This window comes from Alistipes onderdonkii (assembly GCF_025145285.1).
In the GTDB taxonomy this organism is placed as follows: Bacteria; Bacteroidota; Bacteroidia; order Bacteroidales; family Rikenellaceae; genus Alistipes; species Alistipes onderdonkii.
In genome coordinates this window covers 3226122-3280676 of record NZ_CP102251.1, presented here as the reverse complement: position 1 = coordinate 3280676, position 54555 = coordinate 3226122, and the positions used below count along the sequence as shown (strand labels likewise).

63 protein-coding genes, 1 tRNA gene and 4 pseudogenes (2 of these 68 running past the window's edge) are annotated in these 54555 nt (G+C 55.3%); 14 read left to right on the top strand and 54 right to left on the bottom strand.

The window, feature by feature from the left end; genetic code table 11:
- The 5 genes and pseudogenes from NQ559_RS13490 to NQ559_RS13465 all read right to left on the bottom strand — a co-directional run.
- Positions 1-754, bottom strand: the 5' portion of a protein-coding gene (locus NQ559_RS13490; protein WP_018697547.1) for a hypothetical protein. Its footprint begins 302 nt before the window's first position; 754 of the gene's 1056 nt are visible here — the first part of the coding sequence; the start codon lies at positions 752-754; its stop codon lies beyond the left edge, outside the window.
- A gap of 11 nt (positions 755-765) precedes the next feature.
- The gene (locus tag NQ559_RS13485; protein WP_018697548.1) at positions 766-1596 is read right to left on the bottom strand and encodes a DUF4121 family protein; all 831 of its coding nucleotides are present in this window, start codon (positions 1594-1596) and stop codon (positions 766-768) included.
- A 68-nt stretch (positions 1597-1664) separates the two neighbouring features.
- Positions 1665-2653 (bottom strand): annotated as a pseudogene (locus NQ559_RS13475) (ArdC family protein).
- Between the two features lie 70 nt (positions 2654-2723).
- Complete coding sequence (locus NQ559_RS13470) at positions 2724-4799, bottom strand: ParB/RepB/Spo0J family partition protein (RefSeq protein WP_018697550.1); 2076 nt, start codon at positions 4797-4799, stop codon at positions 2724-2726.
- 98 nt (positions 4800-4897) lie between these two features.
- Positions 4898-5242, bottom strand: a complete 345-nt coding sequence (locus NQ559_RS13465; protein ID WP_154654086.1) for a hypothetical protein — start codon at positions 5240-5242, stop codon at positions 4898-4900.
- A gap of 1070 nt (positions 5243-6312) precedes the next feature.
- On the opposite strand from NQ559_RS13465, the gene NQ559_RS13460 reads away from it, so the two are divergent.
- Both NQ559_RS13460 and NQ559_RS13455 read left to right on the top strand, forming a co-directional pair.
- Positions 6313-6654, top strand: a complete 342-nt coding sequence (locus tag NQ559_RS13460) for a hypothetical protein (RefSeq protein WP_015545962.1) — start codon at positions 6313-6315, stop codon at positions 6652-6654.
- Positions 6655-6845: 191 nt separating this feature from the next.
- Positions 6846-7021: pseudogene (locus NQ559_RS13455) on the top strand (BF3379 family histone-like protein).
- 106 nt (positions 7022-7127) lie between these two features.
- Here NQ559_RS13455 and NQ559_RS13450 read toward each other — a convergent pair.
- From NQ559_RS13450 to NQ559_RS13320, 27 genes and pseudogenes are all read right to left on the bottom strand, one after another.
- Positions 7128-7643 (bottom strand): annotated as a pseudogene (locus tag NQ559_RS13450) (ATP-binding domain-containing protein); the annotation flags it as partial.
- Between the two features lie 280 nt (positions 7644-7923).
- A complete protein-coding gene (locus NQ559_RS13445) occupies positions 7924-8259 on the bottom strand; it encodes a hypothetical protein (protein WP_229096103.1) in 336 nt (111 codons plus the stop codon).
- Between the two features lie 13 nt (positions 8260-8272).
- Positions 8273-8569: a hypothetical protein gene (locus tag NQ559_RS13440; protein ID WP_026318695.1), complete on the bottom strand. Its 297-nt coding sequence runs from the start codon at positions 8567-8569 to the stop codon at positions 8273-8275.
- A gap of 52 nt (positions 8570-8621) precedes the next feature.
- Positions 8622-9044 carry a hypothetical protein gene (locus tag NQ559_RS13435; protein WP_018697553.1) on the bottom strand — a complete coding sequence of 141 codons (423 nt, stop codon included), beginning with the start codon at positions 9042-9044 and terminating at the stop codon, positions 8622-8624.
- A 17-nt stretch (positions 9045-9061) separates the two neighbouring features.
- Complete coding sequence (locus tag NQ559_RS13430; protein WP_018697554.1) at positions 9062-9277, bottom strand: hypothetical protein; 216 nt, start codon at positions 9275-9277, stop codon at positions 9062-9064.
- 12 nt (positions 9278-9289) lie between these two features.
- Positions 9290-9727, bottom strand: coding sequence for a hypothetical protein (locus tag NQ559_RS13425; RefSeq protein ID WP_018697555.1), 438 nt, complete (start codon positions 9725-9727; stop codon positions 9290-9292).
- A 5-nt stretch (positions 9728-9732) separates the two neighbouring features.
- Positions 9733-10050 (bottom strand): LPD28 domain-containing protein, encoded by a 318-nt coding sequence (locus NQ559_RS13420; RefSeq protein ID WP_014775032.1) that lies wholly within the window; start codon positions 10048-10050, stop codon positions 9733-9735.
- A gap of 48 nt (positions 10051-10098) precedes the next feature.
- Complete coding sequence (locus tag NQ559_RS13415) at positions 10099-10398, bottom strand: hypothetical protein (RefSeq protein WP_244062002.1); 300 nt, start codon at positions 10396-10398, stop codon at positions 10099-10101.
- A gap of 12 nt (positions 10399-10410) precedes the next feature.
- Positions 10411-10623 (bottom strand): hypothetical protein, encoded by a 213-nt coding sequence (locus tag NQ559_RS13410; RefSeq protein ID WP_009596292.1) that lies wholly within the window; start codon positions 10621-10623, stop codon positions 10411-10413.
- Positions 10624-10629: 6 nt separating this feature from the next.
- Complete coding sequence (locus NQ559_RS13405; protein WP_018697200.1) at positions 10630-11283, bottom strand: hypothetical protein; 654 nt, start codon at positions 11281-11283, stop codon at positions 10630-10632.
- Positions 11280-11480, bottom strand: coding sequence for a hypothetical protein (locus NQ559_RS13400; RefSeq protein WP_018697201.1), 201 nt, complete (start codon positions 11478-11480; stop codon positions 11280-11282). Before NQ559_RS13400 ends, NQ559_RS13405 begins: the two co-directional genes overlap by 4 nt.
- Positions 11481-11771: 291 nt before the next feature.
- The gene (locus NQ559_RS13395) at positions 11772-12113 is read right to left on the bottom strand and encodes a hypothetical protein (protein ID WP_051087704.1); all 342 of its coding nucleotides are present in this window, start codon (positions 12111-12113) and stop codon (positions 11772-11774) included.
- 11 nt (positions 12114-12124) lie between these two features.
- Positions 12125-12424 carry a helix-turn-helix domain-containing protein gene (locus NQ559_RS13390; protein WP_082426838.1) on the bottom strand — a complete coding sequence of 100 codons (300 nt, stop codon included), beginning with the start codon at positions 12422-12424 and terminating at the stop codon, positions 12125-12127.
- Between the two features lie 105 nt (positions 12425-12529).
- Positions 12530-13747, bottom strand: coding sequence for a site-specific integrase (locus NQ559_RS13385; protein ID WP_018697204.1), 1218 nt, complete (start codon positions 13745-13747; stop codon positions 12530-12532).
- Between the two features lie 324 nt (positions 13748-14071).
- Positions 14072-14902 (bottom strand): translation elongation factor Ts, encoded by an 831-nt coding sequence (tsf, locus tag NQ559_RS13380; RefSeq protein WP_018697205.1) that lies wholly within the window; start codon positions 14900-14902, stop codon positions 14072-14074.
- A gap of 48 nt (positions 14903-14950) precedes the next feature.
- Positions 14951-15904: a 30S ribosomal protein S2 gene (gene rpsB, locus NQ559_RS13375; RefSeq protein ID WP_026318621.1), complete on the bottom strand. Its 954-nt coding sequence runs from the start codon at positions 15902-15904 to the stop codon at positions 14951-14953.
- Positions 15905-16084: 180 nt separating this feature from the next.
- On the bottom strand, positions 16085-16471 hold the full coding sequence (rpsI, locus tag NQ559_RS13370) for a 30S ribosomal protein S9 (RefSeq protein ID WP_018697207.1): 387 nt from the start codon (positions 16469-16471) through the stop codon (positions 16085-16087).
- A gap of 5 nt (positions 16472-16476) precedes the next feature.
- Complete coding sequence (gene rplM / locus NQ559_RS13365) at positions 16477-16932, bottom strand: 50S ribosomal protein L13 (protein WP_018697208.1); 456 nt, start codon at positions 16930-16932, stop codon at positions 16477-16479.
- 99 nt (positions 16933-17031) lie between these two features.
- Positions 17032-17934: an energy transducer TonB gene (locus tag NQ559_RS13360; protein WP_130065875.1), complete on the bottom strand. Its 903-nt coding sequence runs from the start codon at positions 17932-17934 to the stop codon at positions 17032-17034.
- 93 nt (positions 17935-18027) lie between these two features.
- Positions 18028-18441 carry a DUF3592 domain-containing protein gene (locus NQ559_RS13355; protein WP_051087705.1) on the bottom strand — a complete coding sequence of 138 codons (414 nt, stop codon included), beginning with the start codon at positions 18439-18441 and terminating at the stop codon, positions 18028-18030.
- An 88-nt stretch (positions 18442-18529) separates the two neighbouring features.
- On the bottom strand, positions 18530-19129 hold the full coding sequence (locus tag NQ559_RS13350; protein ID WP_018697211.1) for an energy transducer TonB: 600 nt from the start codon (positions 19127-19129) through the stop codon (positions 18530-18532).
- Positions 19130-19412: 283 nt separating this feature from the next.
- Positions 19413-20624 carry a sodium ion-translocating decarboxylase subunit beta gene (locus NQ559_RS13345; protein ID WP_087402969.1) on the bottom strand — a complete coding sequence of 404 codons (1212 nt, stop codon included), beginning with the start codon at positions 20622-20624 and terminating at the stop codon, positions 19413-19415.
- A 4-nt stretch (positions 20625-20628) separates the two neighbouring features.
- Positions 20629-21090 carry a biotin/lipoyl-containing protein gene (locus NQ559_RS13340; protein WP_018697213.1) on the bottom strand — a complete coding sequence of 154 codons (462 nt, stop codon included), beginning with the start codon at positions 21088-21090 and terminating at the stop codon, positions 20629-20631.
- A 13-nt stretch (positions 21091-21103) separates the two neighbouring features.
- On the bottom strand, positions 21104-21457 hold the full coding sequence (locus tag NQ559_RS13335; protein ID WP_229111585.1) for an OadG family transporter subunit: 354 nt from the start codon (positions 21455-21457) through the stop codon (positions 21104-21106).
- 15 nt (positions 21458-21472) lie between these two features.
- Positions 21473-23035 (bottom strand): acyl-CoA carboxylase subunit beta, encoded by a 1563-nt coding sequence (locus tag NQ559_RS13330; protein WP_018697215.1) that lies wholly within the window; start codon positions 23033-23035, stop codon positions 21473-21475.
- Positions 23036-23203: 168 nt separating this feature from the next.
- Complete coding sequence (gene mce / locus NQ559_RS13325; protein WP_022332204.1) at positions 23204-23614, bottom strand: methylmalonyl-CoA epimerase; 411 nt, start codon at positions 23612-23614, stop codon at positions 23204-23206.
- Positions 23615-23766: 152 nt separating this feature from the next.
- Positions 23767-24957 carry a glycosyltransferase gene (locus NQ559_RS13320; RefSeq protein ID WP_018697217.1) on the bottom strand — a complete coding sequence of 397 codons (1191 nt, stop codon included), beginning with the start codon at positions 24955-24957 and terminating at the stop codon, positions 23767-23769.
- Between the two features lie 71 nt (positions 24958-25028).
- Between NQ559_RS13320 and NQ559_RS13315 the strand changes: the two genes are divergently transcribed.
- Entirely contained in the window at positions 25029-25499 is a 471-nt protein-coding gene (locus tag NQ559_RS13315) for a TlpA family protein disulfide reductase (protein WP_018697218.1), read from the top strand.
- Positions 25500-25503: 4 nt separating this feature from the next.
- A complete protein-coding gene (gene meaB, locus NQ559_RS13310) occupies positions 25504-26619 on the top strand; it encodes a methylmalonyl Co-A mutase-associated GTPase MeaB (protein ID WP_018697219.1) in 1116 nt (371 codons plus the stop codon).
- Between the two features lie 410 nt (positions 26620-27029).
- On the opposite strand, the gene NQ559_RS13305 is transcribed toward meaB, so the two are convergent.
- The 6 genes and pseudogenes from NQ559_RS13305 to NQ559_RS13280 all read right to left on the bottom strand — a co-directional run bounded on the left by NQ559_RS13305 (position 27030) and on the right by NQ559_RS13280 (position 30686).
- On the bottom strand, positions 27030-27731 hold the full coding sequence (locus NQ559_RS13305) for an SIR2 family NAD-dependent protein deacylase (RefSeq protein ID WP_018697221.1): 702 nt from the start codon (positions 27729-27731) through the stop codon (positions 27030-27032).
- 3 nt (positions 27732-27734) lie between these two features.
- Entirely contained in the window at positions 27735-28259 is a 525-nt protein-coding gene (locus NQ559_RS13300; protein WP_018697222.1) for a hypothetical protein, read from the bottom strand.
- Between the two features lie 15 nt (positions 28260-28274).
- Positions 28275-28760: a hypothetical protein gene (locus NQ559_RS13295; RefSeq protein WP_018697223.1), complete on the bottom strand. Its 486-nt coding sequence runs from the start codon at positions 28758-28760 to the stop codon at positions 28275-28277.
- Between the two features lie 20 nt (positions 28761-28780).
- A complete protein-coding gene (locus NQ559_RS13290; protein WP_143257154.1) occupies positions 28781-29272 on the bottom strand; it encodes a hypothetical protein in 492 nt (163 codons plus the stop codon).
- Positions 29273-29550: 278 nt separating this feature from the next.
- Positions 29551-29715 (bottom strand): annotated as a pseudogene (locus NQ559_RS16115) (type II toxin-antitoxin system antitoxin); the annotation flags it as partial.
- An 11-nt stretch (positions 29716-29726) separates the two neighbouring features.
- Entirely contained in the window at positions 29727-30686 is a 960-nt protein-coding gene (locus NQ559_RS13280; protein ID WP_018697226.1) for an SPFH domain-containing protein, read from the bottom strand.
- Between the two features lie 205 nt (positions 30687-30891).
- On the opposite strand from NQ559_RS13280, the gene gad reads away from it, so the two are divergent.
- From gad to NQ559_RS13245, 7 genes are all read left to right on the top strand, one after another.
- Positions 30892-32307, top strand: a complete 1416-nt coding sequence (gene gad, locus NQ559_RS13275) for a glutamate decarboxylase (RefSeq protein WP_026318623.1) — start codon at positions 30892-30894, stop codon at positions 32305-32307.
- 852 nt (positions 32308-33159) lie between these two features.
- On the top strand, positions 33160-33921 hold the full coding sequence (locus NQ559_RS13270; protein ID WP_018697228.1) for a DUF1295 domain-containing protein: 762 nt from the start codon (positions 33160-33162) through the stop codon (positions 33919-33921).
- An 11-nt stretch (positions 33922-33932) separates the two neighbouring features.
- Entirely contained in the window at positions 33933-35144 is a 1212-nt protein-coding gene (locus NQ559_RS13265) for an NADH:flavin oxidoreductase (RefSeq protein WP_026318625.1), read from the top strand.
- A gap of 11 nt (positions 35145-35155) precedes the next feature.
- Entirely contained in the window at positions 35156-36511 is a 1356-nt protein-coding gene (locus tag NQ559_RS13260; protein ID WP_259802822.1) for an SDR family NAD(P)-dependent oxidoreductase, read from the top strand.
- 153 nt (positions 36512-36664) lie between these two features.
- Positions 36665-37297, top strand: coding sequence for an HAD family hydrolase (locus NQ559_RS13255; RefSeq protein ID WP_018697231.1), 633 nt, complete (start codon positions 36665-36667; stop codon positions 37295-37297).
- Between the two features lie 57 nt (positions 37298-37354).
- Entirely contained in the window at positions 37355-39877 is a 2523-nt protein-coding gene (locus tag NQ559_RS13250; RefSeq protein WP_018697232.1) for a DUF748 domain-containing protein, read from the top strand.
- Positions 39878-40440: 563 nt separating this feature from the next.
- Positions 40441-40515, top strand: a tRNA-Pro gene (locus NQ559_RS13245).
- An 895-nt stretch (positions 40516-41410) separates the two neighbouring features.
- Here the strand turns inward: NQ559_RS13245 and NQ559_RS13240 are convergent.
- The 6 genes from NQ559_RS13240 to NQ559_RS13215 are packed head-to-tail and all read right to left on the bottom strand — an operon-like array spanning position 41411 to position 42809.
- The gene (locus NQ559_RS13240) at positions 41411-41653 is read right to left on the bottom strand and encodes a hypothetical protein (RefSeq protein ID WP_018697233.1); all 243 of its coding nucleotides are present in this window, start codon (positions 41651-41653) and stop codon (positions 41411-41413) included.
- 14 nt (positions 41654-41667) lie between these two features.
- Positions 41668-41883 carry a hypothetical protein gene (locus NQ559_RS13235; RefSeq protein WP_033395403.1) on the bottom strand — a complete coding sequence of 72 codons (216 nt, stop codon included), beginning with the start codon at positions 41881-41883 and terminating at the stop codon, positions 41668-41670.
- Entirely contained in the window at positions 41864-42046 is a 183-nt protein-coding gene (locus NQ559_RS13230; RefSeq protein ID WP_018697235.1) for a hypothetical protein, read from the bottom strand. Before NQ559_RS13230 ends, NQ559_RS13235 begins: the two co-directional genes overlap by 20 nt.
- Positions 42047-42058: 12 nt before the next feature.
- Positions 42059-42310, bottom strand: coding sequence for a hypothetical protein (locus NQ559_RS13225; protein ID WP_018697236.1), 252 nt, complete (start codon positions 42308-42310; stop codon positions 42059-42061).
- Between the two features lie 4 nt (positions 42311-42314).
- Positions 42315-42530: a hypothetical protein gene (locus NQ559_RS13220; RefSeq protein WP_018697237.1), complete on the bottom strand. Its 216-nt coding sequence runs from the start codon at positions 42528-42530 to the stop codon at positions 42315-42317.
- Between the two features lie 36 nt (positions 42531-42566).
- On the bottom strand, positions 42567-42809 hold the full coding sequence (locus NQ559_RS13215) for a hypothetical protein (protein ID WP_018697238.1): 243 nt from the start codon (positions 42807-42809) through the stop codon (positions 42567-42569).
- A gap of 172 nt (positions 42810-42981) precedes the next feature.
- Between NQ559_RS13215 and NQ559_RS13210 the strand changes: the two genes are divergently transcribed.
- The 3 genes from NQ559_RS13210 to NQ559_RS13200 are packed head-to-tail and all read left to right on the top strand — an operon-like array spanning position 42982 to position 44581.
- Positions 42982-43224 (top strand): helix-turn-helix domain-containing protein, encoded by a 243-nt coding sequence (locus NQ559_RS13210; protein ID WP_018697239.1) that lies wholly within the window; start codon positions 42982-42984, stop codon positions 43222-43224.
- Positions 43225-43227: 3 nt separating this feature from the next.
- Positions 43228-43782 (top strand): protein adenylyltransferase Fic, encoded by a 555-nt coding sequence (fic, locus tag NQ559_RS13205; RefSeq protein ID WP_018697240.1) that lies wholly within the window; start codon positions 43228-43230, stop codon positions 43780-43782.
- The gene (locus NQ559_RS13200; RefSeq protein WP_082426833.1) at positions 43772-44581 is read left to right on the top strand and encodes a DUF4468 domain-containing protein; all 810 of its coding nucleotides are present in this window, start codon (positions 43772-43774) and stop codon (positions 44579-44581) included. Before fic ends, NQ559_RS13200 begins: the two co-directional genes overlap by 11 nt.
- Positions 44582-44639: 58 nt before the next feature.
- Here the strand turns inward: NQ559_RS13200 and NQ559_RS13195 are convergent, their stop codons facing one another.
- The 10 genes from NQ559_RS13195 to NQ559_RS13150 all read right to left on the bottom strand — a co-directional run.
- Positions 44640-45074 carry a hypothetical protein gene (locus tag NQ559_RS13195; RefSeq protein ID WP_018697242.1) on the bottom strand — a complete coding sequence of 145 codons (435 nt, stop codon included), beginning with the start codon at positions 45072-45074 and terminating at the stop codon, positions 44640-44642.
- Between the two features lie 43 nt (positions 45075-45117).
- On the bottom strand, positions 45118-49383 hold the full coding sequence (locus NQ559_RS13190) for a phage tail tape measure protein (RefSeq protein ID WP_018697243.1): 4266 nt from the start codon (positions 49381-49383) through the stop codon (positions 45118-45120).
- 106 nt (positions 49384-49489) lie between these two features.
- Positions 49490-49918, bottom strand: coding sequence for a hypothetical protein (locus NQ559_RS13185; protein WP_018697244.1), 429 nt, complete (start codon positions 49916-49918; stop codon positions 49490-49492).
- Between the two features lie 42 nt (positions 49919-49960).
- Complete coding sequence (locus NQ559_RS13180) at positions 49961-50596, bottom strand: hypothetical protein (RefSeq protein WP_018697245.1); 636 nt, start codon at positions 50594-50596, stop codon at positions 49961-49963.
- A gap of 13 nt (positions 50597-50609) precedes the next feature.
- Positions 50610-50786, bottom strand: coding sequence for a hypothetical protein (locus NQ559_RS13175; protein ID WP_154654076.1), 177 nt, complete (start codon positions 50784-50786; stop codon positions 50610-50612).
- A gap of 311 nt (positions 50787-51097) precedes the next feature.
- Complete coding sequence (locus NQ559_RS13170; protein WP_018697247.1) at positions 51098-51709, bottom strand: hypothetical protein; 612 nt, start codon at positions 51707-51709, stop codon at positions 51098-51100.
- A 28-nt stretch (positions 51710-51737) separates the two neighbouring features.
- Positions 51738-51893 (bottom strand): hypothetical protein, encoded by a 156-nt coding sequence (locus tag NQ559_RS13165; RefSeq protein WP_018697248.1) that lies wholly within the window; start codon positions 51891-51893, stop codon positions 51738-51740.
- A 59-nt stretch (positions 51894-51952) separates the two neighbouring features.
- A complete protein-coding gene (locus NQ559_RS13160; protein WP_018697249.1) occupies positions 51953-52240 on the bottom strand; it encodes a hypothetical protein in 288 nt (95 codons plus the stop codon).
- A 264-nt stretch (positions 52241-52504) separates the two neighbouring features.
- Positions 52505-53914 (bottom strand): replicative DNA helicase, encoded by a 1410-nt coding sequence (locus NQ559_RS13155; RefSeq protein ID WP_083923893.1) that lies wholly within the window; start codon positions 53912-53914, stop codon positions 52505-52507.
- Positions 53883-54555, bottom strand: the 3' portion of a protein-coding gene (locus NQ559_RS13150; RefSeq protein ID WP_018697252.1) for a DUF6291 domain-containing protein. It continues 62 nt past the right edge of the window; the window shows 673 of its 735 coding nt (coding positions 63-735); its start codon lies beyond the right edge, outside the window; its stop codon occupies positions 53883-53885. The genes NQ559_RS13155 and NQ559_RS13150 overlap by 32 nt, the downstream gene beginning before the upstream one ends.

Below are 54555 nucleotides of genomic sequence, written 5' to 3'. Positions count from 1 at the left end.
GCTGCCGGGAGAACTCGTCGCCCCAGGCAATGAGCGTCGCGGCCGTATCGCGGGAGTTGTCCGAGGGCCGGAATTTCCTGCGCCCAGCTTCATAGGCGATATCGACCAGCACCTCGGCATAGTCGCGCAGGGACACATTGCCCGGAAGCGCTGTGGACTGCCTTTTCATAAAGGCAGTAATGGCCTCGGCATAGATCCGAAGCTGCAAACGGTCGCGCTCCGCGGCGGCTTCGTCGCGGTTCAGCCCGAATTCCGGGGATTCATGGCCATCGAGGAAGTTCTGCAATTCACCCAGCCGGAAAACGTCGTAGCGCGTAGGATATTCCGGCAGGCAGCGTTCCACAAAATCTTCCGTAAGATCGCTTGTCGTCTGCGGCGCAGCTTCGGCGGACGGGATGAAATCGTATTCTTCCAGCCATTCGACGATGCCTTGCAGGGTATCGCAGGAGAGATTTTCAAGCGCAAGCGGGAAATCATCTCCATCCCCGCCGTCCATCAGGCAGACGGGCGTCAGCCCGTCCTCACAAAATTCGAGGGAGATTACATTGCGACAAAGGCCGTCGTGTTCGATTGTAAGAGGCGACTCATAATACTCCTCGTAGGCGAGGCCGTCCGTATCTGCCAGCCGCTCGCGGTCTATCGCATCGGCCTGATAGGTTCCCATGCGCCCTTGCCGGCTGGCGATGACCGAGCGGATCACACCGATCTGATAAGTGCGCAGTTTTTCGAGTGTTTCTTTGTTTTTAATAGTCATAGAGAATCAAGTTATTTATAAGAAAATTCCGGTCTGACGAAATAGCAGACCGTGGTGTGCCGCCCGTGATCCTTGACGAGTTTTACGGGTTGGGGCGCGTTGTAGATGCGCCGCTCTGTAACGGGAGCATCGAGCACATCCCACCCCTCTTGCGATACGGCGGTCTGCTCATCCCGATAGCACCAGACGATGACGGATTTCGGGCCGGGAGCCGCAAATACGGTTCCTTCGTAATCGGAGAGAAAACGTTGGAACTCCTCCTCTGTCCGGAACGAAATGCAATCGCCCCAGTAAAGATCGCTGCTTCGGCACTCCGTATCCTTGTAAAGGCTGATCTTGCGCCATTTCTCGGTCGAGAAATCGCCGTAAAGCGATTCCGGTTCCCGGTATTCCCACAACGGCACCTCGGCGCAGAACCGGACGACTCCGTTGCCGCAGGCGCCGCAATGTCCCCAAGCACAGAAATCCCCCGGCACAGCACCGGAAGGCTTCAGCTCTTGCGGCATCACGGCTGTAAAAGGCCCGCCGCTGACCGCGCAGCCGATGCCGCCGGCTGTCGCCCACACGAAAGGCACGTAAGGGCACAGGCAGATCGAGCGCGTTCCATCTTCACGGACAGCCTCGATCAGGGCATTGCCGTGGAAATCACCGTGGCGCGTGGTATAGCGCACCCGGTCGCCGACCTGCGGGACACGTGGGTTGCGGGTACGTTCGATATGACGCACCAAAGCATTGGCGGCATCTACATCCGCCTGCGTCAGGTGGTGTTCATGGTCGTAAAGCGTATTCATCGACAGCAGCGTTTCGCAGCTGTACCGATCTTCGGCTTTGGATTGTTGCATATTGCTGATAATGAAAGCGCCGCGGCCTTTCGGCCGCAGCGCAGGTTAAACGATCTGTTTTACGTGTTTTAGGCCGCTTCGGCCGGAATCGCTCCCGGGGTTTCCGGCTCCTGTTCGCAGGCCAGCCGTTCGGAGATCATCCGCGCGGCACGGTTCACGTCCGTGAGGATGTCGAACAGGTAGGTCGGCTCTTTATGGAACTCCGCCAGCCAGTCCTTGATATAGGCGGCGCTCTCCTCGCGGGGCGTCGTGGCAAAGCCCAGCATCGCACCGCACAAAGCCGCCGTAAGTTCGGCGACCAACTCTTCGCGGATGTAGTCGGCATCTCTGTAGCAAGCGCCAAAAGGACGGTTCAGACGCTCCGCATGCCCCGTACTGTGCGTGACCTCGTGAAGAAGCGTGGTCAAAAGGCCGCACTCTCCGGAAACTGCCGTTTTTCGGGGCAGACGATCCGGTCGAGCGTCGGCGAATAGGACGCCCTGTTGCCGGATCTGAGCAGGATGGGACAGAGCCACGACTGCTCCGCCAGCATCCGATCGAGCACCTCGCATGTCAGACCGTCCGAGTAGTCTTTCTGTTCGGTCGGTGTCGTAAGCGAGGAATATCGCTCCGGATGCCGCTCCTGCATATCCGTCTGGTCGATGTTGAAGACCGGGTAATAGCGCATCACGGGCAGCACGTCGTATTGCCGCCGCTGCTCCTGCGGCAGGCGGTAGTATTCCGCCAACTCAATCTTCTTACGGGTCTCTTTGTGGCGGATATAGAGTTTCCAGAAGAAGACCGGAAACGAACCGGAGCCTTTGAGGATATTCAACCCCTCTTCCTTGGCTTGTTTGAAGGTCATAAAGAGCGGCGTACGGTAGCCTGCGATCTCCGAGAGGAACAGCAGCATCAGGATATTCCCGCCCCGGTAGGGCGTGCCGCGCAGGTTGCGCGGGAGTCCGTGCGCAAGATCGGCGATCCACGGCTTGCGCCACGTTTCGGTAAGCGTTTCCATCTTCTTTATCATCAGCTCCGTCAACTGCGGAGCGATCTTTTCAATCAGATTCTTGTTCATTGTTATAGTAATATAAAGACGGAGCAGGCATGACCTGCTCCGTCGGTTGGACATTTCGTTCGCGCTACCGTTATGCCGCCGTTTTCATCTCCTCCGGCATCCGGGTATCGGGTTCGATATCCGGGTCCATCGGAATAATCAACGGCTCCGGCGACGGCTCTGCGTCGGGCATCTCGTCCGGCAGCAGATCCGGGAGTTCCTCGGGCTCGAAGTCCGGAGCCTCCCGCATCGAGACCGCCATCTCCTCGGCCTCGGCCTTCGCCTGCAAGGCGTCAATCTGCTCCTGAAGCCGGGCTTTGCGCTTTTCGTATGTTTCCAGATACTGTTGTTGAACGGCTTGGCTCTGTTCCGCAAAGTTCAGATCTGCAAAGCGGCACATCATTCCCGTCAGGAGCGTTTCGTCCGTACAGCGGTACTCCGGAGCCGCCGAACGGAAGTAGTCCACCAGAAACGCACGGATCAGCGCCGCCTGCTGCTTGGCCGTAATGCGTCCCGCAGCGGCGAACTGCTCCTCGTCGGTCAGGTAAGAGCCCTCCTTGGGCCGGAAACCGCACTGACGGAGTTTCGAATCGCTCATTACGCGCTGCATCACGGCGTAGTAGAACATCTGCTGCTCCTCTTTCTGCAAGGGCTTGTTAGCAACCTTCACATCGAGGAAGACACGCTTCATATCGGTCGTGATATGTTCGTAGCAGATTTCCCGGTAGCGACGCTCCTGTTGGAGCAGTCCCTCCAGCGGCGATGGCGGGACGACGGAGACAAAAACTTTGCGTTCATTGGACTGTCCCTCGTTTATTGTCACTTCCCGCTCTTCGTCCTCGATCTCTTCGTAGCGGAACTCGATATCGAGGTTGCCGATGATGGCGTATTTGCGCACCCGTCCTTCCGAGATGTCGAACTCCAACCGCTGAGTTTCTTCGGCAAACGCCGCCATTTCGGCTTCGTACTCTTCCTGAGCCTCGGAGAACTCCTCTTCCGATTCGAACTCTTCGGCCTGCGGAGCGTCGGGCATCTGAGGGCCTTTGTCGTAGTGATAAACGCTGTATTCCAGCTCTTCGACGTGATAGCCCTCCTGTTCGAGCGCTTCGAGCACCGCGACGGGCGTCGCGCCGTTCGTCGCCAGCGTCGTACGCGGATCGTCCTTGAGGAGTTTCACGGCCTTCAGTACGAGGTACTCGTCATTCTTGCGGAGCATGCACTCGCGGTTCTGGCAGCCTGCGCAGCCGTCTGCACATTCGTCCTTGAACAGCACCTGATTGGCCGTGTTGTGCTGGCAGGAAAGGCACTCCGTCTTATCGAAGTTATAGCTTTCCAGCTTGGTCATGTAACGCTCGTAGAGACGCCGGGCGATCTCCTTGATCCGCGCCGTCTTCCACGAGTTGTAGCACCCCTCGGCGAAATGATCGTCGTAGACCTCCTGCTGGATGTCGGCCGGATATTTGGCGATCTCCGTAGCGACGCCCACCGAAATCTCCTCCTTGTCGAGCATCCCGGCCAGGGCATCGATCAGCTCGCAGAGTTTCAGTCGCGAGCGGATGTAGGCTTCCGACTTGCCGAACTTGCCCACGAGGCTCTCGATCGTATGCCGTCCCGACTGCAGGGCCCGCTTGTAGGCGGCGGCCTCCTCGCGCGGCCGCACGTCCTCGCGCTGCAGGTTCTCCGTGATGGCGGCATCCTCGGCCTCGGCGTCCGACAAATCCCGTACCAAGGCCGGGATGAATTTCAGATTCGCCATGGCCGCGGCCCAGTAGCGGCGCTCGCCGTAGACGATCTCGAAGCCCTCGTCCTTCGGACGCACGCAGATAGGCTGCAGTACGCCCGACTGTTTGATGCTCTCGGCAAGTTCCAGCAGCGTATCCTCACGGAAGTTCTTGCGGGGATTGTAGGTCGAATTGACGATCTTGTTCAGATCCAGCAGCCGGACATCCGTCTCGGGATGGACTGCCGGTTGTTCGGCAGGACTGGTTTCTGCGACAGGATTCACAGCTCCGATATCCGTTGCCTGCGGTTCGGCGGGTTTCATGTCGGGACTCCCGGCTGCAACCGGGTCTTGCGCTTGCGCCGCAACGGCCTCGGAAACGGCCGGCGTCCGAACTGCGGTCTTACCGCTCTGCTTCGATTTCGAATTTGCTTTCGCAGTCTGCATAACATGTAACAGTTTTTACCGTGTGTCTCACGTGTTTTCTGCTCGCACGAATTTTATTGTTTTTATCGCGCAAGCAATGAATAATATGTTATGAGGCTTTATATCCCGAACGGATCGGTTGCCTCGGGAAGAGTCATAAGCCCGCGGCGCAGGCGCAGGGACGGAAAAATACCGCAGCCCCGGCGAGGATGATTTTTCCGCCCCGGAGCCGGAGAGGGAGGCCCGGCCGACCGGCCCGGGATTATCTTTCCCGGGGCAACCGGCAGGATAGGTAATTTCCATTTATCTTTGCCGTGACAAACATCGGAAGCAGCAGCTTCGATGTCATATTGAAACCCGTCATTTCTGGGTATAATCGGATCGAAGCATCCGGCAATATCCTGCATTCGGTCGGATTCATCTCCGTTTCCGGTATATATCTCCGGAAAATTTGCCGGTTCCATACGAACTGTTAATTTTGTAATAGATTCAGTTTATCGGAATGCGTAAATCGGTATTCATACTGCTAACGGTTTTCATGGCCTGCCTGCTCTGCAAGGAGTCGGAGAATATGCCGGGCACCTCTCGGAAATTCATGGATGAAACATTCCTAAACCGTGGGGAGGAGAATTTACTTGCCAGGCAATGGCAATGTGAATATATCTATTCCGATTTAAGTTTCACCAGTGTCTTGCCGGAGGCCAAAAAGACACGCTCGACCGTATCCATGTTCCGGCACGGAGCCCATGGGCGCTTGCGTGCCACGGTTTTATCAATGTGTTGCGTCACATACGGGATTTCGGGCGTCGCAGGACTCGCAGCAAGGGTACACGGAAAAGGTTTCGTGGCCGGCCTACATGCCGTAGACTATTACGTCTATCGCCTGCACCGGCTCATTATTTAGCCATATGGCAAGAAGACTCGCAAAGGCCGGGTAAAAACATGGAATGTCCGGAAAACGGGAAAGTTGTATGTCCTGTTTTCGGGGGAATAAAATGCCCGGCTGTCTCGCGCTCGAAATTCGTTTTTTATACGTGTCGCCCCGATGCATATACGATAAATATCGCTCCGGACGGCTCTGTTCTTTCGGAGAATCCTAAAGATGGAGATTTACGATGTACCGATATGCTGACGCGTTCCGTTGTTCACGACGGAATTTTTTATGTTTTGAAGAGAGCTGTCGTGATCTCACACAACGGCCTGTACGGGTAGATGAAAAGTGTCTTTGGAGGGAGTTTTCGGTATTCCCATATGACGGTATAAACACTCCGGACACCGTTTCCCAACAGTATCCGGAGCTGACAAAATTGTGCTTGCGGTATTTTGCACAGGATAAAAATACGGATTCTTTTCGAAAGCAGCAAGCCGTGCCCCGGTTTTTCAGCTTCCGGCGGTTCATCCTCGAGAATTTGCGTTTCTTATATCGCCGCCCGTTTTAGCAATTTTTCCCGCGGGCCGATATTCGGTTTGTATATTTTAATAGACCGAAAATAATTATTTTGGAGTCCTGAAAAACATAATCTCCGAAAGCTGTATGGTAGAATTGGATAAAAGCCAAAAGAAAATTGCCCGAACACTCATAAGCCGGGCCTTGGAGCGTGAATGCTGTACCTTTCTGGCGAAACTCAAACGACTCCTGCAGGATGAAAAAGCGCAGTCCTGCCATGAGAAATATTTGGAAATATATAAGAGCATACAGACATTCGACAAAGATATAAGTCGTCAGTATGACGGTCTGAACGGCTCCCGCTATGCTTTGACGGTATTCAGCCTTTTCTATAACGGAATCCTTACGGAGAAGGATCTCTCGGAATTCGACGACAGAACCCGGGAAGCGTTCTTGGAGCACAGACGGCAGTGGAATCTGGAGTTGTAAGCCGGCAGCACGGACATATACCGCATATGAACCCGGCATGCAGAACCCGAAGGAGCCTCGCAGAAAAATTCTTTCGGGAATGGAATGCCGTGCACCGAGGGAACCGGCCGAAAAAAATAGCATCACAAAGCTGTTTTTGTGAAAAAATATCTATTTTTGGATCGTGTTAAACTACTAAATTCCATACGACCATGAATGAACTGGTAAAGACTATCGACGAGCTGTATGCGGCATTCAAGACCGACGCAGAGCTTCAGGCGGGAAAAACAACAAAGCTGCGGGACTGCGCGCCCGTAAGGTGTCGCTGGAGCTTGAGAAGAAACTCAAGGAATTCCGGAAAACGTCGCTTGCGGCAGCTGCCAAATAGCTCGTTTTCATCGCATGACGCAGGGTGTTCTTTCGAAGGACACCCTTTTTGTCCCGGCGGTTTCGGCCTTACCGGCGGAGGAAATGACGGCAGCCCTGTCGAAGATTCAGCCCCGGAGTTTCCCGTCGGTCGTCAGGGAGGGATTCAACCGCTCCCGAAGGCTCGTATTGCGTTTCAGCACGGACACGTTGCGGACGGCATAAGCCAAGGCTTTCGCAGCACCGATCAGCACGCAGATCTTTTTGGTTCGGGTGATACCCGTATAGATCAGGTTGCGCTGGAGCATCACATAATGGGTCATCAGCACCGGCATGACCACGATCGGATATTCCGACCCTTGGGCCTTGTGGATCGTCGTGGCGTAGGCCAGCGTCAGTTCGTCGAGTTCCGTGACATCGTACTCGACCTTCTTGCCGTCGAAATCCACCGTCAGCATCCTGTCCTCCGTATCCACCTCACGGATATAACCCAGATCGCCGTTGAACACCTCCTTAGCATAGTTGTTGCGCAACTGCATCACGCGGTCGCCCTGTCGGTAGGTGTAGCCTCCGCGGCCGAGGCTCGGCCCCGAAGGATTCAATGCCTGCTGCAACAGCAGGTTCAGGTTCGCGGCGCCCACGACACGGCTGTCATTGTCGAAATATCGCACGGCCAGTGCCGCCATCTGGCGCGCCGTACGGTCGGGGATCAGGTATTGCGAAGCATAGACGCCCTTGCGGCGCTGCCTTTCGCACATTACGTCATAGGGCCAGTTATCGACGCCGTAGAGGAATGGCAGGTCATTGTGCTGCTGCCAATAATCGAGAATCTCCGGCAGCGTATCCGGCCAGTAGAAATTGCGCCGCAGATAGTAATTCTGAAGCGCATAGCGTTTTGTGATTCTTTCAAAGATTTTCATTGGATCAGGTTTTAGGGTTACTCTTCTGCCGCTGCGCCGCAATCCAGTCGGGATTCAGCGTCATACGCCAATCGGGATCGCCATTGCGGTAAGCGAGAAGTTGGGCTGCGTAATCGTGAGCCTCACGGGAATTTTGGGCCCGATAATGAAACATCCATTTCTGACCGCATCGGGGACATTCCCAGACGACCATCGTACCGGCAGAGGTCTCGGCAAGGCCCAGCATACAGGGCACTACGTTATAGTGCGGCGGTTCGAAACCACATTCATAACAGGTATAAATACCGCGGTTATAGCGTCCCTGCGGCGGAACGCGCAGGGACAAAGGAATATCGATCATATAAGTATATGGTTTAGGTGTTCGTATCTTCAGGCGAAGCCGCGACTCCGTCCTCTTGGCAATAGTCGAATTTCATCAGCTTTGCGACACGGGCGTACTCCTTATCGTAATACGTATCGTATTCCTTTTGATATTCCTCCTTGTAATGGGTTCCGCCGTCGGGATCGTCGGGGTCATCGGCTTCGACGAATGTTTCGAAAGGTGCACCGTGTGCGTTCAGCAGCCGTCCGACGGCCAGATCGCAGGCAATATCCATAATCGACGCGTTGATCGCGTCCTTATGGTTACGGTAATATTCGTGTAAATTCATGGTTTCGTTCATTAAAATGTTCTTGGTTTGAGTTATTGTATTTCTGCGGACATCAGGTCGGTGTCCGCAATGCAGATCGGGTTTGTTCCGGGTATTCATTGGGCAGACTCTTTCCGGATTCGGATTTGCTCCTCTGCGAATTGTCTGTTCCACCACGCCTCGCAGGCATCGACAAGCATTTGATACTTCTCTTCGGAAGGTTGTCCATGATGCAGTTTCCGTCTGCGGCCGAGTAAATCATAACCGTAGGATCTCCATTATTGTTTTCTATATCCAGTGGATATTCCGTTCCGGGAATTTGATAAGCAACATCTTCCTGATAGGTCGGATCGTTTGACAGTTCGTCGAGTTGACCGTCTGCACACAGCTCCTTGATCTTCTGGACTGCCGTTTCGAGATTCTCGGCTTCAAAACTGAAATACCGGCAATCTATGACAGTAATTTTTTGATTCCGATAAAATTCATAGCGTTTCATTGCGCGATTATTTGAGGTTAATACTTCGACACTTCCAGTCCTTTTTTCGTCATGCTCATCGAGAAGCCCGCCTCATGGAGCTGTTTCAGTACCGAAGCGTTGCTCTCATGGATAAGAAGCGGATAGACTTGGGAGTAGTTGTCGGCGATCGGTGTGTTGAACGACACCGTGATCCGGTTGTTCCGGGTGATGATTTCCAGCGCACGCCGGAAATCGGATTCCTGCATCTTCATTTGAATGTGTCTTTAACGTTTTTTGAATACGGGACGTAGTTCGCACGGAAAAACTTCGGCTTCCGAAGCCGAAGAACAAATCCGGATGATGTCATCGTCAGAGGGTTCCTCCACGTCGTCATTACCCGAACAGACGACACAACAACCGGACATTTCATAGTCGGGATCGCTCCGGAAGACACGCTGCCCGGGGTGAAAGACCTGCACGCGCGGCAGCTTCTCCCCGTCGAGGGTCTCCGGAAGAGCGATTACTTCCCGAACTGCAAGCCGGGGATGTTTGTCGAAATGCCAGTCTACCTCGGATTCTTCGCCGAGAGTCGTTTGAATCGCACTCAGAACCGTTCCGCATTGTTCGGAAACAAGACGTGCGGCTTCCTTGCCGGAAGCCGCACGCAGGGTAAAAGCCCCGTGGAAGGTATAACAGACCTTCAGTTTGAATTTTCGTCGCATAATGTTTAAGAGTTATTGTTTTCAGACCATTCGTCGACTGTCGTCGCGTCATAGATGCCGTACCGGCGTATTTCAGCGGACGCCTGTCCTTCCCGGAGCAGGGGCTGCCGGGAGACGAACGTTCCGGTGAAGTTTGCCAAAGCCAGCGGAACGAGCCACTGAAAATCGCTGCCACGGCCGCCCATAACCTCGCACGAGTGAAAATCGGCGGGAAGGGTTTCGGAATCGAGCCGAGATATGGTGAAAAGAGCCGGGATGCCGTTGATCTCAGCGTCGCGGAAATCCCTGATATCCGCGAAAGGAATGGATGATTCGTATGCCATGATATGGAAATGACGCCGCCCGCTCGTTGCGGAGCAGGCGGCAGGTTATTAAAGAAAGATTCGGTACCACGCTCCGAGCAGGTAGACGTTACCTTCCACATAGAGCGAGTATAAGTCCGTAGAGACAATCCGCAGGAACAGAGTCCTGTCGCCGTGCAGTTTCCCGATCTGACGCCGGAACGCCTCGGCGGGAAAGGGTTTGCGCGAGATGAACCGTCCGCGGATCTCTGCCTCCGAGGGGAGGTATTCGTACAAGCGGTAATTGAGCGCCAGCCAGCGAAGGATTTTGCGGCGGGTTTTCGCATCGTCCGTCCGCAGTGTGAAACGGTTGAAACAAAGATTGTTCATCGTAAATCGGAGTTAGTTCAGTGACAAGGCCTGACAGAAATAGTCCGTATAATCGAAGTCCAGTCCCAGCCCAGAACAGGCCGTTTCAAGATCGCCGTAGCACAGAGCCCCGGCATCCCGCAGTTCCCGCAGGTTGCGAAGTTCCGCGGTCAAATATTCCTCGGCGCGACGTTCGCCGCAGCGGCACGCAGTGCAGATATTTTCGATAATAATGTTTCGTTCCATAGTCGTTTAAGGTTTAGGTGTGAATTTATTGTCGGAGAGTGCAAGGAAATCGTCGAGCGTGCGGCACCGATAGTCCAAAGAGATCTTTTCGCTGTAATCCGTCTGCCGGATATCGAAAGTATAGGTCAGGCCGTTACGAATGATCTGGCCGTGACTTTTGTCATGAACCCAAACCACATCGGACAGAGCCTCCAACCGGTTGCGGTACCCGGTCATTTTGCGTTCGTTCTCCGCATCGATCCGTTCGAGATTCCGGAAACCCTGCGTGAGGTATTCCACCCAGTCGTCGATCTTCTTTTTGGTGAAGACCCCGATACGGTTCGGAGCGGTTTGTTTGTCGAAAGCCTTGCCGTAGGAGTAGTTGTCCGCATATCGGAAGAACGACCAATCGAATCGGAGGTCGTAATAGGGTTTTGGATAGAAATATTGGCGGACGAGAAACAGGATGCCGTTTCTTCGGAAACCGGTGCACGCCTCCTCGAAATAGTTTTTCAGGCTGTCCTCGGCATGTGTAACACGGTAGAACAAGGCTGCCTCCGGAACGAACTCCTGCACTGTTTCCAATACGGCCGATGCGCTTTGAATAGCCCGCTCTACGTTATCCTCGGCATTGGCGAGCAGCAGCTCGTCGAAGGTCGACTGATCGATCCACTTTCTCATCGCCGGGCCGCCTGCCTGCGGCAGGATTCAGTTTCCCGCAGGTCGTCGTTCAACGTCGGAATAAGGATCGTACACTCGGCATCGGGTCGTCCGAGGAAACATTTCACCTTTACCGATGCCTCCACGCCGTCCCGGGCGTAGGTCTTGAAACGGTAGTCGTAACCCGCCACCGCAATCTCGAATTTCTGATTCTTCATATTCGAAATGGATTTTAGTTTGACATAAGGCCGGCAGATACCCGTTATGAAAAGTGAGAAGCCGGCTTCGGGGCGGGATATTCAGCGACGGCACGGACAAGGCAAATTTTTGAGGGGCGATACGACCCGAAGGGTGGAGATCGTGCCGCAAAAATTTGACGCCGGAACGTGTCCGGCGCTATCTTGCCCCGAGGCCGGCGTTCACAAAGGGATTTTTAATTATTATTCGCGCTGTCTCAAAACAAAAAGAGACTGCTGCGGATGCAGTCAGTCCCTTTCAGCACGAACGGATCAGCGCACCTCGAACTGCGGTATCCGGGAGAGGGTCTTCCGCAACTTCCGGCGGTAGAAGTGTTCCGTAAGCGCGATCAGCTCGTAGGCATCGTAGAACATCTGTCCGTTGACGGCACGGGCGCGGATCATCCGCTTTTTACGGCATTGTTCGAGTTGGTGGCAATCCATACCCAGCACCTCGCAGACCTTGCGGGCCGAGAGGAACATCGGGCGGTCACTGTGGCTCAACAGGTGTTCGAAGAGCAGCGTGGATTGTGTCAGCATGAAATGCGTGCGGAGCAGTTTCTCGAAATACATGGACTCCACCAGATAATAAGATCTTTCTGTTGTTTCAGACATAGTATTATGTGTTAAAGATTATGGATAGCTTTTCTCAAAGACTTTTTCTGCTTATGTTCCATTTCAACACGCTCTATGAAGCGGTTGATTTCAGCCGTCGAAAACATTAGACGACGACCGAAATGGAAACCGACAAGCTGACCCGAAGTGCGATAACGGCGCAGTTGACGATCGCTCATCTTCAAAAGGTCGCATACTTCGTCGACTTCCAGAATAGGCATCCCGCAAAGCATATTACGGTGGCGTTTCATAAAGGAGACATCCTCGCGGATCTCTCGGACGATTTCCAAAATCTCATCGAGTCGTTCCATAATCGGGTTGCAGTAGGTTTTCGCCGCAAAGATGCAATGACCGAATGATGAGTTTATACAAGTATGTAAATACATAATATATTTATATACTTTATCGCAAAGTGTCTACACGGAGAATTTCGTTGCCAGTTTCTCCCGGAGCATGGTAACCTCACGGTCGATCATCGGCGGGGTGACTTTCGCATAGATTTGAGTGGTGGTGATATTTTTATGTCCCAGCATCTTCGAAAGCGTCTCCAGACTCACGCCGTTCGACAGGCAGATCGTCGTGGCGTACGTGTGCCTTGCCAGATGGAACGAGAGTTGTTTGTCGATGCCGCACTTCCGGGCGATGTTTTTCAGGCTGTCGTCGATCGAATCGAGTGTAGACATGGCAAAAACACGTCCGTCGCCGGTCAGGCCCCGGTACTTGTTCAGGATGAACAACGCATACGGCAGAAGTTTGACAACGTATCTGGTTTCGGTCTTCTGGCGGTTCCCGCTGATCCACCACTCGCCCTGCGCATCCTGCTCTATCCGGTCATAGGTCAGCGAGGCCATATCCGCATAGCAGATGCCCGTGAAGCAGGAGAACAGGAACATATCGCGGTTATAGTCCTGACGCTTATACCGCAGCTCGGTAGTCATCATACGCCGGAGTTCATCTTCCGTTAAAAAACTACGTTCCGGATTCGGAGCCGTATATTGATAGAGGGAAAAGGGGTTGCGAGGCATCCAGCCGTTGTTGAACGCGATTTTGACAACGTATTTCAGGCATTTGAGATAACCGCTGACGGTCGTAGGCTTGAGCCCCAGATCGGATTTAAGGTAGACGTGGTATTGCTCGATGAACGACTGTTCCAATTCTGCCAAGGGCATATCGCTCACGTTATACTCCTTACGCATGAAAGTCCGCAGATGGTCGATGGATTTATAGTAGCGGTTCCATGTACCGTGGCAGCGGTCGATGCCGACACGTTTCTTGAGGTCGCCGGTGAATTTCTCGAACGCTTCGAGAAGCAGCCGGTATTTCTCGCCGAAGCCGAGATAGGCATTCTTGACCTTTTCGGCCGTAACGTATGACTCCCGGTCACAAATTGCTTGATAGTGTTTGCCGATCTGGGTGCGGATGTTGTCCAGATGACGGTTGATGCGATCCGCTTCGAGACTACGGCCTTTGGCGCGGCCACCGCTGACCTCCCAAAGCGTTTCCGGGACGGAGAGCTTCGCGCTGAACTGCGCGATGCTGCCGTTGACCGTGATGCGACCCATGACAGGGACGACTTTCTGATCTTTGTCTTTGTTCCTTTTAAGGTAGAACAGAACCTTGAACGTGCTACGCATAAACTCTGCTTTTTAGGGTTGCAAAAATAATTTCAGCAGAGTCGTATGTCAAGATGAATAGAGATGCAAGAAACTGAAAATCACGTTTCTATGAATAATAGAGCAAAAGAAACGAGGTAACGATTTGGAAACCGAAACCTCGTTTAACATTACCTTATTCTACTTTTTTTCTAAAACAAAGGTACTGAAGAAAAGTGTATAATTATTTGATTATCTTTTGCTTTACACTTTTTTATACCTCTGTTTTTTATCCCCGGAAATTCGACAAGGTTTCGGCCTTTTCGAACATATAGCGGGGCACATCGCACCCCTCCTGGTGATAGATTACTCGCCCAGCGCGAAACGCTTGTAAGCGACAACCGTAGCCTCCTTGTCAGCCTTGTGGATGAACTCGGCGATCGTCTCCTTCTCGCCTACCACCGGCTGGTTCAGCAGCGTGTTCTCCTCGAAGAACTTGCGCATCTTACCCTCGGCGATCTTCTCGAGGATAGCCTCGGGCTTGTTGGCGTTCTTGGGATCCTGCTTCATGGCCTCGACGGCGATCTTACGCTCGTGCTCCACGATCTCCGCGGGGCAGTCGGCCTCCGAAATCGAAACCGGAGCCATCGCCGTAGCCTGCATGGCAACGGTGTGGGCGACCTCGGCGGGAACCTCCTTGTTGAAACCGAGGATCGTGCCGAGCTTCTTGTTGAAGTGCACGTAAGCGGCGCAATAGGGAGCCTCGATGCGGGCATAGTATGCCAGTTCGATCTTCTCGCCCGTCTGTCCCGATTTCTCGGTCACCATCTCCTCGACGGTGTGGCCTTCGTCATTCTTCGAGGCCATCAGGGCGTCGCGGTCTGCGGCGTCGTTCTTTACGGCAACCTCCAGCATCGCGTTGGCCGATGCGGTATATTCTGCATTCTGAGCCACGAAATCGGTCTCGCAGGCCAGGCAGAGAAGGTAAGCCTTCTGGCCTACGATCTTCGTAACGACGACACCCTCGGTAGCGGTGCGGTCGGCGCGCTTGGCAACGACGAGCTTGCCTTTCTCGCGGATAATGTCCTGAGCACGTGCAAAGTCACCTTCGGCCTCGATCAGGGCATTCTTGCAGTCCATCATACCGGCACCGGTCATCTTGCGGAGCTTCATTACATCAGCAGCTTTGATTTCCATAATAATTTTCCTTTCTTTTTATTGTTAATTGATTTCCCCAAAAGGCGATTACTCGGCCTTGGCCTCGGCTACCGCTTCCGCAGCTGCCTCTTCGGCTACTGCTTCAACGGCTGCTGCTTCGGCTACAGCTTCAACTGCTGCTTCGGCTGCGGGCTCCTCGAACGGAGTCTCCACAGCTGCGACAACCTCGGCTACGGCGGCCTGCTCGGCATCGATGGCCGCCTTCACGGCCTTCTTGATGCGGGGCTTGCCCTCCTTCTTCACGGGAGCGTCGGCACCTGCCTCGGCCTCCTGGGCTTCCTTCTCCTTTTCGAGCTTACGCTCCTCGGTACCCTCGGCGATTGCGGCGCACATGGCTTCGAGCACCACGGCAATCGACTTGGTAGCATCGTCATTTGCAGGTATAACGTAATCAATGTCGGTCGGATCACAACAAGTATCTACCATTGCAAATACGGGGATGCTCAGGCGTTTTGCCTCCCTTACGGCGTTGGCCTCCTTCTGCACGTCGACGACGAACAGGGCGGCCGGCAGGCGCGTCAGGTCGGCGATCGAGCCGAGGTTCTTCTCGAGCTTCGCGCGCTGGCGGGAAATCTGGAGCTTCTCACGCTTGGAGAAGTTATCGAACGTGCCGTCGCTATTCATCTTGTCGATGGTAGCCATTTTCTTGACGGCTTTACGTATGGTGGGGAAGTTTGTCAGCATACCGCCTGCCCAACGCTCTGTGACGTAAGGCATACCGACGGCTGCCACCTTTTCGGCAACAATATCCTTGGCTTGTTTCTTCGTGGCTACGAACAGCACGCGGCGGCCGCTCTTGGCGATCTGCTTGATGGCTGCGGCAGCCTCATCGATCTTGAGCACGGTCTTGTGCAGGTCGATGATGTGGATGCCGTTCTTCTCCATGAAGATGTAAGGAGCCATTTTGGGATTCCATTTGCGCTTCAGGTGACCGAAGTGCACACCGGCTTCCAATAATGTATTAAAATCTGTACGTGACATTTTAATTCAATCGTGTTTGTTAATTTTAATTCTCTTTTCTTCAACCCGACGGGTAGCGGCCTGGCCGATCCCACGGGTTTTCCGCGGCGGGGCAACCTGAAAGTAATACGCGTATAGATAATATAGGTAGTCTTTCCGGTTTGTGACCCGCACCGTGCTTGCCGAAATTCGGTCGTACGATTAACGCTTGCTGAACTGGAACTTGCGGCGTGCTCCGGGCTGACCGGGCTTCTTACGCTCAACCTCGCGGGGATCGCGCGTGAGGAACCCGGCTTTTTTGAGTGCCGGACGCATCTCAGCGTCGATTTCGCACAATGCGCGTGCGATGCCCAAGCGAGCGGCCGAAGCCTGTCCCGTAACACCACCGCCATCGAGGTTGATGACGATGTCGTAATTCTCCACCGTGTTGGTAGCCAGCAGCGGCTGCTTCACCTGGTACTGGAGAATTTCGAGCGGGAAGTAAACTTCAAGCGCCTTGCGGTTGATTGTAATCTGACCCTTACCCGGCTTCACGTATACGCGAGCCACAGCGGCCTTACGACGACCTACGGTGTTTACAACTTCCATAACTCTTACTTAATCTCGTTTAACTTAATGGTCTTCGGGTTCTGCGCTGCGTGCGGATGCTCCGTACCGGCATATACCTTCAGGTTTCTGAGCAGCGCGGCGCCCAGACGGGTGCGGGGCAGCATGCCCTTGACTGCTTTTTCGACGATGAACGTCGGTTTCTTGGCCAGATAGTCGGCAGGCGTAGCGAAACGCTGGCCGCCGGGGTATCCGGTGTGACGCGTGTAGACCTTGTCGGTCATTTTTTTGCCCGTGAGCTTCACCTTGTCCGCATTGATGACGATGACGTAGTCACCGCAATCCACGTGGGGCGTGTAGCTGGGCTTGTTCTTGCCTCGGAGGATCTTCGCGATCTGCGATGCAAGACGTCCCAATACCTCATCCGCAGCGTCGATGACGACCCATTCCTTGGTCACCGTCGAAGCATTGGCCGAGATAGTCTTGTAGCTTAATGAATCCACTGTGTTTTACGTTTAATTTAACTTGTTTGTAATCCGTTCCCCGCACTTTACGGGTGCGCAAAGGTACTAAAAAGTTTTCGTTCTGCAAAATAATACGGATTAAAAACGAGAATAGTCGTCAACGCCGACCCGGACTTCCCGTCCCGGGACGGACGGACGCACCGGCTGCCCGGCAGGCCGGGTTCTGTCCAGCCGGAAAATCAACGGAAGCGTGTACCTCACCCGCACCGGTTCGCCGTTCCCGAGCCGTCCGGGTTCCCAGTTGGGCGACAGGGTGAGCACCCGCCCCACTTCCCGGATCAGGGCCAGATTCTTCCCCTGCTCCACGACGATGTCGGACAGCGTCCCGTCCTTTTCGACAATGAATGTCACCACGATGTCGTCTTCGACTTCATCCTCGAGCGCCTCCCGGGGATATTTCAGGTTCGCCATCACCCATTTGCGGAAACTTTGCAGATCCCCGCCCTGAAATAGCGGCATCTGTTCCAGTTCCCCGGCTACATCCTCCTCCAACGGAATTCCATCCGACAGCCCCGCCGCGAGCGAATCCGCGGCCGTAGGCACCGCCAACTGGATATTGACGGGCAGTACCAGTTTAGTGCGCACCGCAACGTCCCCCAGGCGTCCGGGAGTCCACCGCGGTGCGGAGGCGAGCACACGCAGGACTTCGGCCGAGCAGCGTTCGTCCGTCGAACTGACCACTTCCGGCTCCTCGACCGCCCCTTGCCTGCCAACGACGAACGACACGACCAGGCGCGCCTCGACCCCCTCGCGGAACATCTCCCCGCCGAAACAAAGATGCCGGAACACCCAGTCCCGGAAAGCGAGCACGTCGCCCCCCTGGAACCGGGGAGGCTCGTCCACGCGCAGGTAAACAGTCCGGTCGGAAGCGGCGGTATCCGGCCTTACCACGACGGAAGAATCCGGCAGGATGGCCGGATGTGCCGCAGCGCTGCCCGCAAAGTACGGGAGCGCAGCAAGGAGAAAAAAGAATCGGGTCATTTTCAAATGGATTCGGGTAGACGATCCCTGCAAACATACGATTTTATATCCGGAATTACAAATCGAACGGGCAGGCGGGAAACAGGCCGCAGGTCAGCGACCGCTACGGGAACGTCCGCGGGCATGGCGGCCGACCTCGTAGCGTCCCGCCGAATCCGTCACGAGCCGGTGCACGCCGGGGTTGTCGGGCAGGTAGCGCACCACGACCGAATCGCCGATGCGGGCCGTATGGAGGTTCTCTTTCTTGCGCACCTTGCCGGTGTACGCCTGTCCGCCGACCTCATAGCGGTAATCGAAACAGCAGACCGCATGTTTCTCACGGTAACGGCGACCGTGCGGCCTGTACCCGACGAATCCGACCCGCGATGAGCAGCCTGTCAGCACGGCCTTCGTCTCGGCGCCTTCCGCCTGCAACCTTCCGCAGATATGCCCCGACCGGAGGATGGCCGCCCCGAGCAGGGCAGCCGGCACGCAGAGAAACGCAACGATCCATTTACCACGGCTCATAATTCAGGAATCAGTCCGGACGAAAATACGAAAAACGCGGAACGGATGCCGTACGACGACGGCAGAGCCGGATTATGGCGGTTCGGGGTCATCGTTGCGGTTCGGGGCAGAAGATATATTCCGGGCTCCACTCCGCCGGAGGCACGACGGCAGGCCAGCGGTGCGAAGTGTCGGGCTTCAGCAGGAAGTCGATCGGAAGGAGATATTTCACGGGCACTTTCGCGCTGTTCGCAATGCCGCCTCCCATCCGGGCAGGCGCCCAGCGGGGCGAACTGCGCACGACGCGCACGGCCTCGCGAACCAGCGCCGGCGATTCCGAAATACCTATCGGCCCCGCCTTCCGCTCCGGCAGCAGCTCCTTGTACCGTTCATCCGTCCCCGGGGACTCCTTGCCGCACTCCTCATCACCACGGGCTGCCGCACTCAACGGCCCCACCTGCGTAACGTTCCCGAGCGTGTCGATGACGAAGCTAACGAGGATACGCCCCTGCTCGCCCCGGTCGAATGCCTCGCGGGGATAGCGGACATTCCGGTACACCCAGGCACGGAACTCCGTGAGGTCTCCGCCCATAAAGGTCGGATATTGTTCTAAGCCCGTGTGAAAGACGCACTCCCCGGCTTCGGGATCCTGCGCCGCAACCCCCTGCGACACACACAGGGCAAGCAACCATACACAGCATTTTTTCATAGTCAACGTTTTTTCACCGGATACAAGCGGATCGGAGTTTTCATAAAGGTACAAAAAAAAATCGCACTGTTGTCCAATAAAACGCATCCGGCAACAAAAAAAACGGCATGAAGAGGGAGAGCGTGACGGAAGCCGGAGACCCCGGCGAGGGAGTCCCTACGGGGGCGGAAGAGCGGCGCCGAGTGCCTGCAAAAACCCGGCACGACCACTCACAAAAAAGGCGGGCTCCGGTTTTCGGAGCCCGCCCCTATCGCGGACGACACTTCTGCCGCCCGGCGTAGTATTATCCGAGGAACGACAGCAGGATACCCGCAGCGACGGCCGAACCGACCACGCCGGCCACGTTGGGCCCCATGGCGTGCATCAGCAGGTAGTTCGAAGGATTCTCCTTCTGGCCTTCGGTCTGCGATACGCGGGCAGCCATCGGGACTGCCGAAACGCCTGCCGAACCGATCAGCGGGTTGATCTTGTTCCCGTCCTTGCTGAAGACGTTCATCAGTTTGGCCAGCAGCACGCCTCCGGCGGTTCCCATGGCAAACGCGATGACACCCAGCACGAGGATCCCCAGCGTACGGAAGTTCAGGAACGCCTCGGCCGTAGCCGTAGCGCCGACCGTGAGGCCGAGGAAGATCACCACGATGTTCATCAGTTCGTTCTGCACCGTCTTGCTCAGGCGATCCACCACGCCGCACTCCTTCATCAGGTTACCCAGCATGAGGCACCCGACCAACGGGGCCGCACTGGGCAGCAGCAGCGAGATGATCACGGCGATGATCAGCGGGAAGAGGATACGCTCCAGCTTCGAAACCGGGCGCAGCGTACGCATCTTGATGCCACGCTCCTTCTTGCTGGTCAGCGCGCGCATGATAGGCGGCTGGATCACCGGCACGAGCGCCATGTAGGAGTAGGCCGCCACAGCGATCGGGCCCAGCAGTTCGGGGGCCAGCATCGAGGTGAGGTAGATGGCCGTCGGGCCGTCCGCACCGCCGATGATACCGATGGAACCGGCCTGCGCGGGCGTGAAGCCCAGGGCGTAGGCGCCGAGGAACGTCACGAAGATACCGATCTGCGCGGCGGCGCCGAGCAGGAAGCTCTTCGGGTTGGCGATCAGCGGGCCGAAATCGGTCATCGCCCCCACGCCGACGAAGATCAGGCAGGGATAGATACCCAGTTTCACACCCAGGTAGAGGTAGTCGAGCAGTCCGGCATTCGCCACGAAAATATCCCAGTGGACATGTCCGTCGGCGAAAAGCTCGGTATGGTAGAGGTTCGCACCGGGCAGGTTGGTGAGCAGCATGCCGAAGGCGATGGTGAACAGCAACAGCGGTTCGAACTTGTGCCTGATAGCCAGGTAGAGCAGGAAGAATGCCACGCAGATCATGGCGACGCTCCCCCATCCCATCTCGGTGAAGAAACCCGCGATGCCCGTCGAACCGGCGAAATTACGCAGGCTGTCCCATACGAAGTCAGCGTTCGAGGTTAGCATTGTCAGCATAGGGCTATTCGATAACGATCAGGTTATCGCCTTCCATAACCGTAGCGCCCTGCTGGATGCAGACCTCCTTGACTACACCGGCACGGTCGGCGTCGATATTGTTCTCCATCTTCATGGCTTCGAGCACGACGAGCGTCTGGCCCGAGGCCACCTTGTCGCCGACCTGCACCTTGACCGAGAGCACGGTGCCGGGCAGCGGGCATTTCACGGCGTAACCCGACGAGGGTGCCGAAGGGGCGATGCGGGGCGAAGGCGAGGCCGTCGCGGGGGTAATCATCGCACTGTTGGCGTTCTTGGGAGCGGGCATCACCTGGGGCCGCGATGCGGCAGAGGTCTTGGCGCCTTCGATCTCGACTTCGTAGGCCGTACCGTTGACGACGACGTGCGCCACCGTCGAGGCGTCGTTCACCTCGTCGATCTGCACGGTATAATTCTGTCCGTTGATTTTCAGTGAGTAATCTTTCATTGTTATTTAAGTTCTATTTCCTTTCGGGAAGCGGGGTTAAACCGTGAATTTTCGAATTCCAGGGCGAATAGGCACGCTTGATGCTCAGGATGGTCAGCACTTCGGACTCCCTGTCGTGCAGGGCGCTCCGGTAGAGCTTCAGGGCCGTGGCGATGGCCGCGATCTCCTCGTCGTGGATCTGCCCCGGAACTACCGCGGACTTATTGGCAGCGGCAGTCGCAGCGGCCTGGCGGCGCGTGAAGACATAGCCGAAGAGCTTCATCACCCACACCAGCAGAACCAGCACGAGGAACACGAGGCAGATACTGATGAGTGCCACCCACAGCATCTCCGACCAGCTCCAGTCTATTACCGATAATATTCTCATACTCATGCGATTCTATTACAACGGAATATTCGAATGCTTCTTCGCGGGGTTCTGCAGGCGCTTGGTTGCCAGCGACTGCAGCGCACGGATAATGCGGAAGCGCGTGTTGCGCGGTTCGATCACGTCGTCGATATAGCCGTAGCGGGCGGCGTTGTAGGGGTTCGAGAACTTGTCGTTGTACTCCTTCTCCTTCTCGGCCACGAACTTGGCTTTCTCTTCGGGCGACTCGATCGCTGCGACCTCCTTGCCGTAGAGCACCTCGACGGCACCGCTGGCGCCCATCACGGCGATCTCGGCCGTCGGCCATGCGTAGTTGATGTCACCGCGGATGTGCTTCGACGACATCACGATATAGGCGCCGCCGTACGCCTTGCGCAGCGTGACGGTGACCTTGGGAACCGTAGCCTCGCAGTATGCGAAGAGCAGTTTCGCGCCATGAGTGATGACGCCGCCGTACTCCTGGGTCGTACCCGGCAGGAAGCCCGGAACGTCCACCAGGGTCACGATCGGAATGTTGAACGCATCGCAGAAGCGGATGAAACGCGCGGCCTTGCGGCTGGCGTTGATGTCGAGCACGCCGGCCATGAACTTGGGCTGGTTGGCGACGATGCCGACCGACTGGCCGTTGAAACGCGCGAAGCAGGTGATGATGTTCTTGGCGTATCCGGGAGCCGACTCCAGGTACTCGCCGTTGTCCACGATCGCGCGGATGACCTCGGCCATGTCGTAGGGTTTGTTGGCGTTGTCGGGGATGATGTCGTTGAGCGAATCCTCCAGGCGCGTGATCGAGTCGTTGCAGACGGCCAGCGGGGCATCCTCCATGTTGTTCTGCGGCATGTAGGAGATGAGCTTGCGGATCAGCTCGATGCCCTCCTCCTCGGTATCGACGGCGAACTGCGCCACGCCCGACTTGGTGGTGTGCATCGTGGCACCGCCCAGCTGCTCCTGCGTCACGTCCTCGCCCGTCACGGTCTTTACGACCTTCGGGCCGGTGAGGAACATGTTCGAGGTCTCCTTCTTCATGATGATGAAGTCGGTCAGGGCGGGCGAATAAACGGCACCGCCGGCGCAGGGGCCGAAGATGGCCGAAATCTGCGGGATGACGCCCGACGACATCACGTTGCGCTGGAAGATGTTGGCATAGCCGGCCAGCGCGTTCACGCCTTCCTGGATACGCGCACCGCCCGAGTCGTTCATGCCGATGCAGGGGGCGCCGTTGCGCAGGGCCATGTCCATGACCTTGCAGATCTTGTCGGACATCGACAGCGACAGCGAACCCGCCGTCACGGTGAAGTCCTGTGCGAAAACATAGACCAGGCGTCCGTTGATCGTACCGTAACCGGTCACTACGCCGTCGCCGAAGGCATGGCTCTTGTCCATCCCGAAGTCATAGCAGCGGTGCGTCACGAACATGTCGAACTCCTCGAAGGAGCCTTCGTCGAGCAGCATCTGGATGCGCTCGCGGGCCGTGTACTTACCCTTGGCATGCTGGGCGTCGATACGCTTCTGACCGCCTCCGAGACGCGCGGTTTCGCGGTTCTCGATCAGCTGGTTGATCTTGTTCTGAATTTCACTCATAAGTATGTAGGTTTGTAATTTTTCCGAACCCCGGAATTTCCCGGCAGGTATCGCCCGCGGCCTACGGCCGCGTTTACAGGTCTGACCCCACCCTAAGTCACTCCCTCGGGAGGGACTTCTGTTCCGCCTTTGGCGGAATTCGGAGATTCCGCAATATTCCTTGTTACACTATTTGTTCTTATTCTCGCAAAGCTCGGTCAGGATGCCTTGGGTCGATTTGGGGTGCAGGAAGGCGATGGTCATTCCCTCGGCGCCCTTGCGCGGGGTCTTGTCGATCAGGCGGATGCCCTTGGCTTCGGCATCGGCGAGCTGCTCCTCGATATTCTCGCAGGCAAGCGCCATGTGATGGATACCGACGCCACGGTTTTCGATGTATTTGGCGATGGTCGACTCCTCCGAAGTGGGTTCCAGCAGTTCGATCTTGGTCTGCCCCAACATGAAAAACGCCGTGCGCACCTTCTGGTCGGCGACCTCTTCGATGGCATAGCATTTCAGGCCCAATACGTTTTCCCAGTAGGGAATTGCTTCATCGAGGCTCTTCACTGCGACGCCAAGATGCTCGATATGAGAAACTTTCATAGCAAATATAAAATTTAAGTTAGTGAATATTTCGCGTCAAATACCAGCTTGTTATTTTGCGAACACAAAGATAGGGTATTAAATTGGAAATACCCAAGAGATTTCTGGTATTTTTTTCCGGATTTATGCTCCTTTCGGGAAGGCCAAGCGCTTCACAGCGAACTGTAAATGTCGATCAGCCGGCGGGCGACGGCGTATTCCGAGAAAAGTTCGGCGCGGCGGCGTTCGCGGGCTTTCATCTCGCGGCGGAAATTCGCGTCCGACAGCACGTTTTCCAGCGCAGCGGCCACCTCCCCCGCCGCCCCAGGGCGGACATAGGCCGCGGCGTCGCCGGCAGCCTCGCGGTTGAGCTGCGTGTCGCTCAGCACCATGGGCACCCCGGCACGCATCGCCTCCACCACGGGCACGATCGACGCCTCGATCCCGGCATCGGGCAGGTAGACGAAGGCATGGGCGAGGCGGAACAGCGCCGGCAGGTCGTCGGGGCTGAGTTCGTAGATGAAATCGACGCGCGAGGCCATATGCCGCCCGCGGGCAAATTCCAGCAGGGAATCCGAATAGGCCGTGCGCCGGCCGCAGACCACGATCCCGACCCGCTCGGCGGAAGATGCGGCAGGACGCACGGCGGTGTCCGCCGGGGCCTCACCGCGCATGCCCGTGGCGATGCCGCCCCGCCCTGCCGCTGCGGCGGCACCCCGCCCCGGATCCCGATCGGCCGCCAGCCCGGGCAGCTCCGGGCCAGCGGCCGCGGCGGCGCGCTGCGCTGCGCGGAGCCCCTCCGCACGGATCGCACGTTCGCGTTCGCCGAGCGAGCCGACCGCCTCGAAGAGCACCTCGTGGTTATGGCGCGGTTCGACAGTGCCGAGCATGAGGATGAACCTGCCGGGCAGCATGTATTTGCGCCGCACCGCCTCGAGCTGCGCACCGCCCGGCGTTTCATGCGGGACGCGCGCGGCGAGGGGCATCACGACCTCGATGCGCCCGGGGTCGATCCGCAACCGCTCCGACAGCTCGGCGCGGGCATCGCGGTTGACCGTAATGAGCAGGCTGGCGGAGCGCAGCGCACGGCGGTAGAGCCGCAGCAGCACCAGCCGCTCGGACAGCGAATAGAGGTGCGGGTAGCGCAGAAAATTGAGGTTATGGACGGTCATCACGCTGGGGATCTTCCGCAGCAGCGGCAGGGGCAGTCCGGGGCGGAAGCCGTGGTAGAGGTCGAACTCCTTATAACGCGCCCCGTCAACGATATACTCGTGCTCGGGGGCATATTCGGCCAAAAGTTCGGCAAGGTGCCGGGAGTAAGTCCCGGCAGGTGCAGCCGGGGTGTCTTCGAATCCGATTTTCATAACTCTGCGTAAAATTTTTCGTCTATATGGCAAATAATTGTTATCTTCGCTGAAAATAAGGCTGCCTTTTTATGAAGAAAGTTTTGCTCACTTTACTCCTGGCCCTGGCACTCCCCGTTGCGGCGGCCGAGGCGCAAAACATCGCCCTCGGCGAACGCGTACCCGAGGTGAAGGTTCCGGCATGGCTCCGGGGCGGGAAACCCGCCGCCACCCCCGGCCTGACGTACGTCGAGTTTTTCCACTCGTCGAACCCGGCCTGCACCGCGTCGCTCGAACAGCTCCGGGCGATAACCGACAAATTAGGCGCCAAACTCCACGTCGTGGTCGTCACGCGGGAAAACGAGGAGAAAATCGCCCCCCTGCTTTCGCCGTTCCTCTCGCGGCACATCTCCGTCGCGCTGGACACCGGGGGCAGGATATTCTCGGCGTTCAACGTGCAGTACGTCCCGTTCGGGGTGCTGGTCGACAGCCGGAACCGGGCGCTGTGGATGGGCAACTCACTGCAGCTGACACCCGAAATCATCGAAAAATCAAGTAAATAGCACCATGTCCTTCACGAAGATAAACCATTACGAAAAAGAGTACGCAGATACCCATCACGACACGGCGCTCAACGTCACGGAAGGCGTTGAAGACCAACCTATCGTAAGCCCTTACTTCACGCGCCGCAAGAAACGGCGGCTTTCGACCGACGAATACGTCGAAGGCATCCTCGCGGGCAACATCACCACCCTGTCGCAGGCCATCACGCTCGTCGAAAGCAACAACCCCGCCCATTACGCGCAGGCGCAGCAGATCATCGAACGCTGCCTGCCGCACGCCGGGAAATCGGTGCGCATTGGCATCACGGGCGTTCCCGGGGCGGGTAAGTCGACCTTCATCGAGGCCATCGGCAACATGGTCACCTCGCTGCGGCACAAACTGGCGGTGCTGGCCATCGACCCCTCGTCGGAACGCAGCGGGGGTTCGATCCTCGGCGACAAAACCCGCATGGAGAGCATTTCGGGCAACCCCGACGTCTTCATCCGCCCCTCCCCTTCGGCCGGATCGCTGGGCGGCGTGGCTCGCAAGACGCGCGAGACGATCATCCTGTGCGAAGCCGCGGGCTTCGACGTGGTATTCATCGAGACGGTGGGCGTCGGGCAGTCCGAGACGGCCGTGCACTCGATGGTCGACATGTTCATGCTGTTGCAGATTTCGGGTGCCGGCGACGAGTTGCAGGGCATCAAGCGCGGCATCATGGAAATGGCCGACATCATGGTCATCACCAAGGCCGACGGCGAGAACATCCACAAGGCCGAACTGGCCAAGACCCAGTTCCAGGGGGCATTAAGGCTGTTCCCCGTCCCGGAATCGGGCTGGCGGCCCAATGTATACACCTGCTCGGCCGTGGCCGCGACGGGGCTCGAAGAGGTCTGGAAAGGCGTCGAGGAGTTCCTCGACCACATCCAGGCCAACGGCTATTTCCGCCACAACCGCAACCGCCAGAACAAATACTGGATGTACGAGTCGATCAACGAAGTGCTGCGCAACTCGTTCTACCACGACCCGGCGGTCGAAGCGCGCATCGCGGAGTACGAAAAGCGCGTGCTGGAGGACAAAATATCGTCGTTCATCGCCGCCAAGGAGCTGCTGGACATCTATTTCAAGGATTTGAAATAAACGGCGTCCCATCTCATACGCCCCCGTTTCAGCACTTTTCGGCCGGCTGCCCTTCCCCAAAACGAAAACCGCCTTCGGGAGAGATCCGAAGGCGGTTTTCTTTCACTGCGCCAATCCTGCAATCCTCGGGCCGCGAATCGCCGAAGCGGAACCCGCCGGCAGAAACTACCGGGGCGAAATCCGGGAGCAAAATACCGGCACGAAAAGCAGGGACAAAAACCGGGAGCAAAACGCCGGAGCGAAATGCAGGGACAAAATCCGGGAGCAAAATACCGGCACGAAAAGCAGGGACAAAAACCGGGAGCAAAACGCCGGAGCGAAATGCAGGGACAAAATCCGGGAGCAAAACGCCGAAGCAATAAGCGGGCGGGAAATGCGGGCGAATAAGCCGACGCGAAATGCAGGCGTCCCTACCCCGCCGCATACTTTTCCCGCAACAGCTCCGCCAGGCCGGGCATGCCTTCGGCGGCACGTTTGCGGATCAGGGTCAGCGGATTGCGGATGCCCGCCGTATCGGGATTACCGGGATCGACGACATAAATCGGGATTTCGGGGCGCACGCAGCGCACCAGTGACGCGGCGGGATAGACCGCCAGCGAAGTCCCCACGACCACCATGATATCCGCCGTCTGCGCAATCTGCGCGGCACGTTCGAACATCGGCACCGCCTCGCCGAAAAAGACGATGTGCGGACGCAGCAGCGCCCCGTCGGGCGCCGTGGCGTCGAGCTTCTGCTCCCAGCCCTCGATCGGGACGACCAGATCGGGATTGCGCGACGAGCGCAGGCAGGTCAGTTCGCCGTGCAGGTGGGTCACTTTCGACGAGCCGGCACGCTCGTGCAGGTCGTCTACGTTCTGCGTCAAGACCTCGACCTCGAAATCCCGTTCCAGCCCCGCGATGGCCTCGTGCCCGGCATTGGGCTGCGCGGCGAGCATCTCGCGGCGGCGCGTGTTGTAAAACCCGATGACCGTGGCACGGTTATGCGCCAACGCCTCGGGCGTGCAGACATCCTCGATCCGGTAGGAAGCCCATAACCCGTCGGAATCGCGGAAGGTCGCCAGACCGCTGTCGGCGCTTACCCCCGCACCCGTAAAAACGACGATTTTTTTCATAAACTATAACTTTAGATAACCTAATCTATGCCCAACGGCAGCAAGCAGTATCAACAGACTGAATCCGACTGCCTTCGTAACTCCGACGGCGACGCCTTCGGTCGAAATATCGTATGCCAGCATCGCCGCCAGCACGAAAAAAGCGATCCCCAGCGCAACTTTCGCCAGCAGGGACTTTCGCCCGGCGGGTTCGGTGCGATCCACGGGTTCGGTGCGATCCGCAGGTACAGTATGATCCGCAGGTACAGTATGATCCGGGAGCACCGCGCGATCCTCAGGCACAATGCGATCCGGGCGCCCGTTGCGGGTACGGAATCCCGTATTCCCGGCAGCCCTGCGGGATTCGGCCCGGCCGCCGGCACACCGCCCTTTGGGCGTCCATGCCGTGAGCAGTGCGGGCAGGCCGAACAGCAGGGAACTCACTGCCGCATGCAACGGCGACTGCCCGACCCACAGCAGGTTGAGCGGGAACATCACCAGCGCAACCGCAAGCACCGAAACAACCGCAAAAATCCATTTCCGATTCATAGCAACCTCCTTTTATTACATATTCGCCTGCATCCGGCGGGATGCCGTGAGTTTGCGGCGCTTCATGCGCAATTGCCAAAGCCGCAGTCCGGCATCGGAGCGCAGGCGCCGCCAGCGCCACAGGCTGTAAAGGCAAGCGGCAAACGACACGGCACCAAGCCCGAGCAACATGCAGGCCGTCGTCCGGTCGTCCGGAGCCTCCGCAAAGACGACCGACGGCATAATGACGCCCATGACAAGCGACAGGCACAACAGCATCAGCCACGCATCGCGCCACCGCTGCCGGGGACGCTTGCGCCGGTAATCCGCATATACATCGCAGATTCCCAACAATATACTCGCCGCCAGCAGCACCCCGCAAACCCACAGGGGCAGCACGTCGGAGCGCAGCAGCAGAAAAAAGAGCAGCAACCCGGCTGCCGCCCGCAAAGCGGCCCGGATCCGCACCCCCTTCGGGTTGCGGACGTTGCGGGGCCTTTTTATAAACATCGGATTCGACATAACACCGGCTTTTATTGATCCTACCATTTACTGCGTCTCGAATCAAGCCATACGGGAACAACGACGGCCGCAACCGCCATCGCCTTGAGCAGCATCCCCCCGAACCCGCGGGCCAGCGAACATTCGCCGCCCAGCATATCCGAAATCTGGGACGAGCAAACCAGGGCGAACGCCCCCAGCAGCAATACGAAACAGAGAACCCTGCCCCGCCACGCCGCACAGGATCCCACGTTACCGACGGCCTCCCCGTCCTGCCCGCCGTCGTCATCGGACGGTTCGGGCCCGACGGCGGCCCATACGCCCAAAGCCCAGCAAAAAGCAATCACCAGTGCACAGACAGCCCCCTTCCAAAGCGCCTCGGCAGTCGGGAGACCTTCACCGAAACGGCGCAGCAGGAAAATTACGACGAAGGCGACAACGGCTGCCACGGGCAGGCCGAGCCACATGCGGCTGTGCAGAAACATCCGCCAGCGTCCGGCATCGAGCAGGCCGGAAAAATAGCATCTCCACATCCTGAACATCGGATTTATTTTTTTATATCGGCTTTATTTTTTTGCGGGTCGTCGGACTGCATACGGGCGTGCGGAGGCAGCGGGCCGGCCTCCCCGGCTGCCGCTGCGGCAACGGGAGGGACGGCATCCTGCAGCGGCGGCGTGCCTTCACCGGACGCAACGTCAGCAGGAGGAGCGGCGGCAGCCGCGGGAGAAACGGCCGCCGGAGCCGGCGGGAAGTCCCTGCCCGACGAAGCAACGCCCGTATCCGCGGCCGGCAGGGTCGCCCCGGCGGCCGCACGCGGCTTCTTCAGGCGGCCGCTGCGGCGCAGGGCATCGGCGATGATCCACTGGAGCTGGCCGTTGATCGAGCGGAACTCGTCGGCAGCCCATAGCTCCAGTGCGTCCATCGTCGCGGCGTCGATACGCAGTACGAAACTCTTGTTATTATTCTCTTTAGCCATCCCCAGTTAAATCAATGGTGCAGGGTTCCGGCATTCACCACGGGCTGCGCGGCTTCGTCGGCACAGAGCACTACGAGCAAATTCGACACCATGGCCGCCTTGCGCTCTTCGTCCAGTTCGACGATATGCTCGTTGCCGAGGCGGTCGAGCGCCATGTGAACCATCGATACAGCGCCCTCGACGATCTTCTCGCGGGCGGAGATGATGGCATCGGCCTGCTGGCGGCGCAGCATCACGGCGGCGATTTCGGGCGCATAGGCCAGGTAGTTGATGCGGGCCTCGACCACCTCGATGCCGGCCATCGCCAGACGTTCGTTGAGCGTGTGTTCGAGCTGGTCGTTGATCTGCTCGCTGTTCGAGCGGAGCGTCAGCTCATCGTCCGCAACACCATTGTTATCATAGGAATAGCAACCGGCCACCTGGCGCAATGCGGCGTCGCTCTGCACGCCCACGAAGTTCTCGAGGATGTTCATGCGCGCCGTGGCCGAAACGCCGGTCTGCCCGGCCGTAGTCGGGGCGTCGATCTCGAAAACGGCCTTATAAATATCGTCGCGCTTGATCTTCCAGACCAGTACCAGCCCGATAAGGATCGGGTTGCCCGTCTTGTCGTTGACCTTGATCGGATCGACGTTAAGGTTGCGGGCGCGGATCGAGATCTGCTTGGCCGACATGAAGGGGTTGACCCACCAGTAACCCGTTTCGTAGAAGGTACCTTTGTATTTACCGAAAAAGACCATCACGCGCGCCTCGTTGGGTTCGAGCAGCATGAATCCCGCCATGCAGATCAGCATGCAAAGGCTCCAGACGACGCCCGCCGCCACCAGTCCGCCGCCGAGCGCCAGCCCGGCGTCGATGCGCTGCGCGCCTGCGACGATCGCGTAAACCCCCAGGGCCAACCCGCCGAGGATCAGCACCAATGCCAGGAAACCATTGCATTTCCAGCCTTTGTAAACGAAATTTCCATTTTCCATACCCGTGTAGTTTTTGAATGATATTATTTTGATATCACAAATATATCGAACATTTTTGGATTTGCAAATTTTCCGGGCATTTTTTTCATAACGGACTGCGACCGAAGCAGAAGAGGCCCCGCAGCCCGGTTTAGGCCGAAAAAAACCGCTCCGTGGCACAGTTCATGCAAGGTTGGAGGGCGTAAACCAAAACAAAATTTACATCATGAATCAGCAAAGACACACCAACGAAGACACGCTGACCGACATTTTCGGTTCGGAGGAAATGCGCAGTCCGGCACCCACGGAATTCATCCCCAAGGGCAAGACGGCTCCCGAGATCGCTTACCAGTTAGTCAAGGACGAGACCTATCCGCAGACACAACCGCGGCTGAACCTCGCCACGTTCGTAACGACCTACATGGACGATTACGCCACGCGGCTGATGAACGAGGCCATCAACATCAACTACATCGACGAAACGGAGTACCCGCGTGTCGCGGTGATGTGCGGCCGCTGCCTGAACATCGTCGCCAACATGTGGAACACCCCCGAGAAGGCCGAATGGAAGACCGGTGCGCTGGGCATCGGTTCGTCGGAGGCATGTATGCTGGGCGGCGTGGCCGCATGGCTCCGCTGGCGCCAGCGCCGCAAGGCCGCAGGCAAGCCCTTCGACAAACCGAACCTGGTGATGAGCGCCGGGTTCCAGGTCGTATGGGAGAAGTTCTGCCAGCTGTGGCAGATCGAAATGCGCACCGTGCCCCTGACGCTCGACCACATCACGCTCGACCCCAAGCAGGCGTTGGAGATGTGCGACGAAAACACGATCTGCATCGTGCCGATCGCAGGCGTCACGTGGACGGGCCTGGACGACGACATCGAGGGGCTGGACAAGGCGCTCGACGAGTACAACGCCAAGACCGGCTATGAAATCCCGATCCACGTCGACGCAGCGTCGGGCGGTTTCATCCTGCCGTTCCTCAAACCCGAGAAGAAGTGGGACTTCCGCCTCAAGTGGGTATTGTCGATCTCCACGTCGGGCCACAAGTACGGCCTGGTATATCCCGGCCTGGGATGGGTGGTATGGAAGGACAAGAAATACCTGCCCGACGAAATGTCGTTCTCGGTCAACTACCTGGGCGCCAACATCACGCAGGTCGGCCTCAACTTCTCGCGCCCCGCAGCGCAGATACTCGGCCAGTACTACAACTTCATCCGCCTGGGATTCGAGGGATACAAGGAGATCCAGCAGAACTCGATGGACATCGCCAAGTACTGCCACCAGCAGATCGGCACGATGAAATGTTTCAAGAACTATTCGGAGGAGGTCGTCAACCCGCTGTTCATCTGGATGATGGATCCCGTGTACGACAAGAAGGCCAAGTGGACGCTGTTCGACCTGCAGGCCAAACTGCAGCAAAGCGGCTGGATGGTTCCCGCCTATACGATGCCCAAGAACATCGAGGACGTGGTCGTAATGCGCATCGTGGTGCGCCAGGGCATGTCGCGCGACATGGCCGACATGCTGATGGGCGACATCCGCAATGCCATCGCCGAGTTCGAGCAGCTGGAGTACCCCACTACCTCGCGCATCAAGTACGAGAACAAGGAACACCAGAAAGGAAAAGTCTTTACGCACTAATATGCCCCGTCCGGCGGCAGGCGTACCCGGAAAGGGCATGTCGCGCCGCCGGCACCGGACGGCAGAGCGACAGCCGGGAGCGGGCAACTCCCATATCGGACCGTACGTACGGCGTGACGCCGAAGCGTCACAGGTCACCGTCCCGGCGCCCCTGCTTCGGCAGGGGTTTTTACGAGAGGGCTCCGGCCCCCTGGAACGAATGCCGGAAAGCGGGCGCCCTGGCGCCCGCAGCCAAAGCATTTCGCGCCCTGCGGGGCTGCGAAGGGTCGGACAGACGGCTTCCACAATCGTGGGGGCCGTCGTTTTTTTATCGGGATGCGGGCTTTCATGCAGGCCGGGGCGCAGGCCGGGCGGGGAAAACAGAGGGAGAAAGCGGAAGACACAAGGCGGGCGGAGGGACGGGAAAGCGGATGCGGGATTTCACACAGGCCGGGACATAGGCCGGGCGGGGAAAACAGAGAGAGAAAGCGGAAGACACAAGGCGGGTAGGCGGAGGGACGGGAAGGCGGATGCGGGATTTCACACAGGCCGGAACATAGGCCGGGCGGAGGCAGAGGGAGAAAGCGGAAGACACAAGGCGGGCGGAGGGACGGGAAAGCGGATGCGGGTTTTCACGCAGGCCGGAAAGCGGCAGGCTGAGCGGGCGGCAAGCCGGGGAGACAGGTAAGGGCCCAAAGCGGGGATGGGAACCCGGCCGCATCGGGAAAATCCGACCGGCAGGACAGATGCTGCGACCAATAAGACAACCGTGTGCCCGGAAAGGAGAAAAACAACCGGCGGGGAGGCGGATGCGATTTTCATTATACCGATTTGTTTTGTAACTTTACGACGTTTTTATCCAACCGCAGACAAATGGCAGAAACATTCAATATCTTCCTGATCGTCATGGCCGTGCTGGCCGCCGGGGTTTACGTCGCCCTGCACTTTTTCGAAGCCGGGTACGGCTATCTGTTCAACCCGAAATACGGCCCCCCGGTACCCAACAAGGTGGGCTGGGTCATGATGGAGTCGCCCGTGTTCATCGCAATGTGCGTGCTCTGGCTCATGTCCGGGCGGACATGGGAGGCCGGGCCGCTGGCGCTCTTCGTGCTGTTCCAGGCACACTACCTGCAGCGCGCCTTCATCTTCCCGCTGCTGCTGCGCGGAGAGTCGAAGATGCCGCTGGGGATCGTCGTGATGGGCATGACGTTCAACACGCTCAACGCGCTAATGCAGGGCGGGTGGATCTTCTACGTCTCGCCCGAAGGCTATTACGCCGACTGGTTCGCAAAGCCCTACATTTACGTCGGGGGAGCCCTGTTCATGGCGGGGATGGCCGTAAACCTCCATTCCGACCATATCATCCGCAACCTGCGCAAGCCGGGCGACACGCGCCACTACATTCCCCGCGGGGGGATGTTCCGATATGTCTCGTCGGCCAACTATTTCGGCGAACTGCTCGAATGGACGGGCTTCGCCGTGGCTTCGTGGTCGTGGGCCGGAGCGGTATTCGCCTGGTGGACGTTCGCCAACCTCGCACCCCGTGCGGCATCGCTCTACAAGCGTTACGCACAGGAGTTCGGGGAGGAATTCACGGCGCTGAAACGAAAAAAGATCATACCTTTCATCTATTAACCTACCGGAAAATGTCATCACTGTTCACCCCTTATAAATTAGGCCCCGTGACACTGCGCAACCGCACGGTACGTTCGGCGGCGTTCGAGTCGATGGGGCGCCATTTCGGCCCCACGGAGCAGCTCAAGGAGTACCACGTTTCGGTGGCACGCGGCGGCGTGGGCATGACCACGCTGGCCTATGCCGCGGTATGCCGCAGCGGACTGTCGTTCGACAAGCAGTTGTGGCTGCGCCCAGAGATCGTGCCCGGGCTGCGCGGGATAACCGACGCCGTACACCGCGAAGGCGCGGCGGCCGGCATCCAGATCGGGCATTGCGGCAACATGACCCATTTGACGACCGCCGGGCAGATCCCGATCGGCGCGTCGACGGGGTTCAACCTCTATGCCTACACCCCCGTGCGGGGTATGCGCAAGGACGAGATCGCGCAGGTGGCACGGGATTTCGGGAAGGCCGTCCACACCGCGCACGACGCGGGGTTCGACTCGGTGGAGGTACATGCCGGGCACGGCTACCTGATCTCGCAGTTCCTCTCGCCCTACACCAACCACCGGAAAGACGAGTACGGCGGGACGTTGGAAAACAGAATGCGTTTCATGCGGATGTGCCTCACAGAAGTGATGGAGGCCGCGGCGAAAACGGGGACGGCCGTATTGGTGAAACACAACATGTACGACGGGTTCAGGGGCGGCATCGAGATTCCCGAAAGCATCGCCATAGCCCGCGAGATCGAACGCTTCGGCGTGGACGGCATCGTGCTTTCGGGCGGGTTCGTCTCCAAGGCCCCGATGGCCGTGATGCGGGGGCTGATCCCGATCTACACGATGAGCTACTACTCGCCCCTGTGGCTGCGCTATTTCATCCGCTGGTGCGGGCCCTTCATGATCCGGCAGTTCCCCTTCGAGGAGTGCTATTTCCTGGAAGACGCCAAGAAATTCCGCGCCGAGCTGAAATGCCCGCTGGTATATGTCGGCGGGCTGGTGAGCCGCGAAGGGATCGACAAGGCGCTGGACGCGGGGTTCGAACTGGTGCAGATGGCCCGGGCGCTGGTCAACGACCCGGCGTTCGTCAACAAGCTCCGCGAGGGCGACGCCTCGACCCGCAGCGGCTGCGACCACCGCAACTACTGCATCGCGCGGATGTACTCGGTGGACATGAAATGCTGCAAGCATTGCGACGGGCTGCCGCGCAGGATACAGGAAGAACTGGCCAAGCTGCCGTAAGCATGGAACACATGGAGAAGCGTAAACGGAACAGCGAAACGGCCGGGGCCGCGGCACAAGGCGGGACGCCGGCCGGATACCGGAACCTCGGAGACAAGGCCGGGTACAGGGAACACGCGGCCGAGACCCGGGACAAGGTTCGCACGGATGAGGCCGGATGCAGGGAGCACGCGGCCGAGACCGGGCACAGGGAACGCGGGGATAAGGCCGTGACAGCCCCCTGCGAGCCCGCAGAGGTACAGGGCGGCACGGGCGGGCAGCACGGACGCCGCCTGGAACGCGGCGTAGTGGCGCCGGGCAGCGCATGGGCGCTGGTGACGGGCGCCGGGTCGGGCATCGGACGCTGCTACGCCCTGCGGCTGGCAGCGCTGGGCTACCGGCTGGTGATCGCGGGCGACAACCGCGCACCGCTCGAAGCCGTGGCGGAAGAGATACGGAATGCCCGGCCGGCCGGGCGAAAAGCAGCCGAGGAAAGACCGGAGGCCGTGGAAGGGCCGGAAGCCGCGAAAGGACTGGAAATTACGGAAGGACTGGAAGTTACGGCATCCGCAAACGGAAGCGGGGCGGCGGGGCGCGAACCGGCGGCGGGAATTGCCCAGGCTACGGGGGAACCCGGGGCCGGGACGGACGGGAACGGGGCGTGCGCAGCCGGCAGTACGGAACAAAGCGTCGGCAGCGGAAAGGAACTCGACAGCGCAGAGGGACGCGGCAGCAGGGCAACGGAGGCCGTGACGCCCGACGTGCGGGTGATTGCGATAGATCTGGCGCGGGTCGGGGCGGCACAGGAGCTGTACGACCGCATGGCAGCCGAGGGGATCGGGGTCGACGTGGTGATCAACAACGCCGGGATATTCTCGTTCTGCGACATCCTCGCCACGCCGGCGGAGCGCATCGAGCGCATCATCCTGCTGCACGACCTGACCGTCACGCAGCTATGCCGCCTCTTCGCCGCGGACATGGTACGCCGCGGCGTACGGGGGCACATCCTCAACATGTCGTCCTACTCGCTATGGATGCCGTTTCCGGGGCTGGCGCTATACAGCGCCTCGAAAGCCTACATGCGTTCGTTTTCTGTGGCATTCGCCAAAGAGGTGCGAGAACGGGGCATCCGCGTCACGGCGGTATGCCCGGCAGGCGTGGCGACAGACCTCTACGGGCTGACACCCTACTGGCAGCGCATCGGCTGCAAACTGGGCGTGCTCATCACCCCCGACAGTTGTGCGCGCAGGGGGCTGAAGGCGTTGTGGAGGGGCAGGCGGTGCATCGTACCCGACTGGTGGAACCGCGCCTGGATCCCCTTTTGCAAGGTATTGCCGATGTGGGTGCTGCGTCCGGTACGGTGTTTCACGATGAAGTTCCAGAAATAAGGCGGGACGGCGCAGCCGGCCACCGCAGGACGGATCCTGTCCTGCCGGGTAAAACACGCACGGTGCCGGGCTGTGCCGCCGGGGAGAGGCAGGAAGCAGTACGGCGGAGCCACACTCCGGGGACGCGGCGCACGGACAAGACATTAGATGACTATGAAAAATATTAAAAATGTAATTTTCGACCTCGGGGGCGTCCTCGTAGACCTCGACATAGACCGCTGCACAGCGGCATTCAGGCAGCTCGGCATGAACCGGGTCGCCGACCTGATAAACCCCTGCTATCCCGCCGAGATGATCGGACGGCTGGAACGGGGCGACCTGTCGTTCCACGAAGCATGCGACGCGATGCGGAAGCTCGACGGGCGGTACGACGTCACCGACGCCCAGATCGCAGGGGCATACGGCGCGTTCCTGGCGGGGGTTCCGGTCTGGAAACTGCGCCAGGTGGAACGGCTGCGCGGGGCAGGGATCCGCACCTACGTGTTGTCGAACAACAACCCGGCGTCGATGGAGGTCATCCGCGGCGAATTCACGGCCGACGGGCACACGATGGACGACTATTTCGACAAGGTATACCTCTCCTACGAACTGCGCGAGCTGAAACCCTCGGAGGCGATCTTCCGCAAGGTGATCGCCGACAGCGGCATCATCCCCGCACAAACGCTCTTCATCGACGACGGGCAGAAGAACGTCGAAGCGGCGCAGGCACTGGGATTCGCAGTATACATGCCCGCGCCGGGAGAGGATTTCGGACACCTGTTCGAAGAGATAACCGCAACGAAATAGCAACGCCGCACGGAATGCCCGGCGGCAGGGCTGCGACCCGGCATAAATAAACGCCTCATGAAAAAGTGGATTAAAATCACATCGATCGTCACGGCCGTGATCGCCGTGATTGTGCTTGCCGTGGCGGTATCCATAGCGCCGTTGGCTAAAAATTACATCGAGAAACACGACCGCGAACTTTTAGGCCGCTCGATCCGCATGGAACGGCTGAAGTTCAACATATTCACGGGGCGCCTGCGCATCGGCGACCTGCGCATCGGCGGGGCGGACGACTCGACGACCTTCTTCCGGCTCGACAGTTTCGAGATGCGCATGCGGCTGTGGCCCCTGCTGTCCAACCGCGTGGTCGTCAAGAAGCTCTCGTTCGCGGCGCCCGGCATAAAGGTCTACCAGCGGGGCAACTCGTTCAGTTTCGACGACATCCTGGCACATTTCGCGGGCGACACAATCCCGGCGGCCGCAACGCCCGAAAAGCCGTCGAAGCCGTGGGAAATAGGCATCTACGACATCTCGATCCGCAACGGGCAGGTGTTTTACAAAGACCTGCTGCTCGATGCCACGTGGGGCATGAAGGACATCAACCTGCACATCCCGGGCGTCTATTTCTCGGGCGAGAAGACCGACGTGGGCGCCGTCCTGAACTTCGCAGAGGGAGGTTCGCTCTCGACCGACGTGGGGTACAACATCGCGACGTCGGAATTCGACATCGGCATCCGCCTGCAGGACTTCGCACTGGCCGGGACGCTGCCCTACTTCCGGCAGGCGCTCGACGTCGCGGCGGTGGACGGACGGCTTTCGGCCGACATACGGCTGCGGGGCAATACCGAGCACCTGCTGTCGCTGCGCACCGAAGGTACGGCCTCGCTGGCGGGTTTCGCCCTGCGCGACCGCCAGCAGCGGCCCGTGGTGGGCGTAGATACGCTGGGCATGAAGCTCGCCGAGGGTGACATGGGGTCGATGCGTTTTCGTTTCGACCGAATCTATGCCGCCGGGGTCTCGGCGCTGTTCGAAATGACGCCCGAAGGCGACAATTTCTCGACGCTGATGAAACCCACGGGCAGCACGGCAGGAACTCAGGCAGCCGGGAGAATATCCGAAAGCGGTGCAACGGACGACGCGGCACAGGATCGGACAACGGCTCCGGACGCCCCCGGGGACGTCACACCGACGCTCAGGATCGCCGACCTGGAGATAGCCCGGGGCAGCGTGACGGTGCGCGACCTGACGCTGCACCGCCCGTTCGAATACACCGTCTCGCAGATCGGCATGCACAGCCGCGATTTCGACCCGTCGAAGCACAACAAGCTCACGGTGGATGCCCGCATGCAGAAAACGGGCTCGGCGAAACTGCGCTGGGAAGGGGCGTTGGACAACATCGACAACCAGAACATCACGCTCTGGCTGTCGAACCTCGACCTGCGCGACTTCGGCCCTTACTGCGAGCATTTCACGGCCTATCCGCTGACGAAGGGCAACCTCACGTTCCGCAGCCAGAACGTTATCCGCGACCGTTACCTCGACGGCACCAACCACCTCGACATGTTCGAACCGAAGGTCGACAGGAAACGCAAGGACATCAAGGCGGAAATGAACATCCCGCTGAAGCTGGGGCTCTATGTGCTCAAGGACAAGAAAGGGCATGTGAAGATGGACTTGCCGGTCAGGGGCAGCCTCGACTCACCGGAATTCTCCTACCGCAAGATCGTGCTCAAGGCGATCGGCAACGTACTGCTGAAGGTGGTGACGGCACCGTTCTCGTTCCTTTCGGGCAACAGGGACAACCTGGAATACATCAACATCGACCCGCAGCAATATGCCTTCACCTCGGAACAATACGCCTCGCTGGACAAGATCGCGCAGGCGTTGCGGGACAAGCCCGAAATGCATATCGCCCTGACGCAGCGCATCAACATGCGGCGCGCCCTGCCACGGCAGGCGGCTAACGCACTGCGGATGGCATATGCCGCACACATGAGGGCGGCGGATTCGACGCAAAGGCGGCAACTTTCGATGCTCGAATACGAAAAGATCCAGCAGACCGACATCCGCACCCCGGCGATCATGGCCTTTGCCGATTCGCTGCTGGCGGCGCAGGGTGTCTCCCCGCAGGGGCTTTCGGCCGAGGACAAGGCGATGGCGCTCTTCCGCGAACAGGCGGCCGGACAACTGGTACGCATGACGGCCGCCCGCAACAAGGCGCTGAGCGACTACATGCAGTCGACGCACGGCGCGGCAGCCCCGGCTTTCCTCGTACAGGCGATGGATTCGGCGGCGATGCTAACCTACGCAGGGCGTGACCGCTACACCATAGCGATAGAAGTGGACGGCGAAACCGTGGAGGTGGCAATGGAGGACGAGGCGCCCGTCGCCGGGGATGGCACAGGAACAGCGGATATGGGTGCGGCCGCCACGACCGGAACGGCAATAGATGCAGCAACCTCGACGGGAGATGCAAGCGAAACGGCAGGGATAACGACCGCGGCAGGTGGTGCGACAGCAGCAGAGACAGCCGGGAGCGGCGAGGCGGCATCCCCGGCAAGCGGCACAGCGGGCACGGCTGCGACGAAAGTTCGGCGATAGATCCCCGGTTTGGCGGAAGAGTACATAGCGGAGTGGGCGATCCGGACGGGGAGGCCGTAAAAACAGCAAAAAACGTCCCGGGAAGTGAGGGGATCCCCTGCCGCTGGGACGCAACGGGACGCAACGGGATTGCCAGTCCTCCGGAAGGTAACGCATACGGATCGAGGCGCTATATATCCGGGGAGGCAACAGAACAGGGAACCCGGAACAGGCAACAGAGGAATAGAAAACAGGTATCCGAAACAGGGACTGGAACAGAGACAGAGACAGAGACAGAGACAGAGACAGAAAAACGTCAGGGCATCGGCAAAAGGCTGCCCCGAAACCCGAAACCAGAGCGGCGAAAAACGTCCGGCAAGCAAACCGGCAACTCACGCAACCGGAATCCGGCGCACCGCCGGGCACAGTGGATTTCGGGGAAAAAGTTTGCCGGAACAAAAAAAAGCGGTTATCTTTGCAACCCGGAATCCGGAAGGTTCCCCCGGCCGGAAATGCCCGGGATTGACACACGACAACCCTGTGGGGTTGCACAAGGCCAATCACGAGGTCAAGGTCGGGAACGACGGGGTGTAGCGCAGTCCGGTTAGCGCACCTGCTTTGGGAGCAGGGGGTCGTGGGTTCGAATCCCGCTACCCCGACGATTGAAAACCAACCACTTACAGCGATGTAGGTGGTTGATTTATTTTAGCGCAGGTACACAATTTACACACAACTTCGCCCATTTTTAAAGCCGTCGATCCCCTACAAACACCAGTTCGACCGCTGCCCCCCAACGGACGGAAATTTCCGCTGGTTGAATACAAAGACAGCACGGGCTGGCCGGCGTATTTCCGTCTTATTGTTCTAAAAGTTCACACAACATCCCGTAAAAACACCACACAAACGCATTAAATTGTTCGATAAGTCGCACAAACCGTATTAAGAGCTGCCGGCGTCCGGGTTCATCTCGCACGCGCGCGCATAGACGTCGGAAAATTCATTATATATACCTGTAAAAGTGTTTCGTGAGTTCTATTGCCTCGCGCACGCGCGCGTAGTGACGTGCAAAAATTATCCTTGCTTGGGGTTGTTTTTCCCTCGTTGTAACCTCGTTGTAATTCTTTGCCCCTCGCTGTAATCTCGCTGTTGTTTCCGCTTTACCCTTGACGTAACCTTGACGTTGTTTTTGTTTTACCCTTACCGTAACCTTACCGTTGTTTTACGTTTTGCGCTTGTTTTAGGCTTGTTTTTCCTTGGGGTAACCTTGGGGTCATCAAGTCGTTTAAAAGTCGATTTTTCGGTGTCCAAATTGAAAATACCCTCCCCGTAACCACCCCGTAATCTCACCATTTTACCCTTAGCAAAACCTTAGCGGTTTTTAGGGGTTTTATCCAATCGGTATAACGAATCGTTAGAGCGTCGGGGATAACGACAGCGGCGCAACCTTTTACCCTTTGTGTAACCTTTGTGTATTTTGGACACAATAGACGCCAACAACCAACCCAGCCGCCCGGATTGACGGCTGGGGCATCCTCGGGGTATATGCGGAATTCCTCAACGTGGGGTGCGGGTGGGTTCGTCACTCTGTTCATGCACCAACCGGGTTAGTTCGGCATTAAATTCGTTGCCGATCCTCCGTCGCTCTATAAGCTGCTGGAGTACCTCCTTTACCTGTGGATCATCCGGTTTTATTGCGCCGCTCTCCAATTTGGACACAATCTCTTTCCCTCTGCGTATTACCGCATCTGTCTCCGCAGTTATCTCGTCGTTCCGTCGTAAAATTTGGTCTCTGTTCATAATACAATAGTTTTTTATCGGGTAAGTTTCATTAATAATCCTTTCGGCTTTTGGGCGGCCTTGCTCGGCGATACCTGCGCCCGCAGTTCTTGCAGCTGCATCCGTAGTTCGACAATCTCCATGACTAATTCGCTACGTTCTTGGAGTAATTGAAACCGGGCTTCGCTGGCTTTCATGTAAAGTTCCGAAAGGCTGTTAAAGTCGGAGGGTTTATTCGTTTGTGAACTCATATTCCCTGTTGGTTTGTGGATGAAACATCAAAACATCGCCGTCCCTTTCCCATTCTCGGATCGTGTACCTGCCTTTCGGGAGGTAACCCGCCCGGCGGACGGCTTCGGCCTCGGTGGGGAAATATCCCACCGTGTGCCCTTCAAAGGATAGTTCGTAGATCATAACCGTAGATGATTAGTTCAACATTAATTGCAAGGCTTCGGATATATCGGGATACTCTTTGCCTTCGGCGTCCCATACCGCCGGAACCAGCACGAGGTCTTGCCTCTCGTCGTTGCACATCTTCGCCTCGTAGTTGATGAAGGCTATATATCCCTTGTGGGTAATCTCAAATCCCCTGCTGAGGCCGTCGCAGTAGAAGGTAATGTAATCGGCCGCTTTGCGGGCCATTGTCCGAATGTCGGACGGGGTTAATGCTGTGGTCATGGTATTAACTTAGTTTGCTGGTTTTGCATTGGTATTGATTGATTGTGCGCCTGCCGGCCAAAATATCACGGCATTCTATAAGCTCTTTTGTTAGTTCGACTATTCGCTGGTGTGCCTTGATAAGGCGATCACCCTGTTCGATGTAATCGCGTACACCTTTCCAATACTCCGCCCGCCAATCTATCTCCGGGGAACTCGTCGTGTTTACGTTCTTTTTCATAATTTTATCGTGATTTTGGTTGAATCTCGCTATTTTTTAGTCGCCGTAGTACGTTCTGCTGTTGCCGTAATAGTCCGCGGGCACCGTCAGTAGCTGCGGGCGGTACTCCGTGGCCTTCGGCTGCTCCGTCGGACGGTTCTCGATCTTCGCCGTCATGATCGCCAACTTCTCATTGCGCCAAGCCTTCTTGAGGCAGGCCGAGAACGACATCGAGGTGTTGGCACGTTTCAGATACCAGGCGTTTTTCATGATCTTCGAGAGGTTGTAGGTTGCTTTCATAGTCTTTACGTTTACTTCAATTATTACAATGCAAATTTACGTATAATGAAATTAACAACCAAATAAAAGAGCAAGAAAGTTTACGTAAATTGCGATTTTTTTTGCTGAAATTGTATTTTATGGATATTTTGCCCTATATTTGCACTTGGAGAACTTATAATATATTGCAACTATGTTACAACTTAAGGATTTATTGAGGCGTAAAGGAATGACCGCAAAAGAACTTGCGGTAAAAATTGGCATTAGCGAGGGTGCTTTATCAAAGTCGCTTTCGGGTAATCCAACACTTGAACGCATTGAACAGATAGCCGTCGCCCTCGGCGTATCGGTTCCGGAACTTTTCGCCCCTCAACCGACGAACACAATCACCTGCCCGCATTGCGGCAAACTTATCAAGGTGGAGAAGGGAGAATAAATTATGGGAAAGAAAACAGACCAAATAGACGCCCAAAGCCTCGAACAGGCGCGCGCCCTATTCGAATCGGGGGACATCGACCGCATAGAGGTCGGAACCGTGGCCGGGCTTTGTGAGATTCACCGCTATTTGTTCGGTGGGTTGTACGACTTTGCCGGAAAAATCCGGACGCTGAATATCGCAAAGGGTGGTTTCCGATTTGCAAATTGCCTTTATCTGGGTGCCATCCTCCCGGTGATCGAGCAAATGCCGGAAACAACCTTTGAGGAAATAATTGCGAAATACGTCGAAATGAACATCGCCCACCCGTTCATGGAGGGCAACGGACGAGCAACCCGCATTTGGCTCGACATGATGCTGAAAAAACGATTGATGCAGGTTGTGGACTGGCGGAAGGTGGATAAGGATTTGTATTTGCAGGCTATGGAGCGCAGCCCGATCAATGACCTGGAATTACGCGCCTTGCTCGGCCAGGCATTGACCGACCGCACGGATGATCGGGAGGTGATTTTCAAAGGCATCGAACAGTCTTATTACTACGAGGGATATGAAGCATAAGGATAATGCGCGAGGGTTCATTCGATTGTTTTCTTTAGAATGCCTTGTAATCGCACTTAGTATATTTCCGTTGTTACATACACACGCCACACCACATCAAGCGAATGAAAAGGGGGTCGTGCAGGAAATTGTTGAATCAAGAGATAGTGCAGTAATACTATTTGGGCGGGCACAAAATATGTTTGCACTTCTTTTCGATGATTTTGATATTACCCTACGAAATAACGATAATAGGACAATAATTGCATCAGGACGAGCTAAAATAGGTGATTATATTCGAAACAATTACGATTCCAATTATCGTATGGTATCGTTCATTACCTATAAAATAAAAATTGACTGTAAAGATTATAAATATCGGTATTCAATCTCTGATATTAAAATAACAACCTTTTCTAATTTATTTGAAACCCCACAATTTGACTGGATTTCCTTCTGGTGTGCATGGTCTGATTATGGCTTAATAAACACACCTTATTTTACATATGGGGATGCAAAGATAAAAACCGAGATATATTCTTATACTATTTCTGAAATTTATGCGTCATACCAACGCGATAGCGCTGTGATAAGTAAATATGACGAAGCAGCAAAGCTATATTATGCAGCTCTAAATAAGACAAAACGCAAGTCTGATCGCAAGAATCTATTTGAACAATTAAGGCAAGTAAATTTATCCAAGATGAGTATGAGCAATAAATACAAGGCATTAAAAGCACTGAATACCATTACTCCAATATATATAATAGATTTATGCGATAAGATTAAGGACTATATGGGAATGCATGATGATTTTTGATGTTTTATTAGGCGAATTTGCCTTTGTAGAATAAAGCCGGGATTAATCCCGGCTTTATCTATAACACAATAACGGTTCCATCCTTATTTACCGAATACTCCCCGCTGATATTTACGATATTCAGCACGGCGTAGTCTTTTGCGTTGATCTGGGCTCGTGCGCCGTGCATCAATATGATTGTATGCGTGAATTGAGGCCGAGAAGCCTCGATAGTGGCCTTTGTATCACCGACCAGGCATACATATTCCTTGCCCTTTAGCGTGATGTCGCCAGCGTCGACATATATTTCCAATCCTTGAAGATTGCTTTGGTTCTCCCTGAACACTTCGACTGCGGGGAAGTTGTGACCCTGGCAGAACTCGATCCCTTGTGGGGTAAACATCAGTTTGATTAGCTCGGGGAAGTCTTGGACGCGGTTTATCTTTTCACAAGCTCCCGTTTGTAGTGCCATCGCCCGTATGGCATCTACACTCTTATTGTGTTGGGTTGTCATAATGCTAAATATTTATATATGAATATATTAGACTATATTTAATTTATAAATTTTCGGTATTTCTTTTTATGCTATTTATCCCATCCTCAATGCGCCCCAGTGTCTTATCCATGCTTTTGGTGCTTACGTTTATTTCCCTAACCTCTAAAAGGGTTTCCACATCAATCCGCAAACTTTCGTAATAAGCGGCTGACAATTCGTCGATTCTCGAATCCATATTCAGACAATTGTGTATTGCTTCTATAATTCCTTCTACCGAATCCCGCATTTGAAGTTGTGACATTACAGCGTTTCGGATGTCGGTTACTTTGCCTTGAATGTCGGCGAAACGACCGCTTAATTCATCTCCCGTATCTTGCGACATCGTTTGAAAGCTTCGGGATGTTGCTTGTTGTTTAGAGGCTGTATTGTCGTCAAAATATTTATCCGCCCAGCCAAAAGAAGCATCCAAATCTTGATTGAGTTTTTTAATCATTTCATCAATGATATTCTCCTCCGTTTGGGTAATAATACCATCTTCCCAAAATTCCTCCAGCTTATCGCGTATGACTTGCATAGGTTCTTTTATATCGGCCTTCATGGCCTCAATCACCATTTGCTTAATCATGTTTTTTACAAAGTCTTTAGCCGATTTTGCCCTGTCTTCTCCTTGTGCCCAGGCGTCGGCATATGCTTCAGCAAAATCATTGATAGCAGCCTGAATGTCTGAACCGAATATAGCATCTTGCGCCTTTGCGGCATTATCTTCTATAAGGTTTGTTATCTCCTCATATTGTTTCTCCCACTCTTTAATGCGTTTTTTATCTGGGTCTTTCTTGCTCTTTTCTTCTTGTATTTGACGCTGAATTAATAACTTTTGTTGCTCAAGCAACTTATTTTGGTCTTCTATTAACTCTTTCGCATCTGTAGAATACGCTTTTTCTATTGAACGCGATAGCCTGTCGTAAGAACGTGATAATGCATCTATCTGATCTTGGAGTTTTTGTATTTTTCTTTCTTTACTTTTATCTATCCATTTATTTATACTTGTAATAACTCCAAGTATGCTACTGGTCGCCTCTGACGCTGCGCCCATTATGTCGCCACTTTTAAATTTTTCCCACGAAGAATACACATGATTATCAAATTCGGACATCAAATTTGATAATTCAGCCCATTTGCCTAATGTTGTATCAATTTCTGCATCTTGCCCAAAAGATGCCATCATGTCGACAATACTATCCGTCAGTTGTTGCATAGCTTGAATTGTCTGATGAATTGATGTAACAATCATATCAATCATAGAAATCACTCCCGATGCCTTTCCTGCTGCTTTGGACATAGAGGCTCCCATTGCTTGCACATTTTGATCGCCGGTTTTGGCACCTTTGAGCTGCATGGCATCTCCGAGTTTCTGGTAGTTATCAATCAAGCCATTTATTCCTTGATTTTGATATGTTTGAAATCTACCTCTTTCATTCAACTTGTCGCGGTATTGTTGGTCAAGTTGCTGTGTTGCCCTTACATATTCTTCTATTGAAATTTTACCCGCCTCAAGCATCTGGTTTAGCTGATTGCGCAAAGTGTTATATATGTTTGATGCCATGCTTTTAGACATGGTTTCAATCCACGAAAAGAAGGCGATCCAATTGTCTGACTGTTTAGTTTCAATCTCGGCAAGGGCTGCATCGCGCTCTTTTTTCAACCTTTCTCGGTCTCCCTGAGTTGTAGCTTTTCTAATTCTTTCGTCGTAATATTCTTTTGTCGCTTGTAGTTTTTCTCGGAAATTTCCGTATTTTCTCAAATACTCATTCCACGCTTGAATCTCTTTGTTGACAACATCCGATAATCCCTCTGGAGTTATAGCTATACCCGATACACTCGCCCGCTCTTTATTTCGTTGTTCTTTATTGAACTCTTTCAAGGCTTCCGTGTATATTCTAACACCTTCTGCCGCTTTGATATTGTCAGCATAATATACCTTTTGAAGGTCATGATATTTTTCGCCGGCAGACCCATCGGCAGCCACGTTGACTGCGATAACTAAACCTTTGGTGTCTGCGGCAAGAATATTCTGAGCTCCTTCAAGTTTTGAGTGTATGTAATCATCCAATTCCTGTGGAGACAAAATGTCCCCATTAGGCAGGATTGGGGTGACTAAAATCTCAGTCACCTTTCCCTTGGCATCCAAAATACCATATTGGCTGCTGAAAACGGTGGCAATACCCTCTCCGGCATCTTCCCAGCCTTTTTTTACCAATTCCGCCGCTTTAACAAGTGGGCGCGCCAAATGATTTACATTCCCTTTGTACTGCGCAATCATCTGCTGTCCGGCGAGGAATCGTTCAGACGAAGTATCATTTTTATATTGGGCATCAATTTCCTTTTCTTGTAACTCAAGCAGCTTTTTTTCGGCTTCTTGTATGGCTCGGGCACGTTTCTGATAGTCGAGGTCTATTTGCGCAAGTTTCTTGGCCGTGCCGTCCTTCATGGAATCTACCTCCGCCTGCAATGCATCGTCCCGGAGCTTTTGCAATTGCTTGGTGAGCTCCTTTAGATTGCGCTCTTGATCGGATGCGGCTTTTTTTGCTGCGCTTTCGGCCTCTTGGCGGGCTTTTTTCCATTCTGCGTTAAGTTCGGCGGGGGTTTTCCCTATAAATGATTTTTCTGCAACAGATGCTAATTCTTCGCTGCTTTCATCAAGTATTGCAAGATATTCCCGAATATCATTAGGAATATCATCCGGAAGCTCTAATTTCGTGCGGATAGCTTCGCTTGCACGCTCAATGCCTTTTTCCAAACCAGCAATAGCACCACTCAAACCTTCTATAATTGGCGACTTTTTGCTAATGCCCTTACTTTGCAGATCATTTATTTTCGATTGTAATGTATCGATGCGATCTGCATAGGATTGAATACGTTTATATTCATCTGTACCCTCTATTTTTAACTTTTTAATTACATTTTCTGTAATGAGCTCCTGGGCGGCTTTGGCTTGTGCGACCTCGATAATTGCATCGCGCAGGTTTTCATAAGCACCGACAGCATTCCCGACCATAACCTGTTCCGCAGCCATATTGCCGAAGTAAGCGGGGTATATGTCTTGCAATTTTTTGACCGCTTCGGCTCTTTCTTCATAGGGCCTGGAAAGGTCTGTCGCAGCCCTATACAGCAGGTTCAATTTGGTTAATTCGGATTGAGCCGACACCGAACCTTGAGCCATAGCGGAATTAAAGCGTTCGAGTGCAGCGGCAGAGGCGTCTATCGTCGTTTTACCTTTGAACAGCGACGCTACCCAGTTGGTTATCTCCTTGCCGTAAAGGGTAAGCACGGTTACGCCGGCCACAAGCAGGGTTTGCCAGGAGAAGATCGACGATGCTATCTGTTTCCATACGGGCGTGAAGGTTTGCCCGGCTTTCTTCAATTCATCAACCGATTTCTTCGCCCGTGCTATTTCATCGGCCAGCATCGGCAGGTTGTTGGATATGGCGGCAAAGAATATTTGCGGGCCATATGCCAGCGACGGCAACTCGCGGGCAACTTGCTGAATTTGGAATCCCAGCATATTGAATCCCGAGGCATAATTGCCGACATTGCGAGTATGGACGCCCATCGACGCATCCAGTTCTTTGATCTTCGTGTCGAGCGATTCGATGTTTTTAAGCATCGTTTGCCCTTGCGCCCCCTCACGATCCGCGGCGCTCATATTTTTATACACCGCACGCATACGGGTAAGCGCCTGGGACATTTCGTTGATTGAGCCGATGGCGGTCTGCTCCAATTTGATTTGGTTGGCAAGCTCCCGCCTCAATTGGGATATTTCCTGCTTGTATTCCTCGATAGATACGGCAGCGTCCAATACTTGCGCCCTTTTCTTTGCAGACAATTGCCCGTTCTGCTGCTCTTCCTTATTGAGCGCGGTTACATCCGCTTTTAATCGTGCGATCTCATTTGAATATAGCCTAATTTGAGCTATTGCCTTTATTTTTTCGTCGTTAGCGGCTTTCAGCTCACCAAGCAGGTCATGATATGCCGTAGTTTCGGCCTGGGTAGCCGCTGTTCCCGCCGTAGAACCGCCGCCAGCAGTTCCGGTCGTGGCCGAGGCAGTAGCCTTGGACGCCGCATCCATTGCCTGCTGCTCCATCTGGGCGATTTTGCGCATTGCCTGTTCGACGCGAGCCTCCATATCGGCAATATGGCGATTTATGACTTTAAACCCGTCTGAGTTAGACGGAAATTTCTCCAACAACTGATATAACAGTTTCAGCGATTTGATAAAATTATTTAACTTTGCGGTGTCCGCATTTATTTTGAATGATAATGCACTCATTACTACTTATTAAAAAATTCATTAATTTGCTATTCTAAGGGAACTCCGTAGTTGCAAGTTTGGATTACCCGCGTTACGGTAAAAACCATAACGCGGGTTGTTTATTTTAGGGTTCTTTGGCTATCGTTTCGGCTAAACCGTGCATAATAGCGGTTATCTGCGATATGTCCTCAATAGGAAGCATCGCCAGGGTTTTATTGTATGCATCGAACAGCTCGGGCAATGATGCCCGCCGCATTATCCGACGACGCAAAAACCATATTCTGATCCCGGCGAATACATTGCGGCTGCCAACGATAGCCAGAGCGACACTATGCGCCATCGCTGCTATGCATGCTTCGCTCTTATCCGGTTCTTTATTAATATGCCGGGCTGTCATGATCTCCGCTGTGGTCTGAGGGGTCATCCTGTATATCGTGTAGCCTCTCCGGGCAATACGGATGCTGATAAAATCCCTTTTCCTACCATCAGCGGGTAACATATCTGCAAGCTCCGCTAAGGTCTGTATCATAATCTCTTTTTTTACTTTTTCCATGATGTAATACCTTAGTTGTTTTTTTATCTTCTGTTTGTATTTTTAACGTCGTGTAAATTTCTCCACATATCTAAATCCTGGCAGATTGATGGAAAACTCATTGTTATTGCCGATAGAAATAATGCCATTTGTCGTCAGGTAGCCCGACCTCGATACCGCCCGCATGACATTTCCATGCTCACGAAGGTATGCATCCAGTTCTTCGAGCTTGTTCACAATGTCCTGGGCTTGGGCGTATACTTGCTCCTTCGCTTCGGTATCAAGGTAAATAACATGCTGTTCTTTCAGGTAATTATCTACCTTGTCCTCAAATAGGAATATATGCCCTTGAGATATTGAGAATAAATCATTTCGTATATCGCAGTTTCCCTTTGCCTGGGTGTAGCGCCTTTGCCATTGTTCCGCCAGTGCGTATAAGGGCTTTACACTATCCATATATTGTTTTTTTGACAGTGCAAATTGCATCTTGCCCGCCTCCTTCGTTACCTGTTCTTCAATTAATGCCGTAAGATCATTTACATTGGAAAGTCGTGTTAAAATATCGTCGCCGAAAACAATGCCGGCGGCTGTAATTTCATCGATAATTTTCTGAGCATCGGCAATGAAACTATAATAAGCGCGTCGCTGAGCGGCTATTGCTGATGAATCCTCATAGATAACCTTATTGTTATGTCCCATTTTGAATATTTTTTTAGAATTGCATAGAATCCACTATCTTTCTAACCTGTTGCTTTTCCTTTGCCCGCCGTTCATGGCATTCCCGAAGCACCCGGTCAATTTCTTCTACGGCCTGTTTGCCGTACTTTTTTTCGAGTGCTAATACAGTCTCGCTATTGATTTCATCTGCTGTTTTAATTGTTTTCTCCATGCTTATTTTTTGATTTATTTGTTTATTTCTTATCCGGCCATACCCTCGGTGGTGGTCGCGTTGCGCCCGTAGAAACTGGAGTTTTCGTTTGGCTCGGTTGATCCGGTGGTTTTTCTGACCATCCAGTATTATCATAAGCTCGTCACGGCTTAATTCGACAGTCCACACCGAATAGTCGGCAATTACTGCCCGCCCTTCCGTCCTTCTCCCCATTATCCGCTTGCTAATTATGTTTATAATCCTTACCTTTGCGAATAATGTAATGCTTCGTTCGACAATGCCTTATAAGAGAGAGGGACTATCCCCCTCTCTTATTCTTTGAGGCAATCCAACGCGTCGGGATGGAGTTCTATGGTACCTTCGTATGATACCCTAATGACACTACGGTAGTCCGTGTCTTCCGGCAGGATCGCAGTCTTGAAACTCGGATGATCCGCGATCAAAGTATTCAATGCTTCAACCGCACGGCGCACCTGATCGCATTGCTGAAGTACACGCCCGCGCATTACTGCCACTTCGAGCGTACGCCGTTGGTGCTGGTCGGCCAGCCAGTCGGTAGACAATTTGACCTTATCCCCGCTTACGATAAATGCCTTAGGGTCGAGGGCATCAGCCTCACCGACACGCAGCGCATTTTTGATCGCCTGTTGTGAATTGTCGATGACGCTATTCATGTACTCATTTGCCCGCGCTGTGAGCTCCTCCCGTGTCGTTATGATCTTTATATGCTTCGCGTCTTCGGCGGCAAGCCGTTTCGCCTGTGTTCGGATAGCCTTGCCGTCAGACAGCGCAATGTCCGCAATGCTTTCGGTGGATACGTCCAGGCGCGCCACTTTCAGTTGCTGGATTGCGGCCTCAAGTTGGGGAATAGCGGCTGCGTGGGCTTTAATATACTCTTCGTACTTGTTTGTCTTTGCTTTCATATTCGATAATAGTTTAGTTTGCATTGGTTCAAAACCGGATATTCGGATTTATGGCCGAATCTTTGGGGACATAACCGGGATGCTCGGCGTCGGGAAGTGCCTGCGCCCACTCTTTCGCTAATGCCTTGTCCTCTTCTTCATACTCGGGGATGTACACACCCCGCTGTTTGTCTTGCTCTTGCATGGTTTTAGTTGTTTTTTAATGTTTCACAATTACATTTGCCTGTGGCTTTCATAGGATGGTTACGATTTTGGGTTGGGCATAGGCGGCGTGGATCCGCCTATGTTTTTTTTTGCCTTTCCTGCCAGCCTCAATAGTCTACGCGCCAATCTTTTGGCTTGGGCAGGGCTAAAACACAGCATTGCGCAGTTGCCCTGTATGAAATCCGTGTCGTAATCGCTTGCGTCCGGGACGTACAGGATAATTTCGTCATCACCCCTGTGTGTGCCGTTGCTGTCTACAATCGTGGTCGTTACGCGGTCGAGCGTCAGCCCGATACCGTGTTGGTTGTCGATCTTGATCTGCTTCATGTTGTTTTATTAGTTGAAAAATGGTTATTTCTTGGGCTATTTGCACCTGTCGGCCAGTCATGCACGGAACCTCCCCGCCTCGAAACCGTTGGCCATATAGAAGGCGATTTTCTCGAATTTGTCGCCGAACTTGGTAAACTCGTCCCGCAAAGGCGGGTATAATAGCTGTTTTTTCATATAGGCTTTCTGAATTTTCTATTTTCTTTCACGTCGTGGGCACTTGTCCCACCCGTGAAATTTCATGCGCTAAAATCGCGCATTTCGTCAAAATGGCTCGGCCTCCTCAGCTACATCCGTCGCGGGGCTGTCGTAGTCGGCTATCCGGGTCAGGCTCTCGTTATGTCGGAAATAAATCCGACCCGCCGCCCCCTCTCTATTTTTGGCGATATGCAGCACCCCGACGCCTTCGGACGATATAAGCCCGTAGCGGGTCGTGTCGATCGTTTGCATACCGTACATTGCCGGACGATCAATAAACGCGACCATATCTGCGTCTTGCTCGATAGCTCCCGATTCCCGAAGGTCGGACAGCAACGGTGTTTTATCGGCGCGCTCCTCAACCTTACGCGATAGTTGTGATAACAGGATAACCGGCACGTCGAGCTCCTTTGCCAACAGTTTGGCCGAACGGCTGGCGGCAGCGATCTCACGCTCGCGGTTTATGTTCGGGTTGCGGGTCGAGGTGTCGAGAAGTTGCAGGTAGTCGATAATGACCATCCCGCACCGTCCCCGGCGGTGCATCGCCTTACATTGCGAGCGTATAGCGCCCATCGTGATGTTAGCCCGGTCATTAAGGAAGACAGGCATAGCCGAAAGGGTGGCGCCGGCCGTCTCTATCTTCGTCCAGCCCGAAGCGTCGACATTACCGGTGCGAAACGCTCCCGAATCTACACCCGAGCTGCCGACCAGCATACGCCCGGCCAGCTGCCCGGCGGGCATTTCCAGCGAATAGACACACACCGGAACGCCCGACGCGGCCGCAGCACGGGCAAAATGTAGCATCGTAGCGCTTTTGCCCATTCCCGGACGGCCAGCCAATACGATCAACTGACCACCACGCCAGCCGCCCGTAAGAGCGTCGAGCCGCTGCAACCCGGTAGGAATGCCGATACACTCGCCCGCCTGCCTGGCCTGCTGTCGTCGCTCCAGGTCGTCGAGGGTAGCTCGCACGACATCCGACAACGGCGCAATGTCATCCGGCCGCGAGACCCGGTCTGCAATTGCGGTTATATTCGATGTAGCCCAATACACAACGCAGTCGGGATCCGACACAGCGCGTGCCGCGAGTTCGTAGCCGAAAAGGCATAAACGCCGCCGGGTTTCGGTGTCTGCGAGCTGCCGGGCGTGATCCAGCACGTTAACGCCGGAACCTACTGCGCTGGTCAGCTCCGAGAAGTAGCGCAACATATCACGGTCTTTCAGTTCCGGCCGTTGCGAAAGCGTATAGAGGTCGATTTTATCGCCTCGCTCCAACATCGAAAGCATCTCGCCGTAGATTTTGCCGTTTTTTGCGTCAACGAATGCCGAAATTTCGACGATTTCCGCCACGTCGGGCAGTTGATCCGGTTCGAGAATCAAAGCCCCCAAAACGGCTCTTTCAAGCTCGGGCGATTCCGGAAGTCCCTCAACGGACGCCGGGCGGTTATAAGTCTTGATAGATTCGCTTCGTTTCATGGTTAGTTTGATTTTGGGTCGTGTTGCTGAATTCGGATTTGCGGCGCATCCAATTTCGCGCGGCGGCTTTCCAGTCTTTTACCGGGTTTTTACCTGTTCGCCAGCCGTTGGCCGTGAAATAGTCGTAAAAGCATTCCGCATCCGTATCGCCTCCTTTGATCGTAGAAAAATAATCTTTGACTATTTCGAGCGAGGGGACGACAAACGCCGTGCGTTTGGTAGTCCCTCGGCGCGGCTTGTCCGCGCTCGTCGTTACCGAAGTGTCGTTACCTTCTGCATTCGTAGGCTCCCCCTTACAATCCCCCTTACTATCTATATCTTTATCCTTATCAACATCCTTATCCTTATCCTTATAAAGGTTAGGTTCTTGGTTAGGTCTTTGGTTAGGTCTTTGGTTAGGTCTTTGGTTAGGTCTTTGGTTAGGTTCGCCCGCCTTGCCACTTGGGTTATTTCGGCTTCCTTTGGGCGCTCCGCCTTTTCGGCCATTCTCCACACAGGCGTCGTATCGGTTATGTGCGTTATCAATTACGGGCTTGATCGCAATAAACAACGCCTTTGCAACTGCATTGCTATCCGCTCCAGGCGCAATGCCTTCAAAAGCATAGTCGAATATCGTTTCCGATACGACCTTATACAAATCC

Bases quoted from the DNA above. Each gene is read 5' to 3' on its own strand.
- NQ559_RS13175 (WP_154654076.1), bottom strand. From the start codon at position 50,786: ATGGAGAAAACAATTAAAACAGCAGATGAAATCAATAGCGAGACTGTA.
- mce (WP_022332204.1), bottom strand. From the start codon at position 23,614: ATGAAAGTTTCTCATATCGAGCATCTTGGCGTCGCAGTGAAGAGCCTC.
- rpsI (WP_018697207.1), bottom strand. From the start codon at position 16,471: ATGGAAGTTGTAAACACCGTAGGTCGTCGTAAGGCCGCTGTGGCTCGC.
- NQ559_RS13255 (WP_018697231.1), top strand. From the start codon at position 36,665: ATGAAAAATATTAAAAATGTAATTTTCGACCTCGGGGGCGTCCTCGTA.
- NQ559_RS13260 (WP_259802822.1), top strand. From the start codon at position 35,156: ATGGAGAAGCGTAAACGGAACAGCGAAACGGCCGGGGCCGCGGCACAA.
- NQ559_RS13185 (WP_018697244.1), bottom strand. From the start codon at position 49,918: ATGGAAAAAGTAAAAAAAGAGATTATGATACAGACCTTAGCGGAGCTT.
- NQ559_RS13300 (WP_018697222.1), bottom strand. From the start codon at position 28,259: ATGAATCGGAAATGGATTTTTGCGGTTGTTTCGGTGCTTGCGGTTGCG.
- fic (WP_018697240.1), top strand. From the start codon at position 43,228: ATGGGAAAGAAAACAGACCAAATAGACGCCCAAAGCCTCGAACAGGCG.
- NQ559_RS13435 (WP_018697553.1), bottom strand. From the start codon at position 9,044: ATGAAACGCTATGAATTTTATCGGAATCAAAAAATTACTGTCATAGAT.
- NQ559_RS13395 (WP_051087704.1), bottom strand. From the start codon at position 12,113: ATGTCTGAAACAACAGAAAGATCTTATTATCTGGTGGAGTCCATGTAT.
- NQ559_RS13440 (WP_026318695.1), bottom strand. From the start codon at position 8,569: ATGAATTTACACGAATATTACCGTAACCATAAGGACGCGATCAACGCG.
- NQ559_RS13360 (WP_130065875.1), bottom strand. From the start codon at position 17,934: ATGACCCGATTCTTTTTTCTCCTTGCTGCGCTCCCGTACTTTGCGGGC.
- NQ559_RS13430 (WP_018697554.1), bottom strand. From the start codon at position 9,277: ATGAAGATGCAGGAATCCGATTTCCGGCGTGCGCTGGAAATCATCACC.
- NQ559_RS13345 (WP_087402969.1), bottom strand. From the start codon at position 20,624: ATGCTGACAATGCTAACCTCGAACGCTGACTTCGTATGGGACAGCCTG.
- NQ559_RS13415 (WP_244062002.1), bottom strand. From the start codon at position 10,398: ATGAACAATCTTTGTTTCAACCGTTTCACACTGCGGACGGACGATGCG.
- NQ559_RS13410 (WP_009596292.1), bottom strand. From the start codon at position 10,623: ATGGAACGAAACATTATTATCGAAAATATCTGCACTGCGTGCCGCTGC.
- NQ559_RS13305 (WP_018697221.1), bottom strand. From the start codon at position 27,731: ATGAAAAAAATCGTCGTTTTTACGGGTGCGGGGGTAAGCGCCGACAGC.
- NQ559_RS13210 (WP_018697239.1), top strand. From the start codon at position 42,982: ATGTTACAACTTAAGGATTTATTGAGGCGTAAAGGAATGACCGCAAAA.
- NQ559_RS13340 (WP_018697213.1), bottom strand. From the start codon at position 21,090: ATGAAAGATTACTCACTGAAAATCAACGGACAGAATTATACCGTGCAG.
- tsf (WP_018697205.1), bottom strand. From the start codon at position 14,902: ATGGAAATCAAAGCTGCTGATGTAATGAAGCTCCGCAAGATGACCGGT.
- NQ559_RS13160 (WP_018697249.1), bottom strand. From the start codon at position 52,240: ATGAAGCAGATCAAGATCGACAACCAACACGGTATCGGGCTGACGCTC.
- NQ559_RS13420 (WP_014775032.1), bottom strand. From the start codon at position 10,050: ATGGCATACGAATCATCCATTCCTTTCGCGGATATCAGGGATTTCCGC.
- NQ559_RS13200 (WP_082426833.1), top strand. From the start codon at position 43,772: ATGAAGCATAAGGATAATGCGCGAGGGTTCATTCGATTGTTTTCTTTA.
- NQ559_RS13165 (WP_018697248.1), bottom strand. From the start codon at position 51,893: ATGCAAGAGCAAGACAAACAGCGGGGTGTGTACATCCCCGAGTATGAA.
- NQ559_RS13250 (WP_018697232.1), top strand. From the start codon at position 37,355: ATGAAAAAGTGGATTAAAATCACATCGATCGTCACGGCCGTGATCGCC.
- NQ559_RS13315 (WP_018697218.1), top strand. From the start codon at position 25,029: ATGAAGAAAGTTTTGCTCACTTTACTCCTGGCCCTGGCACTCCCCGTT.
- NQ559_RS13155 (WP_083923893.1), bottom strand. From the start codon at position 53,914: ATGAAACGAAGCGAATCTATCAAGACTTATAACCGCCCGGCGTCCGTT.
- NQ559_RS13190 (WP_018697243.1), bottom strand. From the start codon at position 49,383: ATGAGTGCATTATCATTCAAAATAAATGCGGACACCGCAAAGTTAAAT.
- NQ559_RS13225 (WP_018697236.1), bottom strand. From the start codon at position 42,310: ATGACCACAGCATTAACCCCGTCCGACATTCGGACAATGGCCCGCAAA.
- NQ559_RS13355 (WP_051087705.1), bottom strand. From the start codon at position 18,441: ATGAGCCGTGGTAAATGGATCGTTGCGTTTCTCTGCGTGCCGGCTGCC.
- NQ559_RS13215 (WP_018697238.1), bottom strand. From the start codon at position 42,809: ATGAAAGCAACCTACAACCTCTCGAAGATCATGAAAAACGCCTGGTAT.
- NQ559_RS13195 (WP_018697242.1), bottom strand. From the start codon at position 45,074: ATGACAACCCAACACAATAAGAGTGTAGATGCCATACGGGCGATGGCA.
- NQ559_RS13470 (WP_018697550.1), bottom strand. From the start codon at position 4,799: ATGCAGACTGCGAAAGCAAATTCGAAATCGAAGCAGAGCGGTAAGACC.
- NQ559_RS13405 (WP_018697200.1), bottom strand. From the start codon at position 11,283: ATGAGAAAGTGGATCGATCAGTCGACCTTCGACGAGCTGCTGCTCGCC.
- NQ559_RS13390 (WP_082426838.1), bottom strand. From the start codon at position 12,424: ATGGAACGACTCGATGAGATTTTGGAAATCGTCCGAGAGATCCGCGAG.
- NQ559_RS13240 (WP_018697233.1), bottom strand. From the start codon at position 41,653: ATGAACAGAGACCAAATTTTACGACGGAACGACGAGATAACTGCGGAG.
- NQ559_RS13280 (WP_018697226.1), bottom strand. From the start codon at position 30,686: ATGGAAAATGGAAATTTCGTTTACAAAGGCTGGAAATGCAATGGTTTC.
- rpsB (WP_026318621.1), bottom strand. From the start codon at position 15,904: ATGTCACGTACAGATTTTAATACATTATTGGAAGCCGGTGTGCACTTC.
- NQ559_RS13265 (WP_026318625.1), top strand. From the start codon at position 33,933: ATGTCATCACTGTTCACCCCTTATAAATTAGGCCCCGTGACACTGCGC.
- NQ559_RS13220 (WP_018697237.1), bottom strand. From the start codon at position 42,530: ATGAAAAAGAACGTAAACACGACGAGTTCCCCGGAGATAGATTGGCGG.
- NQ559_RS13170 (WP_018697247.1), bottom strand. From the start codon at position 51,709: ATGAAAGCAAAGACAAACAAGTACGAAGAGTATATTAAAGCCCACGCA.
- NQ559_RS13460 (WP_015545962.1), top strand. From the start codon at position 6,313: ATGGTAGAATTGGATAAAAGCCAAAAGAAAATTGCCCGAACACTCATA.
- NQ559_RS13400 (WP_018697201.1), bottom strand. From the start codon at position 11,480: ATGAAGAATCAGAAATTCGAGATTGCGGTGGCGGGTTACGACTACCGT.
- gad (WP_026318623.1), top strand. From the start codon at position 30,892: ATGAATCAGCAAAGACACACCAACGAAGACACGCTGACCGACATTTTC.
- NQ559_RS13485 (WP_018697548.1), bottom strand. From the start codon at position 1,596: ATGCAACAATCCAAAGCCGAAGATCGGTACAGCTGCGAAACGCTGCTG.
- NQ559_RS13235 (WP_033395403.1), bottom strand. From the start codon at position 41,883: ATGAGTTCACAAACGAATAAACCCTCCGACTTTAACAGCCTTTCGGAA.
- NQ559_RS13320 (WP_018697217.1), bottom strand. From the start codon at position 24,957: ATGAAAATCGGATTCGAAGACACCCCGGCTGCACCTGCCGGGACTTAC.
- NQ559_RS13445 (WP_229096103.1), bottom strand. From the start codon at position 8,259: ATGATCGATATTCCTTTGTCCCTGCGCGTTCCGCCGCAGGGACGCTAT.
- NQ559_RS13425 (WP_018697555.1), bottom strand. From the start codon at position 9,727: ATGCGACGAAAATTCAAACTGAAGGTCTGTTATACCTTCCACGGGGCT.
- NQ559_RS13290 (WP_143257154.1), bottom strand. From the start codon at position 29,272: ATGTGGAGATGCTATTTTTCCGGCCTGCTCGATGCCGGACGCTGGCGG.
- NQ559_RS13270 (WP_018697228.1), top strand. From the start codon at position 33,160: ATGGCAGAAACATTCAATATCTTCCTGATCGTCATGGCCGTGCTGGCC.
- NQ559_RS13385 (WP_018697204.1), bottom strand. From the start codon at position 13,747: ATGCGTAGCACGTTCAAGGTTCTGTTCTACCTTAAAAGGAACAAAGAC.
- NQ559_RS13230 (WP_018697235.1), bottom strand. From the start codon at position 42,046: ATGATCTACGAACTATCCTTTGAAGGGCACACGGTGGGATATTTCCCC.
- NQ559_RS13465 (WP_154654086.1), bottom strand. From the start codon at position 5,242: ATGGAACCGGCAAATTTTCCGGAGATATATACCGGAAACGGAGATGAA.
- NQ559_RS13330 (WP_018697215.1), bottom strand. From the start codon at position 23,035: ATGAGTGAAATTCAGAACAAGATCAACCAGCTGATCGAGAACCGCGAA.
- NQ559_RS13180 (WP_018697245.1), bottom strand. From the start codon at position 50,596: ATGGGACATAACAATAAGGTTATCTATGAGGATTCATCAGCAATAGCC.
- NQ559_RS13335 (WP_229111585.1), bottom strand. From the start codon at position 21,457: ATGAGAATATTATCGGTAATAGACTGGAGCTGGTCGGAGATGCTGTGG.
- NQ559_RS13295 (WP_018697223.1), bottom strand. From the start codon at position 28,760: ATGTCGAATCCGATGTTTATAAAAAGGCCCCGCAACGTCCGCAACCCG.
- NQ559_RS13350 (WP_018697211.1), bottom strand. From the start codon at position 19,129: ATGAAAAAATGCTGTGTATGGTTGCTTGCCCTGTGTGTGTCGCAGGGG.
- meaB (WP_018697219.1), top strand. From the start codon at position 25,504: ATGTCCTTCACGAAGATAAACCATTACGAAAAAGAGTACGCAGATACC.